Raw genomic sequence first — 57,252 nt, 5'->3', positions numbered from 1 at the left:
CTCAGCACCGAGAAGGCGGCCGCCGAGGACGCCAAGCGCGCGGCCGAGGTGGCCAACCGCGCGAAGACCCAGTTCTTCGCGGCGGCCAGCCACGACCTGCGGCAGCCCTTGCATGCGCTCGGGCTCTTCGCCGAGGCGCTGCGCCACCGCAGCCGCGACGAGGAGGTGATCCAGCTCGTCAACAGCATCAACAGCTCCGTCGACGCCCTGGAGGGACTGTTCAGCGAGCTGCTGGACATCACGAAGATCGACACCGGCGGGGTCGAGGTCAAGCCGCAGCACTTCAGCATGCGTGAGCTTTTCACCCGGCTGCGCCTGCACTTCGAGCCGGTGGCCTTCGAGAAGGGCCTGGAGCTCAAGTTCCGCGGTGAGCAGCACTTCGCGTATGCCGATCCGGTGCTGGTGGACCGCATCCTGCGCAATCTCGTCTCCAACGCCATCCGCTACACCGAAGACGGCGGTGTGCTCGTGACGTGCCGCGTGCGCGGCGACGACCTGCTGGTGCAGGTGTGGGACTCCGGCGTCGGGATCCGTGAGCCCGAGCAGGCCCGGGTGTTCGAGGAGTTCTACCAGGTGCACACGGACCGCCCCGTGCCGGCCGAGCAGCGCAAGGGCCTCGGGTTGGGATTGGCCATCGCCAAACGGCTCGCGCAGCTGATGGACGCGCCGCTGACCCTGCGCTCGCGCTACGGTCATGGCACGGTGTTCTCCCTCAGGCTGCCGATGGGCCGCGCGCTGCGCGCGCCGGAGGCCCCGCCCTCCCGCCCGGCGCTCGGGCTCGCGCTCGACCGGCAGCTCATCGTCGTCGTCGAGGATGACTCGGCGGTGCGGGACGGGTTGGAGGTGCTGCTCAAGAGCTGGGGCGCGACGGTCGCCGCCTTCGACAGCGTGCCTGCGGCGGCCGCGTGGGCGACGCAGGCCGCGGCCCAGGGGCAGCGGCCCGACCTGGCCATCATCGACTACCGCATCGATCACCAGAGCAATGGCATCGACGCGCTGCTGGCGTTGAGAGAGCGCTTCGGCCCCGAACTGCCCGCCATCCTCGTGACGGGCAGCACGACCTCGGCGCTCGATGCGGAGGCGACGCGCCACGGCTTCCATCTGCTGATCAAGCCGGTGGTGCCCAACAAGCTGCGCGCGATGATCGCCTTCAAGCTGGGCCTGCGGGCACGCTGAGCCGAGGCCCGCGACCCGCGACCCGCGACCCGAGGCCCGAGGCCCGAGGCCCGACCCTAGGCCGGCCGCACCCCCCGGGGGGCGGCGGCCTGAAGGTTCAGATTTCCAGGTTGTCGATCAGCCGCGTGGTGCCCAGCCGGGCGGCGGCCAGCACGACCAGCGGCTCGCCTGCCTGCAACTCCTCGGGCGCCGGCGGCTGGAGGTCGGTGCGTCGGCGCACTGCGACGTAGTCCGGAGCCCATCCGCGCCGGCGCAGCTCGTCTACCGCCTCCTGCTCGACGGCCGCCACGTCGGTGCGTTTCTCGACCCGCAAGGCCAGCTCGACCTGCCTCAGCGCCATCGAGAGGCGCACCGCCTCGGCACGTTCGGCCGGGCTCAGGTATCCGTTGCGCGAAGACAGCGCCAGGCCGTCGTCGGCCCGCGCCGTCTCGCCGGCGACGATCTCGATGGGCAGCGCGAGCTGCCGGACCATGCGGCGCACCACCATCAGTTGCTGGTAGTCCTTCTTGCCGAAGACGGCCACGCGCGGCTGCACGCAGTTGAACAGCTTGAGCACGACCGTGCACACGCCGGTGAAGAAGCCGGGGCGGAAGTGTCCTTCCAGGATGCCGGCCAGCTCCTCGGGGGGATGGACCTTGTACACCTGCGGCTCGGGGTAGAGCTCTTCCTCGCTCGGCGCGAAGACGACGTTGCATCCGACGCTGCGCAGGAGATCGCAGTCCCGCTCCAGCGTGCGGGGGTAGCGGTCGAAATCCTCGTGCGGCGCGAACTGCAACCGGTTCACGAAGATGCTCGCCACCACGGGGCCGCCGTGCTCCTTGGCGAGTTTCACGAGCGACAGGTGCCCCTCGTGCAGGTTGCCCATCGTCGGCACGAAGGCGGTGCGGGTCGAGCCGGCGAGCGCCTGACGCAGTTCGGCGATGGTGTGGACGATGCGCATGGGGAGTTGCTCAGTAGCCGTGGAGTTGGGGGTCCGGGAAGCGCCCGTTCTTGACATCTTGCACGTAGGTGCGGATCGCCTCGTCGATGCTGCCGGCCCCTTGCATGAAGTTGCGGACGAAGCGCGGCAGCTTGCCGCGCGTGAGGCCGAGCATGTCTTGCAGCACCAGCACCTGCCCCGCGCACTCGGGCCCGGCGCCGATGCCGATGGTCATCAGTTGCGGCAGCGCGCGCGTCACCTCGGAGGCCAGGGTGGAGGGGATGAGCTCGAGCACCAGCATCGCCGCGCCCGCGTCGGCCAGTTCGGCGGCGTGGCGGCGCAGCGTCGCGGCGCCGTCCTCGTCGCGCCCTTGGATGCGGTAGCCGCCCAGCGCATGCACGCTTTGCGGCGTGAGGCCGAGGTGGGCGCACACCGGCACGCCGCGATCGACGAGGAAGCGCACGGTCTCGGGCGTCCAGCCGCCGCCCTCGATCTTGACCATCTGCGCACCGGCCCGCATCAGCCTCACCGCACTGCGCAGGGCCTGCTCCTTGGATTCCTGGTAGCAGCCGAAGGGCATGTCGGCGATCAGCCAGGCGCTGCGGTTGCCCCGCGCCACGCACTCGGTGTGGTAGGCCACCTCGTCCAGCGAGACGGGCAGGGTGCTCGGGCGACCCTGCAGCACCATGCCGAGCGAGTCGCCCACCAGCAGGCATTCCACGCCGGCCTCGTCCAGCACGCGGGCGAAGGTCGCGTCGTAGCAGGTGAGCATCGTGATCCTCTCGCCGGCGGCGTGCATCTCGCGCAGGCGGTGCAGCGTGATCGGTTTGCGGCCGCTGGCGCTCGGCTCGGGAGTGGCGTGGCTGCTCATGGTGGAAAAGGGTGGGGAAGTCGGCGGATTCTAGCCACGCGGCGTGCCCGGCGCTGCAGTGCACAAGAAGACGCCGGCGCCGTGGGGGCGTCATGTCTTTGCCCCCGGGGCTTGCGCCCCACCCCCCGGGGGGGTGTCGGCCCGGCTCCGGGCGGCCGAGCGCCGGGCCGTATGTCTGTGCCCCCGGGGCTTGCGCCCCACCCCCCGAGGGGGTGTCGGCCCGGCTCCGGGCGGCCGAGCGCCGGGCCGTATGTCTGTGCCCCCGGGGCTTGCGCCCCACCCCCCGGGGGGGTGTCGGCCCGGCTCCGGGCGGCCGAGCGCCGGGCCGTATGTCTGTGCCCCCGGGGCTTGCGCCCCACCCCCCGGGGGGGGTGTCGGCCCGGCTCCGGGCGGCCGAGCGCCGGGCCTCAGGCCGGCTGGTACGACAGGCGCACGTAGATGGGCGCGTAGGCTTCGGCCTGGGTGACCTCGATGAGCCGCTCGCGCGCCAGCTCCAGCATGGCAATGAAGGTGACCACCAGCACCTGCGGACCTCGGCGCGGGTCGAACAGGTCGTGGAATTCCACGAAGCGACGGCCCTGCAGCGTGCGCAACACGAGGCTCATGTGCTCGCGCACCGAGAGTTCCTCGCGGGTGATCTTGTGGTGCTGAGTCAGCTTGGCGCGCTTGAGGATCTCGAGCCAGGCCTCGCGCAGCTCGTCCAGGCTCACGTCCGGAAAGCGGGGCTTGAGGGCCTGCTCGATGTAGACCTGCGCGCGCAGGAAGTCGCGGCCGAGGAGCGGCAGCTGGTCGAGCTTGGCCGCGGCCAGCTTCATCTGCTCGTACTCCAGCAGGCGGCGCACCAGCTCGGCGCGGGGATCCTCGGGCTCCTGGCCTTCCTCCGTCTTCTTGGGTGGCAGGAGCATCCGGGACTTGATCTCGATGAGCATCGCCGCCATGAGCAGGTACTCGGCAGCGAGTTCGAGGTTGCGGCTGCGGATCTGCTCGACGTAGCTCAGGTACTGCCGCGTCACGTCGGCCAGCGGGATGTCGAGGATGTTGAAGTTCTGCTTGCGGATGAGGTAGAGCAGCAGATCCAGCGGACCTTCGAAGGCTTCGAGAAAGACCTCGAGCGCATCGGGCGGGATGTACAGATCCTGGGGCAGCTCGAACAGCGGCGAGCCGTAGAGCTTGGCCACCGCGACGGTGTCCACCACCTCCGGCAGACCGTCGGCGGCCGGCGCAGCGGGCTCGGCGAGCGCGTCGGCGCTGGGCGAGAGGGAGTCGGCGCTCACGGGAGCAGGCGCGGCAACGGGAACGTGGGCCCGGGCGGGGTCAGCGCTGCGAGGGCTTGGTCTGGTACACGTAGGGCGGTTGGGGCACCTGCGCGGCCTGGAACTCGCGCAGCGCCTCCCGGTCGAGGTCGCGGTCCCACAGCAGCGAGCGGCCTTTGCGCTGTGCTTCCTCGAGCTTCGGGTTCTGCGCCTTCAGTTCCTCGAGGAACTGGGTCACGTCGGATTTGTACGGTTTCCAGAAGAGCGGCATGATCGTCTGCGGCTTGTCGGCCGCTGCAGGAAAGCTCGCATTTTACGGGTGGCGAGCGTCTCGGCTGCCCGGTCGAGGTCGACCTGCTAGGCTTGCGCCATCGCCTTCGACTTCGAGCTTGCGACGATGTCCGGTCTGCCCCTGCCCCCCCGCGAGCTGCTCAGGCGCCTGTTCCAGACGGCGGTCGAGCGGGCGTCGCCCGCCCATTGCGTCGCACCGCACCTGCCGGCGCCGCCTCGCGGGCGCACGCTGGTGCTGGGGGCGGGCAAGGCGGCCGCGAGCATGGCGGCCGCCGTCGAGGCGGCGTGGCCGGCGCAGGCTCCGCTGTCCGGGCTCGTCGTCACCCGGTATGGTCACGTGCCGCCGCGCCAGGAGCACGGCGAGGGCCCGGGCGCGGGGTCGAGGTCGCGCATCGAGGTGATGGAGGCGGCCCACCCGGTGCCCGATGCGGCCGCCGAACGGGCCGCTCGGCGGATGTTGGAACTCACCCGGGGCCTGGGGCCGGACGACCTCGTGCTGTGCCTGATCTCGGGCGGGGGCTCGGCCTTGCTGAGCTTGCCGGCCGAGGGCCTGGCGGCGGCGGACAAGCAGCGCATCCACCGCGAGCTGCTGTTGAGCGGGGCCAGCATCGACGAGATGAACTGCGTGCGCAAGCATCTCTCGGCGGTCAAGGGCGGCCGGCTCGCCCAGCGATGCGCGCCTGCGCGGGTGGTCACGCTGCTCATCTCGGACGTGCCGGGCGACGACCCGAGCGTGATCGCCAGCGGCCCGACGGTGCCGGACCCGACCACCTGCGCCGACGCGCTGGACATCCTGCGCCGGTACGGCATTGCGCTGCCCCCGGCCGCCGAGCGGGCGCTGCGTGAGGGCCGATGGGAGACGCCCAAGCCGGGCGACCCGCTGTTCACCGGCCACGAGGTGAAGCTGGTGGCCACGCCGCAGCAGTCCCTGGAAGCCGCGGCCGCCGAAGCGAGGCGGCTCGGCCTGAAGGCGCACATCCTCAGCGATCGGATCGAGGGCGAGTCGCGCGTCGTGGGGCAGGTGCATGCGGCGCTCGCCTTGCAGGTGGCGCGCCACAACGAGCCGTTCCGGCGGCCGTGCGTGCTGCTGTCCGGCGGCGAGACGACCGTCACGGTGAACGGCCCGGCCGGGCGAGGCGGGCGCGCGACCGAGTTCCTGCTCGGTGCGGCCGTCGCTCTGCAAGGCGAGCCGGGCGTGTGGGTGCTCGCGGCCGATACCGACGGGATCGACGGCGTGGAGGACAACGCCGGTGCCCTCGTCGCGCCCGACTCGCTGGCACGCGCTCGGGCCGCCGGTGTGTCGGCCCGACAGTGCCTGGACCGTCATGATGCCTACGCCTTCTTCGAGGCGCTCGGTGACCTCGTGATCACAGGGCCGACCTTCACGAACGTGAACGATTTCCGGGTTGTGCTGATCGCGTGACGGGCCATTGACACCTGTTTACGCTTGAGGGCCGCGACCCCCGAGGGCCGCGGGGAGGTGCACGGCACAATGCGCCGTGCTGAAGTCCATGCACGCCGCTCACTCGTCCTCGCTGCCATGAACCGGAGACCGTCATTGCTGCGGCCGCTCCCGGGTGGCACTGGCCCGGGCAATGTGCCCGAGTGGGAGCGCCAATGGGAGGCCCTCCTGCGGGACTTGCCGGCCGAGGGGCTCCAGTTGCTGCGACAGTGGGTGGAGGCCGCCGAGATCGAGCACCGCCGGCTGCAGGCCGAGAACGCCTCGCTCCAGGCGGCCTTGCAGTCCGAGCGCGCGCAGCGCGAGCGTCTCGAACTCGCGCTCGACAGCGTGCAGGAGGCGGTGTGGGAGTGGCACATCGGCACCGACGAGGCGCAATTCAGCCCCCGGCTGCTGCAGATCCTCGGCTATGCGCCCGGGGAGCTGCGCATGACGCTGTCCACCTGGCGCGAGCTGATGCACCCGGAGGATCGTGCCGAGGCACGCGAGCGGCTGGCCGCCCATCTCAAGAGCAATTCGAGCCACTACGAGTCCGAGTTCCGGGTGCGGCACCGTAACGGCGAATGGCGCTGGATCCTCTCGCGCGGACGTGTCGTGGAGCGGGATGCAGCCGGGCGCGCGCAGCGGATGATCGGCACGCACACCGACGTCACCGACAGACGGCGGGCCGAGGAGGAGGTGCTGCATCAGCTGCGCTTCATCGAGGAGCTGATCGAGATCATCCCGAGCCCGGTCTACTTCAAGGACCGGCTTGGCCGCTATGTCGGCTGCAATCGTGCATGCGAGGTGTTGTTCGGCCTGCGCCGGGAGGACTGGCTGGGCCGCACCGCCGCGGAACTGCGCGGCAGCGCCGACGCGCTCGAGGAGGAACGCCACGACGAGCTCCTCTATGCCCAAGGCGGCGTGCAGACCTACGAGGCGCGCATGCAGTTGCCCGGCGGCGAGGTGCGCGACGTCGTTTTCAGCAAGACGGTCTTCTCCGGCCTGAGGGGCGGCGTAGGAGGCATCCTGGGCGTCGTCACCGACATCACCGAGCACAGGCGTGTCGAGCAGGAGTTGCGCGAGGCGAAGGTGGCCGCCGAGGCGGCGAGCCGGGCCAAGACGGAATTCCTGGCGAACATGAGCCACGAGATCCGCACGCCGATGAACGGCATCATCGGCTTGGTGGACCTCACGCTCGAGACGTCGCTCACCGACGCGCAGCGGCGCTACCTCACGCTGGTGAAGTCCTCCTCGTCGACGCTGCTCAACATCATCAACGACATCCTCGACCTCTCGCGTATCGAAGCGGGGCGTCTGGCGATCGAGCGCCTCGCCTTCGACGTGCGCTCGTTGGTCCAGGACGCCGTGGCCCCGCTGGAGCCCCGCGCGGTGGAGAAGGGCCTGGTGCTGCACACCCTGGTCGCGCCCGACGTGCCTGCGCGGCTCGTGGCCGATCCGCTGCGGCTGCGCCAGATCCTCGTCAACCTGGTGGGCAACGCGATCAAGTTCACGCGCCAGGGGCGCGTCGATGTGTCGGTCTGGTCGGAAGGCGAGGGCGGTGGCGCCCGGCTGCACCTGTGCGTGACCGACACCGGCATCGGCATCGCCGAGGACAAGCTGGAGCGCATCTTCGAGTCGTTCACCCAGGCCGACAACTCCACCACGCGCGAGTTCGGGGGGACGGGCCTGGGCCTGACCATCTCGCGCCGTCTGGCCGAGGCGATGGGCGGGCAGCTCTGGGCGGAAAGCGAGCTCGGCAAAGGCAGCCGCTTCCACCTGACGCTGCCCCTGCTGGTGCCCAACGATACCCAGGCGGACGAGGACAGCGACTGGTCACGCGCGGCGGCGCACAGCCTCAACCTGTCGCGCGACAAGGCGCGCAGCCGCTTCGAGCACACCGCCTACCGCGGCATCGAGGGCCTGGAAGCCGACGCGCCGGCCGAGCAGGAGCAGGGCGCGGCCTCGCTGCACGTGCTGCTGGTGGACGACCACGCGGTCAATCGTTTCGTCGCGATGACGCAGATCCGCAAGCAGGGTCATCGCGTCAGTTGCGCCGTCAGTGCCGCAGAGGCGATCGAGCTGTGCGACCGCGAGCGCTTCGACCTCATCGTGCTCGACCTCGACATCCCGGGCATGAGCGGTGTCGAGTTGACGCACCGCCTGCGATCGCTGCAGGCGTTGCGGGGGTGGACGTGCCCGATCGTCGCGATCTCGGCACGCGCGATGCCGCTGGACCGGTTGCGCTGCCTGGAGGCCGGCATAGACGACTACCTCACCAAGCCGCTCGAGCCGGAACGCTTGCGCGGCGTGCTGCAACTGGTGAGCCGGGCGCGGCGGTAGCCGGGCATGGGCGCCTGCCGGCCGCGCTCAATCGGCCCGTGACGGCGCCGGGGGCGCGGCCCCGCGCCGCGCGGCCATGTCGCCCGACATCGCAGCCAGCGAGTCCGCATCGATCGCGGCCCGCGCCGCGGGAAAGACCTGGCCTTCCTCCAGCGCGATGTGCTGCTCGTACAACGCCAGGAAGGCCTCCACTTCCGAGCGCCCCGCGGCGGGGACGCCAGCCCCGGTGTCGTCGTCCGCTCGGTCTGCGTCGGGCCAGCGCTGGCACCGGCCCTCGGCGACGTCCTGCAACACCCCCCTCAGTCGGGCCCACAGGGCCTCCATCGCGTGATGGTCCGCCTGCAGGCGCTGCACCGCGGCTCGCAGGGAAGGGTCGCCCGAACGCAGCACCGCGGGAAACACGTGGCGCTCTTCGTCGGCGTGGTGGTGGGGCGCGGCCTGGTCGAAGTAGCGCAGGACATCGCGCGCCGCCGAGCGGGCGGCGGCGTCGGCGCCGTGCTCGTCGAGGTGGCGCACGAGCTTGTCGAGCAGGCGCAGCGTGCGCTCGACGCGGTCGTGACAGGCCTCGAGCATCTCGAACGGTTGATCGAAGCTCGCCGCGGGTGAGTGGAAGCCAGGCAGCATTGGAAATCCTCGGTACCGAGGGCCACGATTCTCCTCGCCGGCCCCCCGGAAGGGGCTTGACCGCCGTCAAGCCCCGTCGGTTCAAATGCTTACGCGGCTTGGGGGTTTTCCCAGGGGAGGGGCGCGTGTTTCTTGAGCCACCGCAATGCCGCCCGGGCAGGGGCGGGCCACAGTTGCGCCATGCGAGGAGTGATCCTGTGAACATGGCCGCCGCTGAAATCGTCTTGCGCCACCGCGCCCCCGGCCCCCTGACCGAAGTGGGGCCCAGTACGTCCATTCCCCTCGATGCCCGTGCCGCGCTGTTGCAAGCCGCGTTGCAGCCGGCCCGTGTCCCCCGCGACGCGGCTCACACCCTGGCCCGCCTGGCTGTGGAGCATGTGCTGCCCCCGGGCTGCCCGGTGTTCTCGCGCCAGGAAACGGCCCACAGCCTCTGGCTGGTGGCCTCCGGGCAGGTGGCCCTCGGCACGGCCGAGCAAGGCCGCCTCGCTCAGCAGACCCGTCGGGTCGAGCCGGGGCAGTGGCTCGACGTGGCGAGCGCGTGGTTGCAAGGGCCTTACCTGGAGGACGCCTGGACGCAAAGCGAGACCTTGTTGTGGTCGTTTCCGCTGGAGGGGGTGAAAGCCTGCTGCCGGGAGCACCCGAGCCTCGCCGAAGGAATGATGGGCGTGCTGTCGTCGCGCGTGCGGGAGCTGACCGAGGGGACGCTGGGGCTCATGCTCAAGGACGCCGAGTCCCGCTGCGCGACGTGGCTGCTGCATCACGCGGAGTTGCGGCCGGGCCGCGAGGGCCCGGGCGCCATCGTCACGCTGCGCGAGCGCAAGCGCGCGATCGCCTCCCAACTCGCGGTGACGCCCGAGACGTTCTCGCGCGTGCTGCGGCAGTTGCGTGACAAGCGGGTCATCGAGGTGGCGGGCTACACCGTGATGATCCTGGACTTGCCGGCCTTGCGCCGTATCGCGGGCGAGCAGGAGCGCCCCTCGATGGCCTGATGGCGCGACACCTTGGCGCGCCTCAGCGCCCGGCTGCCGCCAAGCCTGTGTCGGCCGGCTCGCGTGAGAGCGTGCCGGCGCGCTGCACCATCTGCGCGACGACGGCCACCGCGATGATCTCCGGGGCCTTGCCTTCGATGCCGGGGATCCCGATGGGGCAGGTCATGCGGGCGAGCGTCTGCGACGAGATGCCGCGTCTCAGTAATTGATGCTCGAAGCGCGAGCGCTTGGTCTTCGATCCGATCAGGCCCAGGTAGGCGAAGTCGCCCCGCCGCAGGATGGCCTCGCAGATGCGCAGGTCGAGGTCGTGCCGGTGGGTCAGCACGAGGAAGAACGCGCCGGGCGGGGCCTCGGCCACCTCGGCTTCGACCGCGTCGACGCACACGGCTTCGATGTGCGAGGGCCGGACGAATGCCGCCGCACCCTGCACGCCGACGCGGCGCCCGGGGCCGGACGGCGAGACCCATCCCTCGGGGAACTCCTGCGCGCGCTCGTCGATCCACTGCACCCGGCACGGCAGGGTTTCCAGCAGCCGCACGATCGCTCTGCCGACATGCCCCGCGCCGTACAACTGCAATGTGAAGAGGGCGGGCTCCGGGGGCCAGGCCGCGAGAGCCGCCGCATCGAGCCGCGAGTAGCCGAGGGTCACGACGCCCCCGCAGCACTGCCCGAGGGCGGGGCCCAGGGCATAGCGTTTCGTCACCGGGCCGCACTCGCCGTTCGCCAGCATCGAGCGGGCGAGCTCGATGGCCTGCAGTTCCAGGTGACCGCCGCCGATGGTGCCGGCCACGGCGTCATGCGCGACCACCATGCGTGCGCCGGCCTCGCGAGGCGCCGAGCCCTGTGTCTCGACGACCTCCACCACGACGGCCGGGCGGCCGGCCGACAGCCAAAGACGGGCGGCGTCGGGCAGGCGCACGGCCTCACCCCCGGCGGGCTTGAACCGCCCGCAGCACCGACTCGGGCGTGGCCGGCGCGTGGAGCACGACCGGCCGGCGATCCTCGGGGGCGACGGCCGCCACCGCATCGCGCAGGGCCTCGTAGACCGAGATCGCCAGCATGAAGGGCGGCTCGCCCACCGCCTTGGAGCCGAACACGTTGTCCTCGCGGTTGGCCTCGGGCCACAGGCTCACGCGCCAGTGCGCCGGCAGGTCGCCCGTGGCCGGGATCTTGTAGGTGCTGGGGGCGTGCGTGAGCAGCTTGCCCTGGCGATCCCAGACCAGCTCCTCGGTGGTGAGCCAGCCCATGCCCTGGACGAAGCCGCCTTCGATCTGACCGATGTCGAGGGCCGGATTGATGCTGCGGCCCACGTCGTGCAGGATGTCCACGGCCACCACGCGGTTCTCGCCGGTGAGGGTGTCGATCACCACTTCGGTCACCGCCGCCCCGTAGGCGAAGTAGTAGAACGGCCGCCCGCTCAGCGTGTGCTTGTCGTAGTGGATCTTGGGGGTGGCGTAGAACCCGTCGGACCACAGCTGTACCCGGGCGAGGTAGGCGCGGTGCACCACCTGCGCGAAGTCGAGCGTTTGCGTCGGCGTGATGACCTTGCCGCCGGCGAAGACGACGCTGGCGGCGTCCACTTGCTGCTCGCGTGCGACGAACTCCGCCAGACGCTGGCGAATCTGCCGCGCGGCGAACTGCGCGGCACGGCCGTTGAGGTCGGTGCCGCTGGAGGCCGCGGTGGCCGAAGCGTTGGGCACCTTGCTGGTGTCGCTGGCCGTCACGCGCACGCGCTCGAAGGGCACGCCCAGCTCGTCGGCGACGATCTGGCACACCTTGGTGTGCAGCCCCTGGCCCATCTCGGTGCCGCCGTGGTTGACCTGCACGGTGCCGTCGCCATAGACGTTGACGAGTGCGCCCGCCTGGTTGAAGAAGGTGGCGGTGAACGAGATGCCGAACTTCACCGGCGTGAGGGCCAGGCCCCGTTTGAGCACCGGGTGCCGCGCGTTCCACTGGGCGATGCTCTGGCGGCGCGCCTCGTAGCGCGCGTCGGCGGCCAGCCGGGCCACCAGTTCGGGCGCGATGTTGTCCTCCACGGTCATGCCGTAGTGCGTCTGGTGACGCGGGGCGGGGCCGTAGAAGTTGCGCTGACGCACCACGAGCGGGTCCAGGCCCAGGTGCCGTGCGATGTCGCCGAGGATGGCCTCGGTGACGATCATGCCCTGCGGGCCGCCGAAGCCACGGAAGGCCGTGTTGCTTTGCGTATGCGTCTTGCAGCGGTACGAGGTGATCTCGACGTGCTCCAGGAAGTAGGCGTTGTCCACATGGAACACCGCACGGTCGTTGACCGGCCCGGAGAGGTCGGCCGAGAAGCCGCACTGCGACGCGAGCATCACCTTGAGGGCCCGGATGCGCCCATCCCGCCCGAAGCCCACCTCGTAGCGGTACAGGAAGTTGTGGCGCTTGCCGGTCACCAGCATGTCGTCCAGCCGTTCCAGGCGCAGCTTGACGGGCCGGCCCACCTTGCGTGCGGCCAGCGCCGCCCACACCGCCATGTGGCCGGCCTGCGTTTCCTTGCCGCCGAAGCCGCCGCCCATGCGCCGGCATTCCACGCGCACCTGGTGGTCGTCGAGGCCCAGGGCGCGAGCGATCCAGTGCTGCACCTCGCCGGGGTGCTGGGTGGAGCTGTAGACATGCCAGCCGTCCTGCTCCTCGGGGATCGCATAGGCGATCTGGCCTTCCAGATAGAAGTGCTCCTGGCCTCCGACGGTGAATTCGCCCGAGAGCCGCTCGGGCGCGGCGGCCAGCGCCGCGTCGGGGTCGCCGCGGCGCACCACGACGGGCGGCAGCACGTGGCTGCCTGCTTGCAGCGCCTCCTCGATGGTGAGGATCGCGGGCAGCGGCTCGATGCGGCAACGCACGGCCTGGGCCGCGGCGCGGGCGCGCTGGGGCGTGTCCGCCACCACCAGGGCCACCACCTGACCCAGGTATTCCACTTCGCCGTCCGGCAAGATGGGCTCGTCGTGCGCAGCCACCGCGAAACGGCGCTCGCCGGGGATGTCGGCCGCGCTGACGAGGCCGACCACGCCGGGCATCGCGAGCGCTTCGTCGGCCTCCAGCCCCAGCAGCCGCCCGTGGGCCACCGGGCTCTTGACGGGCGCCGCGTGCAACGTGCCTTGCAGTTCGGGCAGGTCGTCCACGTAGGCGGCACGTCCGCACACCTGCGCGCGCGCGCTCTCGTGGGGATGCGAGCGGCCGCAGACCGTCGCGGGAATCAGGGTCTCGGGTGCGTTCATCGACGTCCTCCTCGGGGCTTCAGGCGTCGAGCGCCTCGGGCGCGAGGCTGTCCAGGCGCAGGTGCTGCCAGCCCTGCGTCTCGAGCCAGTACCGCCACAGCAGGTTGCCCGCGGCCTCGCGACGGTAGGCCGCGCTGGCGCGCAGGTCGTCGATCGGCGAGAACTCCTGCCGCAGCACGTCGATCGCGTGTCGCACGCTGGCCTCGGTCCACGGCGCGCCGCGCAGCGCCTCCTCGGTGCGCTGCGCGCGGCGGGGCGTGGGGGCCATGCCACCCACACCGATGCCCACGTGGTGGACCGTGCCGTCCCGCACCTCCACGTCGATGGCAAGGCACACGGCCGAGATGTCGTCGTCGAAGCGTTTCGAGAGCTTGTAGGCGGCCACGCGCGAGGCGGGGCGGGGCAGCGGCACGCGGACCTCGGTGAGCACCTCGTCGGGGGCCAGCACGCTGCGCCGGTATCCGGTGTAGAGCGCTTCCAGCGCCAGCTCGCGCCGGCCGCGCACGCTGGCCAGCTCGACGCGCGCGCCCAGCGCGATCAGCAAGGGCATGGAGTCGCCGATCGGCGAGCCGTTGACGATGTTGCCGCCCAGCGTGCCGGACTCTCTCACCGGCACGCCGGCAAAGCGGGCCGCGAAGGTGTGCAGCTGGGGCCAGTGCGCCTCCAATGCGGCGAACGCATCGCTCAGCCGCACGGCGGCGCCCACGCGCAACGTCCCGCCCTCGACCTGCACCTGCTGCAGCTCGCGCACGCCGGTGACATCCAACGTCCGCTCGAACTCGCGGTGCTGCTTGGTCACCCACAGGCCCACGTCCGTGCACCCGGCGATCACCTGAGCCTCGGGGTGGCGGGCTCGCCATTGCAGCAACTCGTCGAGCGTGCGAGGCCGCAGCGCGCGCCCGGCCTGCAGCCCGCGCTCGCGCCGGATCGAGCGCAGGGTCTCGACGACCGGCGCCTCGTCCAGCACGCGGCGGGGGTACTCGGGCAGCTTCTGCGCCGCCTCCAGGATCGGACGGTAGCCGGTGCAGCGGCACAGGTTGCCCGAGAGGGCCTCCTGCGCTTCCTGGCGCTCGATGCGGCAGGGTCCGGAGCAGGGCGCCACCCGCTGCTGATAGAGCGCGAACATCGACATCACGAAGCCGGGGGTGCAGAACCCGCACTGCGACCCGTGATGCTCGACCAGCGCCTGCTGCACCGGATGCAGCCCGCCTTGCGCATCCTGCAGGTCCTCCACCGTCCACACGGCGCAGCCGTCCAGCGACGACAGCAGGCGGATGCAGCTGTTGATCGCGCGAAAGCGCAGCCGCTCGTGCCCGGGCTCGCCCTCGAGCTCGCCGAGCACCACGGTACACGCCCCGCAGTCGCCCTCGCCGCAGCCCTCCTTGGTGCCGGTCAGGCGCTGGTCCTCGCGCAGCCAGTCGAGGACGGTGCGGGTGGGGGAGACGTCGCGCAGCCGCACCACGCGGCCGCGGTGGAGAAATCGGATGGAGGTGTCGTCGTTCATGGCCATGCGCCGTTGCACCGGCTTGGGACATTCCCGAACGGTACACCCCTCGCGCCCCCTTGCTATACGAGAATCCATATGGATGATATAAGGAACGTCGTATGGCGCGCGGGCCCGATTTCGACAACATTGAACTGCACCTGATCCGGGTGCTCCACACGCTGCTCACCGAGCGCAGCGTCTCGAAAGCCGCGATGAAGCTCCAACTGTCACAGCCGGCCGTCAGTGCGCACCTGCGCCGCCTGCGCGAGGCGACGGGCGACGCCCTCCTGGTACGTGCGGGCAACGGCATGGTGCCCACTCCGGTGGCGCTGGAGCTTCTGGAGCCCGCCACGCGCTTGCTGAGCGAGGCGCAGCGGCTGTTCGGGGTGCGCGAGCGCGTGCGCTCGTTCGAGCCGGCGACGACCGAAGCGACCTTCCGTATCGGGGCGAGCGATTACCTCGATCCGTACTTCCTGCCCCGCCTGGTCACCGAGATCAAGCGGGTCGCTCCCCGGGCGAGCGTCGAGCTGCTGCCGCTGTCGGCCGAGTTCGACATCCAGCGTCGGCTCGCCTGCGGCGACGTCGACCTGGTCATCGGCAACTGGCTGGAGCCGCCCGAAGACCTGCACCTGGGCCGCCTGCTGACCGACGAGGTCGTCTGCCTCGTGGCCAAGGACCATCCGGCCGTGCGCTCGCCGCGCACCTGGTCGGTGGAGAAGTACCTCGAGTGCGAGCATGTGGCGCCGGCTCCGCTGCACACCGGCCGGGAGTCGCTCGGGGTGATCGACGCCTTCCTCGATGCCCACGGCTTGCACCGCCGCGTCACGGTGCGCAGCGCGCACTTCGGTCAGATCCCGCTGATGGTCGCGGGCAGTTGGCTGGTGCTCACCACGGGGCGGCTGTTCTGTCAGCGGTATGTCGATCTGCTGCCGGTGCGCATCGTGCGCTGCCCGGTGGGTTTTCCGCCGATGAACTACTACCAGCTCTGGCACGACCGGACGCATCCGTCCGCGGCGCACCGGTGGTTTCGAGAACGGGTGCGCGACGTGGCCCGCGGCCTGGCCGGAGCGGCGTGGGGCGCGCCGCTGCAGCTGCCCGACGTGACCGTCGCGCCCGACGCCCGCAGAGCCGCGCGGGGCGACGGCTCGCGCACCGACCGCAGGGGGGTGGCATGAACGGCACCGAGCCCGTGCAGAGCGCGGCGCGCCTTGCGCTTCGGGCCGACCTGCTCGACTTCCGCGGCGATCCCGGCTGGTCGCCCGAGCCGGGGACGGCCGTGCGCTTTCGCCCCGATCATTGGCTGCTCGTCGAGCAGGGGCGCATCGTCGGCACACTGCCGGGCGAGGAGCCTCCGGGCGACGACTGGCTGCGGCTGGACCGGCGCGGGCGGCTGCTGATGCCCGGGTTCATCGACACGCACGTGCATGCGCCGCAGCTCGACGTGATCGCCAGCTTCGGCACCCAACTGCTGGAGTGGCTCGAGACCTACACCTTCCCGGCCGAGCAGCGGTATGCCGATCCGGGGGTGGCGGCCGAGGGGGCGGCCCGGTTCTGCGACGCGCTCGTCGCGCACGGGACGACGAGTGCCGTCGTCTTCCCCACGGTGCATCGCGCGAGCGCCGAGGCGCTGCTGGCCGCGGCGCACGAGCGCGGCATGCGGCTGATCGCGGGCAAGGTGCTGATGGACCGCCACGCCCCGCCCGCGCTGACCGACACGGTGGACTCGGCCGAGCGGGACAGCCGGGAGCTGATCGCCCGCTGGCACGGCGCCGGCCGGCTGGCCTACGCGATGACGGTGCGCTTCGCGCCCACCAGCACGCCGGCCCAGATGGCGATGGCGGGCCGGCTGATGCGCGAGGTGCCGGACTTGTACATGCAGACGCACGTGGCCGAGAACCGCGCCGAGGTCGCCTGGGTCGCCGAGCTCTTTCCGCAGGCGCGCAGCTACCTGGACGTGTACCACGGCTTCGGTCTGCTCACGCCGCGTGCCGTGCTGGCGCACGGCATCTGGCTGGACGACGCCGACCGCGCCCTGCTGGCCCACACCGGCGCGCACATCGCGCACTGCCCGACGTCGAACCTGTTCCTCGGCAGCGGGCTGCTGGACTGGCGGCGCCTGGAGGCGCAAGGCGCAAGCGTGAGCATGGCCACCGATGTGGGCGGCGGCACCAGCCTGTCGATGCAACGCACGCTGGCCGAGGCCTACAAGGTGCAGGCCCTGCAAGGAGTGCGGTTGCCGGCATGGAAGGCGCTCTACACCGCCACGCTGGGCGCGGCGCGCTGCCTGCATCTGGACGGCGAGATCGGAAGCCTCGAGCCGGGACGCGTGGCCGACGTATGCGTATGGGACTGGGCCTCGGGCCCGGTGGACAGCCACCGGCTGTCGCTGGGCCGCCAGCTGCACGAGAAGGTCTTTGCCTGGATGACGTTGAGCGACGAGCGGCATCTGGTGGAGGCCTACGTGGCCGGCCACCGGCGCTGCGCCCGGCCGCAGCCACCCCAGCCGACGGGCTGAACCCCCAAGGGAGGCGGCCCGGCGCCTCGGCCGACGAGGACGGAGCCGCCCCCCGGGGATGTGGCGACAAGACGAAGAGAGGAGACACACATGCCACGGGACACCTTCCTCCCTCCTGGACGCCACGGCGCCGGCTCGGCGCGGGCGGGCCGGCCCGTGCCTGCCGTTGAGTGACAATCGCGGGCGCGATTTTCGACCCCCGGGGCGCGGCCGGCCGCCGGTGCCCCGGGGCTGGCCAGCGCGGGGCGGCCCGGGCTGGCGCGCAGGACCAGCCGTCCAGGAGAACGACATGCCGCTGCGTCTGGAACTCCAGGGCATCAGCAAGCAGTACCCCGCCGTCAAGGCGAACGACCGGGTGCACCTGAAGGTGGCACCCGGCGAGATCCACGCCGTGCTCGGGGAGAACGGCGCGGGCAAGTCCACGCTGATGAAGATCATCTATGGGGCGGTGCGGCCCGACGAAGGCGAGATCCGCTGGAACGGCGAGCCGGTGGTCATCCGCAACCCGCACGAGGCGCGCGAGCTGGGCATCAGCATGGTGTTCCAGCACTTCTCGCTGTTCGACACGCTCACCGCGGCCGAGAACGTCTGGCTGGGGCTCGACCGCCGCCTCTCGCTCGCTCAGGTGAGCGAGCGCATCCGCGAGGTGTCGGGGCAGTACGGACTGGACGTCGATCCCGCGCGGCCGGTGCACACGCTGAGCGTGGGTGAGCGCCAGCGCGTGGAGATCGTGCGCGCGCTGCTGACCGACCCGCAGCTGCTCATCCTGGACGAACCGACCTCGGTGCTGACGCCGCAGGCGGTCGAAAAGCTCTTCGTCACGCTGCGCCAGCTGGCGGCCACCGGCTGCTCCATCCTCTACATCAGCCACAAGCTCGACGAGATCCGCGCGTTGTGCCATCACTGCACGGTGCTGCGCGGCGGGCGCGTCACCGGCGAGGTCGACCCCACGAAGGAAACCAACGCCAGCCTGTCGCGCCTGATGATCGGCGCCGAGCCGCCCCAGCTCGTCCACCGGCGTGTGGAGGCCGGCGAGGTGGCGCTGGCCGTGGACGGGCTGACGCTGCCGCGCTCGCACCCCTTCGGCACCACGCTGTCCGACGTGCGGCTCGAGGTGCGGCGCGGCGAGATCCTCGGCGTGGCGGGCGTCTCGGGCAACGGGCAGCAGGAGCTCCTGGCGGCCCTGTCGGGCGAGGACCTGCGCCCGGCGGCCGGGTCGATTCGCCTGTTCGGGCAGGACATCGCCCGGCACTCGCCGCGCAAGCGGCGCCGCGAGGGGCTGCATTTCGTCCCGGAGGAGCGCCTCGGGCGCGGCGCGGTGCCGACCATGTCGCTGGCCGAGAACACGCTGCTCACGCGCACGGAATCGGTGAGCCGGCGCACCGGCTGGGTGGATGTGCACGCCTTGCGCGCGCAGGCGCAGCACCTCATCACCCGCTTCAAGGTCAAGGCCGGCGGCCCGGATGCGGCGGCCAAGTCGCTGTCGGGCGGCAACCTGCAGAAGTTCATCGTCGGCCGCGAAATCGAGGCGCAGCCGAAGGTGCTCATCGTGGCCCAGCCCACATGGGGGGTGGACGTGGGCGCGGCGGCGCAGATCCGCAGCGAGCTGCTGGCGCTGCGCGACGCGGGCTGCGCGGTGCTGGTCGTCAGCGAGGAGTTGGAGGAGCTGTTCGAGATCAGCGACCGGCTGGTCGTGATCGCCCAGGGCCGCGTCTCGCCGGCCGTGCCGACCGGCCAGGCCACCGTCGAGCAGATCGGCGAATGGATGAGCGGCTTGTGGCCCGGCGCCGTGCCACCCGGCGAGGCCCGCACGCAGGAGGCAGCCCATGCTTAAGCTCGAAGCCCGTCCGCAGCCCTCGCGGGTGATGTCGTATGCCTCGCCGCTCCTGGCGCTGGCCATCACCGTCGTGATCGGCGTGTTGCTGTTCGTGGCCCTGGGCAAGGACCCGGTGCGCGGCCTGCAGGTCTTTTTCTATGAGCCGATCAAGAACGGCTATGCGCTCAGCGAGCTGGCCGTCAAGGCCACGCCGCTCGTGCTCATCGCGCTGGGGCTGGCGCTGTGCTTCCGCTCGAACGTCTGGAACATCGGCGCGGAGGGACAGTTCATCCTCGGGGCCGTGTTCGCAGGCGGGGTCGCCATGCAAGCGGGGCCCGATACCGGCCGCGGCATCGTCGTCGCGATCTTGCTGGCCGGCGTGCTGGGCGGCATGTTGTGGGCGGCCATCGTCGCGTTGCTGCGCGACCGCTTCAACGCCAACGAGATCCTCGTGAGCCTCATGCTGGTCTACGTGGCCGACATGGTGCTGAGCTACCTGGTGTATGGCCCCTGGAAGGACCCGCAGGGCTACAACTTCCCGCAGACCATCACCTTCGCCGAAGTCACCAAGATCCCGCGCCTGGTGAGCGGCTACCGCGTGCACATCGGGCTGGTCATCGCCCTGGCGATGGTGGTGGTGTTCTGGGCCTTCCTGTTCCGCACCTACGCGGGCTTCCAGCTCCAGGTGGGAGGGCTCGCGCCCGCGGCCGCGCGCTATGCCGGCTTCTCGTCGCGCCGGTCGCTGTGGACGGCGCTGCTCGCCTCGGGCGGCATGGCGGGGCTGGCCGGCGGGCTGGAGGCGGCGGGGCCGCTGGGCCAGCTGACGCCCTATGTGCCGGTGGGCTACGGTTTCGCCGCCATCATCGTCGCCTTCGTCGGGCGCCTCCATCCGGTGGGCATCGTGTTCTCGGCGGTGCTGATGAGCATGTTCTACATCGGCGGCGAGCTCGCCCAGTCGCGCCTGGGCCTGCCCAAGTCGCTCACCGGCGTGTTCCAGGGGCTGCTGCTCTTCACGCTGCTGGCCTGCGACACCCTCATCCACTACCGAGTGCGCTGGCAGCGGCGGCTTGCGCCGGCCGCGGCCCTCACGTCGAAGAAGGCCTGATCCCATGGACGCCATCGCTTTGCTCATCGCCGCGACCATGAATGCCGGCACGGTGCTCGCCATCGCGGCGCTGGGCCTGCTCATCAACGAGCGTGCGGGTGTGGTCAACCTCGGCGCCGAAGGCATGATGCTGGTGGCGGCCATCGCCGGCTTCGCCACCGCGGTGCATACCGGCAGCGACACACTGGCCTTCGCCGCCGGCGCCGGGGCGGGTGCCGTGCTGGCGCTCGCCTTCGGCGTGCTCGTCATCTGGCTCAACACCAACCAGTACGCCACGGGCCTGGCGCTGAGCCTCTTCGGTGCGGGCTTTTCGGCCTTCGTCGGCATCGGGTACACGCAGGAGAAGCTCTCCGAGCGTCCGCGCTTCGAGATCCCGGGGTTGGCGGACATTCCGTTCGTCGGCCCGGCGCTCTTCAAGCATCACCCGATGGTGTACCTGGCGATCTTGCTCGCCGGGGGCCTGGCCTGGTTCCTGTACCGCTCGCGCGCCGGGCTGGTGTTGCGCGCCGTGGGCGAGTCGCCCGAGTCGGCCCATGCGCTCGGCTACCCGGTGCGGCGCATCCGGCTGCTCGCCGTCACCGTGGGCGGCGCGCTGTGCGGCGTGGCCGGGGCCTACATCTCGGTGGTCTACACGCCGCTGTGGGTCGAGGGGATGATCGCCGGCAAGGGCTGGATCGCGCTGGCGCTCACCACCTTCGCCACCTGGCGTCCCGCCCGTGTGCTGCTCGGCGCCTACCTGTTCGGCGGCGTGACCATGCTGCAGTTCCACCTGCAGGGGCAGGGCGTGCAGATCGCCAGCCAGTTCCTCACGATGCTGCCCTACCTGGCCACCATCGTGGTGCTGGTGCTCATCTCCCGCAACCCGACGTGGATCCGCGTGAACATGCCGGCCTCGCTGGGCAAGCCGTTCTATCCGGGCTCGTGAGTGCCGCCGCGATGGCTGTCCAGAGATGCCTGACGAGATAATCGACCTTCCTTGCGTCCCTTTCGGAGAGACCTCATGACCGATCAGACCAAACGTTCCCTGCTGAAGCTGGCGAGCCTGGGCTCGCTCGCGGCCGCTGCCGTACTGGCCGGCTGCGGCAAGAAGGAAGCCGAAGCACCGGCACAGGCCCCCGCGCCCGTGACCGAGGCCTCCGCACCGGCGCCCAAGTCCGAGCCGCTGAAGATCGCCTTCGCCTACGTGGGCCCGGTGGGGGACGCCGGCTGGACCTATGCGCACGATCGCGGCCGCAAAGAGGTCGAGGCCGAGTTCGGCAACAAGGTGGTCACCAGCTACGTCGAGAACGTGCCCGAGGCGGCGGACGCCGAGCGTGTGATCCGCGACATGGTGGGCCAAGGCAACAAGCTCATCTTCGGCACCACCTTCGGCTACATGGAGCCGATGCTCAAGGTCGCCGCCGATCACAAGGACGTGAAGTTCGAGCATGCCACCGGCTACAAGACGGCCGAGAACATGCGCATCTACGACTCGCGCACCTACGAGGGCGCCTACATGGCGGGGGTCATCGCCGGCAAGATGACCAAGACCCACACGCTGGGCGTGGTGGCCTCGATCCCGATCCCCGAGGTGATCCGCAACATCAACTCGTTCACGCTGGGCGCGCAGTCGGTCAATCCCAAGATCAAGACCAAGGTCGTGTGGGTCAACAAGTGGTTCGACCCGCCCAAGGAAGGCGAGGCCGCGCAGTCGCTCATCAACCAGGGGGCCGACGTGCTGATGCAGAACACCGACTCGTCGGCCGTGCTGCAGACGGCCGAGAAGGCCGGCAAGTTCGGCTTCGGCTGGGACTCCGACATGAGCGCCTTCGGCCCCAACGCCCACCTCGCGTCGGCCGTCATCAACTGGGGCCCCTACTACAAGAAGGCCGTCAAGGAAGTGCTCGAAGGCACCTGGAAGACCGAGCAGAACTGGTGGGGCGTCAAGGAAGGCGCGATCGACCTCGTCTCCGTCTCCGACAAGGTGCCTGCCGACGTCAAGGAGCAGGTCGAGAAGATCAAGGCCGGCCTGAAGGACGGCAGCTTCGTGATCTGGAAGGGCCCGATCGTCGACCAGAACGGCAAGGAAGTGCTCGCCAAGGACCAGGTCGCCGACGACAAGTTCCTGCACAGCATCAACTGGTACGTCAAGGGCGTCGAAGGCAAGGTGCCGACGGGCAAGTGACGATGCGAGCGCCCCGGCGAGAGGACACTCGATCGACGGGGCGGTGCGCCTGCAGGACGGCCGCCGGGGTCATGGGCTCCGGCGGCCGTCGTGCTTCCCGGGGCCCGCCGAGCGATGATGGGCGCGCGCCGTGGGCCCCGGGAGTCCGGGGCGAGGGCCGACCGACGCTGCCTGCACGACCATCGCATCGGCCCCCCTGTGTGTCGAGACGAGCACACCGCGAAAGGACAGGACCATGACGACCCTCCCGCGTATCGATCGCGACCGCTTGCCGGCCTTGCTCGAGGCCATGCCCAAGGCCGAGCTGCACATCCACATCGAGGGTTCGCTCGAGCCGGAGCTGATGTTCCGCCTGGCCGAGCGCAACGGCGTGGCGTTGCCCTACCCGAGCGTGGAGGCGCTGCGGGCGGCCTACGCCTTCAAGGACTTGCAGAGCTTTCTGGACATCTATTACGCCGGCGCCAGCGTGCTGCGCACCGAGCAGGACTTCCACGACATGGCGTGGGCCTACCTCGTGAAGGCGGCGCAGGAGCACGTGGTGCGTGCCGAGATCTTCTTCGACCCGCAGACGCACACCGCACGCGGTGTCGAGATGGGCACCGTGGTCGCCGGGCTGTCGGGGGCGCTGGAGCGCGCGCGCCGCGAGCTGGGTGTGAGCTGCGATCTCATCCTGTGCTTCCTGCGCCACCTGAGCGAGGAGGACGCCTTCCAGACGCTGGAGCAGGCCCTGCCTTATCGCGACCGTTTCATCGGCGTGGGCCTGGACTCGAGCGAACGCGGCCACCCGCCGGAGAAGTTCGCGCGCGTGTTCGCCCGCTGCCGCGAGCTGGGCCTGCACCTCGTCGCCCACGCAGGCGAGGAGGGGCCGCCCGAGTACATCCGCAGCGCATTGGACGTGCTCCACGTCGAGCGCATCGACCACGGCGTGCGCTGCGTGGAGGATCCCGCCCTGGTGCGGCGGCTGGCCGAGCAGCGGGTGCCGCTGACGGTCTGCCCGCTGTCCAACGTCAAGCTGTGCGTGTTCTCGCGGATGGAAGACCACAATCTGGGACAATTGCTGGCTCGCGGCCTGGTCGCCACGGTCAATTCCGACGATCCGGCCTACTTCGGGGGCTACCTCAACCAGAACTTCCAGGCCTGCTTCGAGGCGCTGCCGCTCGATGCCACGCATGCGTGGCAGCTGGCGAGCCACAGCTTCGAGGCGAGCTTCGCCGACGCCGCGGACAAGCGGCGCTGGCACGAGCGTCTGGCCGAGACCTTCGAGCAGTTCGCCTAGCCGTCCTCCGCGCCCCAGGAGGCACGGCCGTCCTTCCTGGGGCCATGTAGAGGACAACCATGTTCAAAAACCTCATGGGCCGCGCCGCGCGTGGGCGGCGGGCCGCCACCGTCACCCTCGGCCTGTGTGCCTGCCTCTCCCTCTTGCCCGTGAGCCCCGCCGCGGCGCAGCCGCAAGGCGCGGTGCGCGGCGAGTTGAAGGTGGGCTTCGTGTTCGTGAGCCCCGTCGGCGAGGCGGGCTGGACCTACCAGCACAACCAGGGCCGCCTGGAACTCGAGAAGAACCTCGCGGGCAAGGTGCGCACCAGCCATGTCGAGAACGTGGCCGAAGGCGCGGAGTCCGAGCGCGTGATCCGCGACCTGGCGCGCGAGGGGCACCAGCTCATCTTCACCACGAGCTTCGGCTACATGGACCCGACGCTGCGGGTGGCCAAGGAGTTCCCGAACGTCGCGTTCGAGCACATGGGCGGCTACAAGTCGGCGCCGAACATGGCCACCTACAACGCGCGCTTCTACGAGGGCCGCTACCTGGCCGGCCTGGTCGCGGGCAAGATGAGCAAGACGGGCGTCGTGGGCTACGTCGCGGGCTTTCCGCTGCCGGAGGTGGTGCAGGGCATCAACGCCTTCGCCATCGGTGTGCGCGAGGTCAACCCCAAGGCGCAGGTGAAGGTCGTCTGGCTCAACGCCTGGTTCGATCCGTCGCGCGAGCGCGATGCGGCGCTCACGCTGATCCACCAGGGTGCGGACGTCATCACCCACCACAGCGCGTCCTCCGCCGCGGTGCAGGCGGCCGAGGAGCGCGGGGCGATGAGCATCCCTTACCACAGCGACATGCGGCGCTTCGCACCGAAGGGGCAGCTGACCGCGGTGACGCACCACTGGGGCCAGTTCTACACGAGCGTCGCGCAGGCGGTGCTGGAGGGGCGCTGGCGCGCCCAGCCCTCGTGGGGCGGCGTGGCCGACGGCACGGTGCGGCTCGCGGCGTTGCACGAGTCGGTGCCCAAGGAGACGGTCGAGGTGGTGCGTCAGCGTCAGCAGGCGATCGCGGCCGGCCGGTTCCATCCGTTCTCGGGCCGCATCGTGGACAACGAGGGGCGCGTGCGGCTGGCGCAGGGCACGCTCGGCGAGAAGGAGATCGCCGAGATGAACTACCTGGTCGAGGGCGTGGTCGGGCAGGTGCGGTAGCCCGGCGAGGGCCGTCCGCGCCGGGCGGGGGTGGCCGCGTGCCCGCCTGCTCCCGCGGCGCCGCTCAACCTCGCTGCCCCGCGGCCTCCACCCGCAGGATGCGTCCGTCCTCGCTGTCGGTGAGCAGGTAGAGCCAGCCGTCCGGCCCCTGCCGCACGTCGCGCAGGCGCTCGTTCAGCGTGGGCAGCAGGCGCTCCTCGCGCACCACGCGGCGGCCGTCCAGTTCCAGGCGCACCAGCACCTGCGCCCGCAGCGCGCCGACGAAGAGGCTGCCCTTCCAGCCGGGGTAGCGGTCGCTCGTGAGGAAGGCCATGCCGCTCGGCGCGATCGAGGGCACCCAGTGGGTGAGCGGCGGCTCCATCCCGGGCTTGTCGGTGCCTTCGCCGATCTTGAGGCCGGTGCCGTACTCCCGCCCGTGGGTGACGACCGGCCAGCCGTAGTTGCGGCCGGGTAGCACCACATTGACCTCGTCGCCGCCCTGCGGTCCATGCTCGTGCGTCCACAGCTCGCCCGTCTGCGGGTGCAGCGCCGCGCCTTGCACGTTGCGGTGCCCGTAGCTCCAGATCTCCGGACGTGCGCCCGCGCGGCCGACGAAGGGGTTGTCCGCCGGCACGCGCCCGTCGGGCTCGATGCGCACGATCTTGCCCAGATGCACGCCCAGATCCTGCGCCTGATCGCGGTAGCGGAAGCGGTCGCCCAGCGTGACGAAGAGCTTGCCCTGGCGGTCGAACACCAGCCGCGAGCCGAAGTGGGCCGAACCGCCCACCTTGGGTTGCTGGCGGAAGATGACCGCCACCTCGCCGAGGCGCTGTCCTTGCAAGCGACCTCGCGCGACGGCCGTGCCGGCACCGCCGTCGCCAGCCTCGGCATAGCTCCAGTAGACGAGGCCGTTGTCGGCAAAGCGCGGGTCGAGGGCGACGTCCAAGAGGCCTCCCTGGCCTTCGGCCACGACCTTGGGCAGGCCTTCGACGGGCGGGCCGAGGCGGCCGTCCGGGCCGACGAGGCGCAGCCGCCCGGGGCGCTCGGTCACCCACATGCGCCCATCGGGCAGGAAGGCCAGGCCCCACGGGTGTTGCAGCCCCTTGGCAACCGTCACGACGCGCAGGGCAGGGCTCTGTGCCGCAGCCGGTCGCCCGGGGACCAGGCCCGCCACGACCGCGGCAGCGGCACCGGCTCCTGCCGCCCCCAGCAGACGGCGGCGTTGGAGGGACGCGGCGTGCGGCGAGCGGGGCGGCATGCGAAGCAAAGGGGGCATGGGCAAACTCCTGGGCTGATCGGCGTCGAACGCGAGGCCTGACGGGCGCTTCATGCTGCCCCAAGGCGCCCACGCACGCCAGGGCAGGGGGCTTTGTCGTCGCGCACTGCCCGGCCGGGGTGCGGCCGGGGTGCGGGCGGGGACGTGCGGGCGGCGGGCTCAGGCCTCCAGGCGCACCAACGCGCCGTTGGCGCCGTCGGTCAACAGGTACAGCCATCCGTCCGGCCCCTGCCGCACATCCCGGATGCGCTGCCCCCATTCGCGCAGCAAGGCCTCCCGGAAGACCACCTGTTCCCCCTCCAGCCCCAACCGCCACAAGCCCCGGCCGGCGAGCGCGCCGGTGAACAGATGCCCCTGCCAGGCCGGGATGCGGCTGGACGTGCACAACGCCAGCCCGCTGGGCGCGATCGAGGTCGGCACCCAGGTGGTGGCCGGCTCGACGAAGGCCGGGGCGTGCGTGCCGCCCCCGATGGCGCAGGCGCTGCCGACCGGCTCCCCATAGGCGCAGCCGTAGCTGCGCAGCGGCCACCCGTGGTTTCCGCCCGCGCGGGTCAGGTTCAACTCGTCGCCGCCTTGCGGGCCGTGCTCGCAGGTCCACAGCACGCCCCTTTCGGCGTCCCAGGCGGCGCCCTGCACGTTGCGGTGGCCCAGGCTCCAGATCTCGGGGCGGGCCGCAGGTTGGCCGACGAAGGGGTTGTCGGCCGGGATGCGGCCGTCCGTGCCGACCCGCACCACCTTGCCCAGATGGGTGTCCAGGCGCTGCGGGCCATCGCCGGCCTGCATGCGGTCGCCGAGGGTGAGAAAGATCGTGCCGTCGCCGGGCAGCGCGAGACGGCCGCCGAAGTGCGCGCTGCCCGCCACCTTCGGGCTCATGCGGAAGATCACCTCCATGTTGACGAGGCGGGCACGGGCGAGATCGAGTTCCGCGCGCGCCAGGGCCGTGCCGCTCAGCGACGGGTCGGCGGAGTCGGGCTCCGCATAGCTCAGGTAGACGAGGCGATTGGTGGCGAAGGCCGGGTCGAGCGCGACGTCGAGCAAGCCGCCTTGCCCCTCGAAGCGCACGGCCGGCACGCCGTCGAGAGGAGCCGAGACCTGGCCCTGGGGAGTGACCGTGCGCAGGCGGCCCGGCTTCTCGGTGACGAGCATTCGCCCGTCGGGCAGGAAGGCCAGGCTCCAGGCGGCGGCCCATCCATCCGCCACCAGGACCCGCCGCAGCGCCGGCGAGGACGCGGGCGCCGGTGCCGCCGGTGCGGGGGGCGCGGCGGGGCGGTTCGAGCCGCCGCCTCCGCAGCCCGCCAGCGCGGCCCAGGCCGACCACGCGCCCAAACGCAGCAGGCAGGCGCGCCGTTCAGCGTCACAGGCGGGTGCCGAGCGCGGCGAAGCCGCCCCGGCGAGTGGCGCAGGCGAGGAAGGCCGGTCGCGTGTGGCCATGGTGGCTCCCTTCTTCGGCGCGGGAAGGCCCGGCCGTCCTGCGAGTGTCCAGCAACCGGTCTGCCTGCGCCAGAACGGCCAGGCCGTGGGGCGGCCTTCGGCCGCGTCGCGCCATCGTCACCACTGGGGCGATGGGTGCAGGACGTGGCGGCGCCGCTCGGGGCGGCCGGACGCCGCGCCTCAGGCCACCGCTTCCACCACCATCTGCACGCGCGCCTGGCCGTTGTACTCGTCCAGCGCGAGTCGGAAGGCGATGTGCGCCCGCTCGGGCAGGGGCTCCTGGCGGCCGAAACAGATCGCGTCGCGCACCTGGCCGTGGTGGCGCAGCGTGAGCTTGAGGTGTTTGTCGCCGACGATGCGCTGCGCGAGCACCTCGACGTCGTCGTTGAAGATCGGCGCCTCGAAGGCCTGGCCCCAGACCTCGCGCTCGAGTGCCTGCACGACCTGCGGGTCGAACCACTGCGGCTCGAGCGGGCCGTCGGTGGCCACCACGCGGTGCAGCAGCGGTGCGTCCAGCCACTGCGACGCCACCTGCTGGAAAGCGTGCTCGAACAGGTCGAAGTCCTCTTCGGCGATCGTGCAGCCCGCGGCCATCGCGTGCCCGCCGAACTTCTTGAGCACCCCGGGATGGCGCTTGCTCACCAGGTCGAGCGCATCGCGCAGGTGAAAGCCCGGGATGGAGCGGCCCGAGCCTTTGAGCAGCCCGTCCTGGCCGAGCGCGAAGACGAAGGTGGGCCGGTGCAGCTTGTCCTTCAGGCGCGAAGCGACGATGCCGACCACCCCTTCGTGGAACTCCGGGTCGAAGATGGCGACGGCCGGGGGCGGTTCGTCCTCGGGCATCAGCGACTCCAGCAGCAGCTCGGCCTGCTCGCGCATGCCGGCCTCCACGTCGCGACGCTCGCGGTTCATCGCATCGAGCTGCTGCGCCAGTTCCATCGCGCGGGCCGCATCGTCGGTGAGCAGGCATTCGATGCCCAGCGTCATGTCCGCCAGGCGCCCGGCCGCGTTGAGCCGGGGCCCGAGCGCGAAGCCGAAGTCGAAGCAGCAGGCCCGGGCCGGGTCGCGGCGCGCCACCTGGAACAGCGCGGCCACGCCGGGCTGCATGCGGCCCGAGCGGATGCGCTTGAGCCCTTGCGCGACGAGGCGCCGGTTGTTGGCGTCGAGCCGCACCACGTCGGCCACCGTGCCGAGCGCGACCAGGTCGAGCAGCGCATCGAGCCGCGGCTGCTCGGCCGGCGAGAAGGCGCCGCGCCGGCGCAGCTCGGCCCGCACCGCGAGCAGCACGTAGAACATCACGCCGACGCCGGCGATGCTCTTGCTCTTGAAGCCGCAGGCCGGCTGGTTGGGGTTGACGATCACGGTGGCCGGCGGCAGGAGCACCTCGTCGCCCTGACGGGCGGGCAGGTGGTGGTCGGTCACCACCACGTCCACGCCGCACGCGCGGGCGTGGCGCACCCCCTCGAAGCTGGCGATGCCGTTGTCGACCGTGACGATCACGTCGGGGCGGGTGCGCAGGGCCAGGTCGACCACCGCCGGCGAGAGGCCGTAGCCGTGCACCGCGCGGTCGGGCACCACGTAGCCCAACGTGTCGGGGGCCGCGCCCAGCAGGCGCAGGCCGCGCAGCGCCACGGCGCACGCGGTGGCGCCGTCGCAGTCGTAGTCGGCCACCACGCACAGGCGCTTGCCTTGCTGGATCGCGTCGGCGAGGAAGGCGCCGGCCTCGGCGCAGCCGTGCAGCGTGTCGGGCGCGAGCAGGCGGGCGAGGGAGTCGTCCAGCTGCGCGGCGTCCGAGATGCCGCGGGCCGCGTACAGCCGGGCGAGCAGCGGGTGGATGCCGGCTTGTTCCAGGGCCCAGGCGGCGCGCGGGGGGACGTCTCGGGGAACGATCTTCATGGGCACGGTCAGAGGGTGAGGAGCACGTCGGTGGCTGGCGCGGGGCGAGCGAAGCGCTGCACCAGGCGCGTCGTCCACGATCGCGCGCGGGGCTCGTAGCGCGCGGCATGACGCTCGCCGCACAAGACGAGCGCCACCGGCTCGGCCCGATCGAGCGCGGCGGCCAGCGGGGCCAGCACCTCGTGGTCCAGCCGCTGCCAGGTCTCGCGCCAGGCGAGCCAGTCTTCGTTCAGGCTGGCCTCGCGCAGATCCCACACGACGCGCCAGCCCTCCAGCGGGCGCTCGGGCTGGCGGGGGCCGCAGCCGCTCAGCCAGAAGGAGTTCACCGGCAAGGCGCCGCGCGCCAGGCGTGCCTCGGTGAGCGGGTGCGTGTAGAGCAGCATCTGCACTTCGTTTTGCAGCCGGCGCAGCAGCCGCGCTTGCGGGTGGTCGGGCATCCACAGGTCCACGTTGCGGCCGATGACGCGGTCGGGCGAGGCGGTGGGCAGGTCGGTGAGGCTTTCGTGCGCTGCATACCAGCGCGTGGGTGCGCCCCACACCAGCGCCCAGCCTTCGGACTCGAACAAGTGGCGCACCGCCTCGAGCAACGCGCGCGATTCGGCCTCGTCGAGCGCGAGGCGTCCGGGGTCGAGCATCGTGACGTGGTCCGTGCCGACGTGCCAGTGCGCCGGGGTCAGCAAGCCCCAGCTCAGATCCCCGGTCTCGATGCCGTCGCGAGCGGCCCAATGGGCGGCCCAGGGCAGCGCCCCGTCCGCACCGGCCAGGCCGAGCAGTTCGGCGAGCACGCGCTCGTGGGGGGGGGAGAGTGAATACTCGTGGGACTCGTTGCGCGAGACCGGGGTCATCCGCTCGAGCAGCCTCGAGAGCACCGGCAGCTCCATGTCCTTGAGCACTTCATGGCAGCCGTCGGACATGGCCGAGGCAAAAGGGATCAGCAGATGCATGGACCTCGATTATCGCGGCGCGCGCTCCTGGCGCCCCCCCGCCTCGTGACACGCCTGTGCACGACGTCGCGGTCCCCCGCCTGCTAGCATCGGCGGCTGTTTGCCGCGGCGGCGACGCGCGGCGCTCGTACTTTCGATTCATGAACTGGCCTTACGAACTGCAGATCGGCTGGCGCTACACGCGCGCGGGCCGTGCCACCCGCCGCAACGGCTTCATCTCCTTCATCTCGGGCGTGTCGATGCTCGGCATCGCGCTGGGGGTGGCGGCGCTCATCATCGTGCTGTCGGTGATGAACGGCTTCCAGAAGGAGGTGCGTGACCGCATGCTGTCGGTGATCTCGCACGTGGAGGTCTATGCGGCCGACGGGCAGGCGCTGCCCGACTGGCGGGCGGTGGCCGAGCAGGCCGCGCGTCATCCGCAGGTGCGCGGCGCGGCGCCCTATGTCTCGGCCCAGGCCTTGATCGCCCACGGCGAGCTGATGCGCGGCGCCTTGGTGCGGGGGATCTCGCCCGCAGAAGAGCCGCAGGTCACGCCGCTGGCCCAGCAGCTCGAGGACACCGTGCTGCCGCGCCTGGTGGCCGGGGAGTGGGGCATCGTGCTCGGTGGCGAGCTGGCCCGGGCGCTCGGCGTGCGCGAGGGCGACAAGATCACGGTGGTCGCCCCCAGCGGCCAGGTGACGCCTGCCGGCGTGGTGCCGCGGCTCAAGCAGATGACCGTCGTCGGCACCTTCGAGGCCGGCCACTACGAGTACGACAGCGCGCTGGCCTTGATGCACCTGGACGACGCCGCCAAGCTCTTCAGGGTGGAGGGCCCGACGGGCGTGCAGTTGCGCCTGGCCGACGTGCACCGCGCGCGCGAGGTGGCGGGCGAGCTGGCGCAGATGCTGACCGGCAGCCTGCTCATCAGCGACTGGACGCGGCAGAACCGCAACTGGTTTGCCGCGGTGCAGCTCGAAAAGCGGATGATGTTCATCATCCTGACGCTGATCGTCGCGGTGGCGGCCTTCAATCTTGTCTCGACGCTGGTCATGACGGTGACGGACAAGCGCGCCGACATCGCCATCCTGCGCACGCTGGGCGCGAGCCCCGCCTCGATCATGGGTATCTTCATGGTGCAGGGCGCCACCTCCGGTGTGATCGGCACCGCCAGCGGACTGCTGCTCGGGCTGGCGGTGGCCTTCAACATCGACGTCATCGTGCCGGCCATCGAGCGGGCCTTCAACGCCAGCTTCCTGCCCAGCAGCATCTATCTCATCAGCCGCATGCCCAGCGACCCGCAGGCCTCCGACATCGTGCCCATCGTCGCGATCTCGCTCGTGCTGGCGTTCGTGGCGACGCTGTATCCGAGCTGGCGGGCCAGCCGCGTGCAACCAGCGGAGGCGCTCCGGTATGAGTGATTGGGTCATGCAAAGCCCCCAGGCCGCCGCGCCGGGCCGCCCCAAGCAAGGCCTGGCCCCTCTCGGAGGGGTGACCGCCGCAGGCGGGCGGGGTGCCGTCATTGCGCAACCGGCGGAGGCACTCCGGTATGAGTGATTGGGTCATGCAAAGCCCCCAGGCCGCCGCGCCGGTGCTGCGGGCCTCGGGTCTGCAGAAGCGGTTCCACGAAGGGCCGCTGGACGTGCATGTGCTCCAGGGGGTCGATCTCGAAGTGCGCCCCGGGGAGGCGGTGGCCATCGTCGGCGCTTCGGGCTCCGGCAAGAGCACGCTGCTGCATCTGCTCGGTGGCCTGGACGCGCCCACCGAGGGGCGTGTCGAGCTGCGCGGGCGCGATTTCTCCGGCATGAGTGCGCGCGAGCAGGGGCTGTGGCGCAACCAGCACCTCGGGTTCGTCTATCAGTTCCATCACCTGCTGCCCGAGTTCACGGCGCTCGACAACGTGGCGATGCCCTTGCGCATCCGTCGCGTGCCGCTCGCCGAGGCCCGGCAACAGGCCCAGGCGATGCTGGAGCAGGTGGGGCTGGGCGCGCGGGCGCTGCACCGGCCCTCGGAGCTGTCCGGCGGCGAGCGCCAGCGCGTGGCGATCGCCCGCGCGCTCGCAGCGGGGCCCGCCTGCGTGCTCGCCGACGAACCGACGGGCAACCTCGACCGCGGCACGGCGGACGCGGTCTTCCAGCTGATGCTGGGGCTCGCACACCAGCGCGGCACGGCGTTCGTCGTCGTCACCCACGACGAATCCCTCGCCGCCCGTTGCGACCGCGTGCTGCACCTCGTGGGCGGGCGTCTGGCCTGATCCCCGCGGCGGCGAGGGCGGGCCTTCAACCGGGTATCGTTGCTGCATGTGGATCGACACCCACTGCCACTTGGACGCGCCGGAGTTCGCCTTCGAGGTGGGCGAGGTGGTGGCGCGTGCGAAAGGGGCCGGCGTGCATCGCCTCGTCCTCCCCGCCGTCGGCGAGGAGGACTGGGACGCGGTGCGCGAGCTGGCGCATGCCCACGACGCGGTCTACGCATTGGGGGTGCACCCCCTGTACGCCTCGCGGCAGTCGCCGGACGTCATCGACCGCCTCGCCGAAGCCCTGGAGCGCCACCGGGCCGATCCGCGTCTCGTGGCGGTCGGCGAGATCGGACTGGACCACTTCGTCCCGGACCTCGACCATGACCTGCAGGAGCGGCTGTACCTGGAGCAGTTGCGGCTCGCCCGCCGTTTCGAGTTGCCCGTGCTGCTGCATGTGCGCCGCGCGGTGGACGCCGTCCTGAAAGGTTTGCGACGGCTCGAGGTGCCCGGCGGCATCGCCCATGCCTACAACGGCAGCGAGCAGCAGGCCGCGGCCTTCGGCTCGCTCGGAGTGGCGCTGGGGTTCGGCGGGGCCATGACGTTCGACCGCGCGTTGCAGCTGCGACGGCTCGCCGCCTCGCTGCCGTTGGAGGCCCTGGTGCTGGAGACGGACGCGCCGGACATCCCGCCGCAATGGTTGTACAAGTCCGCCGCGCAGCGCGCGCTCGGCGACACGCACCGCAACGAGCCGGCCGAGTTGCCGCGCATCGCGGCGACCTTGGCGGGGCTGCGCGGCATGGCCGTCGAGGAGTTGGCCGCGGCGACGACCGCCAACGCACACCGCGTGCTGCCCCGCCTCGCGGCCTTGGAAGCAGCCGCGCGATGAGCACGCGACGCTCCGACACGCCACTGCGCTGCGGCAGGGCCGGGCAGGAGGTGAGGGTGCCCGCGCGCGCGACAGGGGCGGTCGAGCGGCTGCGAGGCCTGCCCCCGGTGCTCGCTCCGCACACGCGGCTGGTGGTGCTCGGCAGCTTCCCCAGCGTGGCGTCGCTCGGCGCACGGCAGTACTACGCGCATCCTCGCAATCACTTCTGGCCCATCCTCTGTGCGCTGTGGGGCGTGGACCTGCGCGCGATGCCTTACGAGGCCCGCCTGGAGGTGGTGCGCTCGCGCGGCCTGGGCATCTGGGACGTGTACGCGCAATGCCGGCGCGAGGGCAGCCTGGACAGCGCGATCGAGGATGCGCAGTTCAACGACTTCGATCGCCTGCTGCGCGAGGCCCCCGCCCTGGAGGCGCTCGCGCACAACGGGGGCGAGTCGGCCCGGGCGATGCGGCACACGCGCACGCTCGGCGTCGCGGTGTATCGGCTGCCGTCCACCAGCCCAGCGAACGCCTCCTGGAGCTTCGAGCGCAAGCTCGAAGCCTGGCGAGAGGTGTTCACGGCCCACGGTCTCGCATGAAGGACACGATGACCGCCTCGACCCGCAGCCGCAGCCGGCGCCTGCCGCCCGTCACCGTCTCCGAGAGCGACGGCGTGCGCTACCTGCACCTCGGCACGCCTTGGGTGCAAGGCGCCATGCGCGTCAAGAAGCCCTTGCACCTGGAGCTCGAGTACGTCCAGCGGATGATGGCCTGGATGCTGCTGCGCGAGCCCCAGGCGCTGACCGAGGGCCATGCGGTGCAACTCGGGCTGGGCGCGGCGGCGATCACCAAGTTCTGCCACCGCAAGCTGCGCATGTACACCACCGCGGTGGAGCTGAACCCGCAGGTCATCGAGGTGTGCCGCCAATGGTTCCGCCTGCCGCTGGACGACGAGCGGCTCACCGTGATCGAAGGCGACGCGGGCCTGTACGTGCGGCAGCCCGAGCTGGAGGCCAGTGCCGACGTGCTGTGCGTCGATCTCTACGACCACGAGGCGGCCAGCCCCGTGCTCGACGACGAGAGTTTCTACCGCGGCTGCCACCGGCTGCTGGCGCCGGGCGGGGTGATGAGCGTCAATTTGTTCGGGCGCGACGCGAGCTTCGAGCGCTCGGTCCAGCGCATCGCGGCCGCCTTCGGCGAGGAGGCGATCTGGGTCTTGCGGCCCACGAAAGAGGGCAATACCGTGGTGTTGGCCACGAAGGAGCTGGCGGTGCCCCCGCGCGCCGAGCTTGCCGCCCGCGCCGAAAACATCGAAACTCGATTCGCTTTGCCGGCCGGCAAGTGGTTGCGGATGATGAAACGCTGGCATCCGTGAGCGCCGGCGGCGCGTCCTGCCTTGCCGCAGGTCGTCGCGTCGTGATCGGAGGGTAGTGAACTTGACCGCTGGCACTGTGGTTTCTTCCTCGTCTTCTTCCGCGAAAGCTGCCCGCTCCCGATTCAAGGGCCGGCTCGACTGGCGCGTGCTCGTCGCGTGGCTGCGCGAGGACGGAGCGCTCACGCCCGAGGAGGCTCAGCGCATCTCGCAACGCCTGGCCGCGGGCGACAGCGCGCAGCATCCGCTGGTGCGGCTGGCCAACGTCGGCATCACCGACGCGCGCAGCGGCACGGCGCTCGATGTCGAGGGCCTGACGCAGTGGCTGGCCGCGCGCGCCGGCAAGGAGTACCTGCGGATCGACCCGCTCAAGGTCAACGTGGGGCGCATCGCCGACGTGATGTCGATCACCTATGCCGAGCGGCACCGCGCGCTGCCGGTGGACGTGGGCGCGCGCGAGATCACCATCGCCACCTGCGAGCCCTTCGACACCGACTGGCTGCCCGAGATCGAGGCCCACACCCGCAAGCCGATCAAGCTCGTGGTTGCCAGCCCGAGCGAGGTGCAGCGCTACACCACCGAGTTCTACACGCTCGCCAAGTCGGTGCGCGCGGCGCAGAAGACGGGCGAGGTGGCCGGCCCCGCCAACTTCGAGCAACTGGTCGAACTGGGCAAGGCCAAGCAGCTGGACGCGAACGATGCGGGCGTCGTGCAGGTGGTCGATTGGCTGTGGCAGTACGCCTTCGACCAGCGCGCCTCGGACATCCACCTCGAACCTCGCCGCGAGATGGGGGCGATCCGCTTCCGCATCGACGGGGTGATGCACACCGTCTACCAGCTGCCCTTGTCGGTGATGGCCGCGATGACCAGCCGCATCAAGCTGCTGGGCCGCATGGACGTGGTCGAAAAGCGCCGGCCGCTGGACGGACGCATCAAGACGCGCAACCCCAAGGGCGAAGAAGTGGAAATGCGCCTGTCCACCTTGCCGACCGCCTTCGGCGAGAAGCTGGTGATGCGCATCTTCGACCCGGAATCCACCGTCAAGTCGCTGGACGCACTGGGGTTCGGCGCTCACGACGCGCAGCGTTGGGAGCATCTCGTCTCCCAGCCGCACGGGGTGATCCTGGTCACCGGCCCGACGGGCTCGGGCAAGACGACGACGCTGTATTCCACGCTCAAGCGCCTCGCGACCGACGAAGTCAACGTCTGCACGATCGAAGACCCGATCGAGATGATCGAGCCGGCCTTCAACCAGACGCAGGTGCAGCCGCAGCTCGATCTGAACTTCGCCAACGGACTGCGGGCGCTGATGCGCCAGGACCCAGACATCATCATGGTCGGCGAGGTGCGCGACCTGGAGACGGCCGAGATGGCCATCCAGGCGGCCCTGACCGGTCACCTGGTGTTCACCACCTTGCACACCAACGACGCGCCCTCGGCCATCACCCGGCTGCTCGACCTGGGCGTGCCGCCGTACCTCATCAACGCGACGGTGCTCGGTGTGCTGGCGCAACGCCTGGTGCGCACGCTGTGCCCGCATTGCAAGCGCCCGGACGAGCAGTTCTCGAAGGACACGCTCGACCAGGCCATCCAACCGTGGCGCATGAACGGACAGTTCAGGCCCTACAAGCCGGTGGGCTGCATCGAGTGCCGCATGACCGGCTTTCGCGGCCGTGCGGGGCTGTACGAGCTGCTGACGGTGACCGAGCCCTTCAAGGCGCTCGTCAACGCCACCCCGGACTTGTCCCGAATGCGACAACAGGCCGCGCAAGACGGTATGCGACCGCTGCGGCTGGCGGGCGCAATGAAGGTGGCCGAGGGGCTGACCACGCTCGACGAGGTGCTGCGGGCCACGCCCACGTGGGAGGCGTGAGCGGCGCAGCCCCCGGGGCCTCCAAGGCCGGGACCCAAGTCGATCGGGGGTGGGCTGCGCTACGTGTAATCCACAGCGCCTGCCGCAAGAGGTGGTTCCTAGAATCCCGCCAGCCGTCCTTCGGCTTGCAAACTCGGCCCCTGAAGGCCCCTGGTGCGGGCCGTGCTGCCTCGTGGCCGAAGGTGCCGGAACCGGCCCCAGGGCAGCGGGGCGGCTCGACGGTTCAAGGAATGCGCCCCCGGATCGGGCGGCACCGAGCCCTGCCCTTCATGGCAGGCAGACTCGGGGCAGCCGGCGATTCGTCGGGAGGGGGAGGCGTGAGGCGGCCTGGCGTTACTTGAGAGGAGTCAAACATGAAGATTAAGAGCCAGAAGGATTTCGTTTCCGGGCTCATGTTCATCGTGGTCGGTGCCGCGTTCGCGTGGGGCGCCACCGAGTACACCTTCGGCACATCGGCCCGTCCCGGACCGGGGTACTTCCCGTTCGGTCTGGGCGTCCTGCTGGCGATCCTCGGTGCGATCGTGACGTTCAAGTCGCTCACGATCGAGAGCGAGAACGGCGACCCCATCGGCTCGATCGCCTGGCGGCCGCTGATCCTGATCCTCGGTTCCGTGGCCGTGTTCGGCTTCGCGTTGCCCCGGCTGGGCCTGGTCCTCACGATCCCGCTGCTGATCCTTATCTCGACGCTGGCCGGTGACGAGTTCAAGTGGCGCGACGTCATCCTGCTCACCATCGTCTTGACGGTGCTGTCGTACGTCGTGTTCGTCTGGGGCCTTTCGCTCGTGATCCCCATGTGGCCGAGCTTCGCCGCCTGAGCGCCCGTCCATCCCGAGGTTCGTATGGAACTGATCAACAATCTGCTGCTGGGCTTTCAGACCACGCTCACCCTCACCAATCTTGCATACGCGTTCTTCGGATGCGTGCTGGGCACACTGATCGGCGTGCTGCCCGGCCTCGGCCCGGTGGCCACGATCGCGATGCTGCTGCCCTCGGTGTACGCGCTCGATGCCACGCCGGCGCTCATCATGCTGGCCGGCATCTATTACGGCTCGCAGTACGGCGGCTCGACCACGGCCATCCTCATCAACGTGCCCGGCGAGTCCGCCTCGGTAGTCACCGCGATCGACGGCTACCAGATGGCGCGCCAGGGCCGCGCGGGCGCCGCGCTGGCGGCGGCCGGGCTGGGCTCGTTCTTCGCGGGCTCCGTCGCCACGCTGGTGCTGGCCGCCTTCGCGCCGCCGCTCACCGAGATGGCGTTCAAGTTCGGCCCGGCCGAGTATTTCTCGCTCATGGTGCTGGGCCTCATCGGTGCGGTGGTGCTGGCCTCCGGCTCGCTGATCAAGGCGGTGGCGATGATCGTCCTCGGCCTGCTCATCGGCCAGATCAACACGGACGTGATCTCCGGCGTGCCCCGGTTCTCGTTCGACATCCCGGAGCTGTCCGACGGCATCAACTTCGTCGTCATCGCGATGGGTGTGTTCGGCTTCGGCGAGATCATCGCCAACCTGGGGCAGCCCCCCGAGCATCGCGAGGTCTTCACGAAGGACGTGAAAGGCCTGTGGCCGACCAAACAGGACTTCAAGGAGGCGGCCCCCGCCGTGCTGCGCGGCACAGCGCTCGGATCGCTGCTCGGCGTGTTGCCTGGCGGTGGGGCGCTGCTGTCGTCGTTCGCCGCCTACACGCTGGAGAAGAAGCTCTCGAAGACGCCGGAGAAGTTCGGCAAGGGCGCCATCCAGGGGGTGGCCGGTCCCGAGTCGGCCAACAATGCCGGCGCGCAGACCTCCTTCATCCCGATGCTGACGCTCGGCATCCCGCCCAATGCCGTGATGGCACTGATGGTGGGTGCGATGACGATCAAGGGCATCCAGCCCGGCCCGCAGGTGATGACCAGCAACCCCGACCTCTTCTGGGGGCTCATCACCTCGATGTGGATCGGCAACCTGATGCTCGTGATCCTCAACCTGCCGCTCATCGGCATCTGGATCAAGCTGCTGACCCTGCCGTACCGGTTCCTGTTCCCGGCGATCCTGCTGTTCTGCTGCATCGGCCTGTACACGCTGAACAACAACAACTTCGACGTGTACCTGGCCGTGCTGTTCGGGGTCATCGGCTATGTCTTCTACAAGCTCGGATGCGAGCCGGCGCCGCTGCTGCTGGGGTTCATCCTCGGGCCGATGATGGAAGAGAACCTGCGCCGCGCCTTGCTGTTGTCGCGCGGCGACTGGAGCACCTTCATGACGAGGCCCCTGTCCGCGGGCCTGCTGCTCGCCGCGCTCGCCCTGGTGGTGATCGTGATGCTGCCGGGCATCAGCCGCAAGCGCCAGGAAGCGTTCCAGGACGCGGACTGACCTTCCGGCGTCTCGGGTGTCTGGCAAGGGCCGCGATGTGCGGCCCTTTTTCATGATGCGAAGCGGGCCCGGCAGCCTGCCCGGCGCGTGCGGTGGCGCTGCGCGCAAAGCGCGTGAGCGACAAGCACTTAGAGCGGGGCGGGCGTCGGGATAATCCGCGCCAGGAGGAGAGACTGCCGATGCTGACACCGCATCCCTGGAGAGAGACGCTGCACAACGAAGTGCACGCCCGGCCGTACGAGCGGCTGCAGGCGCCGCTGGCTCTGACGCACCTGGCGCTGTTGACCCCGCCCGGCGACCCGGCCAGCCGCGAGCACCTGCATCGCCTGCTGCGCGCGCGGCACTTGCCGCTGCCCGCCGCGGAGGCCAGCCACCTGAGCATCGACCTCGGGGGCGTGCGGCTGCGCTGGGAGCAGCACACCGAGTTCCAGAGCTACACGTTCTGGCGCCACCTCCCGGACAACCCCACGAGCTTCGATCCCACCGCGGTGTCGGCCGTCCCGCAGGACTGGTTGCGCGCGGTGCCGGGCGAGTGGCTGGTCGGCATGCATGTGGTCGTCACCTCGTCGCGCGACGACAGCGCCGACCCCCTCGTGCGCGGTTGTCTGGACGAGGACACGCTGGTCGGCTCCACCGTGATGGATGGGCAGGCGGAGGTCTACACCGACTTCCGGCTCCATGGCGACGGGTTCGCCCGTGTCGTGGTCGTGGCCGCGCACATGCATCCGCGTCGCCTGGGGCGCGCGGTACAGCGGCTGCTGGAGATCGAGACCTACCGGATGATGGCGCTGCTCGGGCTGCCAGCCGCGCGCCAGGTGGGCGCGACGCTGGCCGATGCGGAGCGTGACCTGGCGCAGATCGCGGCCGAGATCCGCAGCGCCGAGCGCGACCGCGAGCCCGAACTGCTGCGCCAGCTCACCCAGCTGGCGGGCCGGGTGGAGAGCCTGTATGCCAGCACCCACGCGCGCTTTTCGGCGAGCGCGGCGTACTTCGAGCTGGTGCAACGCCGCATCGAGGAGCTCAACGAGCACCGTCTGGCCGGATTGCAGACGATCAGCGAGTTCATGGACCGGCGCCTCGGCCCCGCGATGCAGACCTGCGCCTGGGCTGCGCGGCGGCAGCAGCAGCTGTCGGAACGCATCTCGCGCACGAGCAATTTGCTGCGCACCCGCGTCGAGATCGAGCAGCAGCAGAGCAGCCAGGCACTGCTCGACGCCATGAACCGCCGCCAGAAGGTGCAGTTGCGCCTGCAAAGTGCGGTCGAGGGCTTGTCGGTGGCCGCGATCACCTACTACGGGGCCGGCCTGGTCGGCTACTTGGCCAAGGGGGCCAAGGAGGCGCACCTGCTGCCGCTCGCTCCCGAGATGCTCGTGGCCGCCTCGATTCCGCTCATTGCCGGGGCCGTGTGGCTGGGTCTGCGACGCCTGCACGAAATGGCTCTGCGGGCCGCCTGAGGTCGGCGCCCGCCGCCCGGAGCGGGCCGATCCCTCTGGGGGAGCGGGCGCAGCCCCGGGGCCCAGAGACGAGGCCCCGGGCGCTCACATACAGCGAGCTGAACGCCTGCAGCGGCTCGGCGCGCGGACGATAATCGTCGGATCCTTTCTCTCGGCGTGAGACGATGAGCGATCCGTTCCGCTACGAGTATCCGTATCCCACGCCGCGGCTGCCGGTCTTCGGCCGCAATCTCGTCGCCACCTCCCACCCCGCGGCCGCGCTGGCCGGCCTGCGCATGCTGCTCAAGGGCGGCAATGCGGTCGACGCGGCCATTGCCGCGGCGGCGGCGATGACGATCTACGAGCCGGTCAGCAACGGGCTGGGCAGCGACGCCTTCTGCATCCTGTGGGACGGCCAGCAACTGCACGGGCTCAACGCCTCCGGGCCTGCGCCGGCGGGATGGACGCCCGGGTACTTCCGCCGCAAGTACGGCGACGACGTGCGCACACCGCCCAAGCGCGGCGTGGACAGCGTCAGCGTGCCCGGCGCGGTGGCGGGCTGGGTCGCACTGAGCGAGCGCTTCGGCCGCCTGCCGTTCGCCGACCTGATGGAGCCGGCGATCGAGGCGGCTGAGTGCGGCTATGCCGTGCCCACGGTCGTCGGGCAGAAGTGGGCCGCGGCGGTGGCCGAGTTGAACTCGTTGCCGGGCTTCGCCGAGGCCTTTCTGCCCAGTGGGCGGGCCCCCGCCGTCGGCGAGCTCTGGCGCTTTCCGGCGGCGGCGCGCACCCTGCGGCTCATCGCCGAGACACGCGGCGAGGCCTACTACCGCGGCGAGATCGCCGCCGCGATCGCGGCCCACGTGCGGGCGCACGGCGGGGTGCTCGGCGAAGCCGACCTCGCCGGGTTCCGGCCCGAGTGGGTGACACCGATCGCCAAGCGCTACCGCGACTACACGCTGCACGAGATCCCGCCGAACGGACAGGGCATTGCCGCGCTGATGGCGCTGGGCATCCTGTCGCAGTTCGACCTCGCCTCGATGGACGTGGACGGCGTCGATGCGCAGCACCTGCAGATCGAGGCGATGAAGCTCGCCTTCGCCGACGTGTACCGCTACGTCAGCGAGCCGGCGAGCATGACCTGTAGCGCCGGCGACCTGCTCGACGACGGCTACCTGCGCGAGCGTGCGCGCCTGATCGACCTGAAGCGTGCGCAGGACTTCCGGGCCGGCAATCCGGTCAAGGGCGGCACGATCTACCTCACCGCGGCCGACGAGCGCGGCATGATGGTGAGCTTCATCCAGAGCAACTACATGGGCTTCGGCTCCGGTGTCGTGGTGCCGGGCTACGGAGTATCGCTGCACAACCGGGGCCACGCGTTCTCGCTGGACGACGCGAGCCCCAACGTGGTGGCGCCCGGCAAGCGGCCGTTCCACACCATCATTCCGGGGTTCCTCACGAAGGACGGGCAGCCGGTGATGAGCTTCGGCGTGATGGGGGCGAACATGCAGCCCCAGGGCCATGTGCAAACGCTCGTGCGCATGATCGACCATGCGCAGAACCCGCAGGCCGCCTGCGATGCGCCGCGCTGGCGGTTCAACCAGGGCCTGTCGCTGAACGTCGAGTCGACGATGGCGCCCGGGCTGGTCGAGGCGCTGGCCGCGCGCGGCCACCGCCTCGAAGTCATCCAGGACTCGTACCAGGACTTCGGCGCCGGCCAGTTCATCTGGCGCCTGGGAGACCCGGCGCGCGAGGGCTATGTCGCGGCCAGCGACCCGCGGCGCGACGGGCAGGCGGTCGGCTGGTGAGCTCGGCCGCGGTCAGGCCCGCCGCTCCCCTGGCGGGCGGGCTCATGCTCGCACTGCTGGGCAGCATCGCCTTCTCGGGCAAGGCCATCATCGTCAAGCTGGCCTACCGGCACGGGGTGGACGCGGTCACGCTCATCATGTACCGCATGCTGTTCGCGCTGCCGCTGTTCGCGCTGATCGCCTGGTGGGCCGGGCGGGGCAAGCCTGCGCTGGCGCGGCGCGACTGGCTCGGCATCCTCGGGCTGGGCGCGAGCGGGTACTACCTGGCGAGCTTCCTCGACTTCATGGGGCTGCAGTACATCACTGCGAGTCTCGAGCGCCTGATCCTGTACCTCAACCCGACGCTGGTGCTGGCGCTCAGCGTGTGGCTGTTCGGCAAGCGCGTCACGTGGCGGCAGCTGGTGGCGATCGCCGTGAGCTACAGCGGCGTGCTGCTCGTCTTCGGCCACGAGGTCAACTTCGAGGGGGCCAACGTGCTGCTCGGCTCGGCGCTCGTGTTCGCGAGCGCGGTGTCGTACGCGATCTACCTCGTCTACAGCGGCGAGATGGTGCAGCGACTGGGTGCCTTGCGGCTGGTGGGCTGGGCCAGCCTCGTGGCCTGCGTGCTGTGCATCGCGCAGTTCGTGGTGCTGCGCCCGTGGTCGGCCGCCCTGGTGGCGCCCGAGGTGATCTGGCTGTCGGTGCTCAACGCCACGCTGTGCACCGTGGCGCCGGTGCTGATGGTGATGATGGCCATCGAGCGGGTTGGCGCCACGGTCACGGCCCAGACGGGGATGGTGGGGCCGCTGTCCACGCTGATGATGGGCGTCCTGATCCTCGACGAGCCGTTCACGGGATGGATCGCGGCGGGAACGGCGCTGGTGCTGGTGGGCATCTGGATGCTCGCCCGATGGAAGGATTGAACACGACAAGGAGCAAACGATGGACCTGGGACTGCAAGGCAAGTGGGCGCTGGTGTGCGCGGCAAGCAAGGGGCTGGGCAAGGGCTGCGCCCGTGCCCTGGTGGCCGAGGGCGCGAACGTGGTGATCACCGCCCGTGGCGCCGACGCGTTGGAAGCCGCCGCCGCCGAGCTGCGTGCGATGGGGCGCGGCGAGGTTCGTGCCGTGGCGGGCGACATCACCACGCCCGAGGGCCGCGCCGCGGCACTCGCCGCCTGCCCGCAGGTGGACATCCTCGTCAACAACGCCGGCGGCCCGCCCCCGGGGGACTTCCGCAAGTGGACGCGCGAGGACTGGATTCAGGCCCTGGACGCCAACATGCTCACCCCGATCGAGCTCATCAAGGCCACGGTCGACGGCATGATCGCGCGGCGTTTCGGGCGCATCGTCAACATCACCTCCAGCGCCGTGAAGGCGCCCATCGACGTGCTCGGCTTGTCCAACGGAGCACGCAGCGGCCTCACCGGCTTCGTCGCGGGCCTGGCCCGCAAGACGGTGGCCCATAACGTGACGATCAACAACCTCCTGCCCGGCGCCTTCGACACCGACCGTCTGCGCAAGACGATCGAGGCGTCGGCCCAAGCGCAGGGCAAGGACTACGCGAGCGCCGAGGAGGCGCGCCGCAAGGCGATCCCCGCCGGCCGGTTCGGCACGCCCGACGAGTTCGGGGCCGCGTGCGCGTTCCTGTGCAGCGCGCAGGCGGGCTACATCACCGGCCAGAACTTCCTGATCGACGGGGGCGCGTACCCGGGCACGTTCTGAGCGCGCCCGGGGCGCCGCGCCCCGGGGCCTCCTACCGGCGCGAGGACACCACGATGCCGAGCACGATGAGCGCGAAGGCCGCGCCGTGGAACCAGCTCGGCGGCTCCCCGAGGAGGGCGGCCGACATCACCGCCGCGAAGACTGGGGTGAGGTTGCCGAAGAACGCGGCGATCGCCGGGCCGACCGCCGCCACGCCGATGCCCCAGCAGCGGTAGGCGATCAGCGACGGGCCGATCGCGATGTAGGCGAGCGCCGCAGCCACCGCAGGCGACCACTGCACCCGTTGGTCGGTGAACGTGAGCTCCAGCCCCGTGGCCGCACCCGACCAGGCCACGCCGAACACGATCTGCGCGAGCAGGAACTCCGACCAGTGCCATTCCTGCGCCGAGCGGTCGCTGGGCCGCGCGAGCATCCAGCTGTACACCGACCACAGGATCACGGCGAGCAGCATGTAGAGATCGCCCGGCACGAGGCGCACCTGCAAGAGCGTGTGCCAGCTCCCGCGCGAGATCACCAACAGCACGCCGAGCAGGGAGAGCAAGGCGCCCGCCAGCTGGGCGGCGCCCGCCTTCTCGCCGTAGCGCAGCCGCCCGACGACCAACATCCACACCGGCATGCTGGCGGCGATCAAGGTGACGTTGATCGGCGTGGACGTCTGCAGCGCGAGGTACTGCAGCGAGTTGTAGCTGAGAAAACCGAAGAGCCCGAGCCCCGCGAAGCGGCGCACGCGCGGCCACAACGGGCTCGTGCTTCGCAGGATGCGCCAGCCGAGCGGCAGCAGCAGCAAGGCGGCCAGCAGCCAGCGCAGGAAGTTGAGCGTGACGGGGGGCACGCTGCCCACCATCAGCCTGCCGACGATCGCGTTGCCGGCCCACAGGAGCGGCGGCAGGGTCAACCAGACGATGGTGCGGGAGGCGATCGGGGTCATGCGGACTTCAGCGGTCCGCCATGTTAGCGCCGCAGCGCCAGCACTGCTCGAAGGGGCCCTCGATGCGCTCGCCGCATCGCGGGCAGATCCAGACGACATGTCGGGGCCGGCGCAGCAGATCGAGCAACCGTTGCGCCTCGTCGAGGCGCTCGTCGTCCTCGATCCACACTTCTGGCAGCGCCTGATCCGGCGGGATCTCGCCCGCGATGCTGCTCGCATAGGCGCGCTGCACGCTGGCCGCGATGCCGGCCTGCACGAGCCAGTCGCACCACAGCGTGGCGAGCGCGAGGTTGGGCGCCTGGATCAGTCGCTGCATGGCGACGATGGTACCGGTGTCCTGCGCCGAGCAGCGCGCAGCAGCGGCCGAGGCCGGCGGCTCAGGTCGAGGGCGCGGCGGCTTCGCGCGGCACCGCCGCGCGGTAGGCGTGCCACGAGGCGTGCCCGAGCACCGGCCCGACCACCAGCAAGCCCAGAAACCACGGCAGCAACGCCAGCACGACGAGCACGGTGATGCAGGCGCCCCACCACAACATCACCGCGGGCTGGCCCAGCACGAGGCGCAGGCTCGTGAGGCCGGCCGTGATGGCGTCGACCTGCCGGTCGAGGATCATCGGCAGCGAGACGACGCTCACCGCATAGATGAGGCCCGCGAACACACCGCCCACGGCCACGTAGGCCACGATGAACGGGAGGTTGTCGAACGCGAGCAACTGCGCGAGCGAGCCCCGGAAGTCCGGCATCCCATCGAAGCTGACGGCGAACACCACGAGCGAGGCCCGGCCCCACAGCATCTCGAGGATGAGCAACACCCCACCGAAGATCGCCATCGCGCCGAGGCTCTGCTGCCAGACGAACAGCGAGTCGCCGAGGTCGGGCTCCCGGCCTTCCTCGAGGCGACGGCTGGCCTCGTAAAGCCCCAGGCACAGGAACGGCCCCATCAGCAGGAAGCCCGCGCTCAAGGCGAGCGTCCACGCGGGAGCGTGGCGGAACACGGCGAGCAGCGCCCATCCCATCGCTGCGAAGCAGCCGCCGTAGAAGAGCCCGAGGCCGGGGCAGCGCAGGAAGTCGCGCCAGCCGGCCGCGAGCCAGCGCAACGGGTCCGACACCCTGAGCCGCGCCAGCGGGATGTCGAGGGCGCTGCGCCGGGCAGAAGGCGTGTCGCCGTCGCGTGGCGACGACGGTGCTTCGTTGCAAGGGCCCGTGCTGGCAGGGGGCGCGTCGGGCGCGGCGGGGAGGGTGTCCATACTGCCGTTGTACCGAGGTCGGCGGGCCCGCCCAACCGGGACTCTCCCCAGTTTCGTCTTATCGTGCGTCAAGGCCCTCGCGCTCGGGGCCGGCATCGCCGGTCTCGCGGCCGCGCGCCTTCTGCACGCCGCCGTCATTCGTCGTATCTTCGCCTCTCGCAGAGCAGCGCGGGAACGGCCTCGACGAACACCCGGTCCTGCCGCGCGTGACCCAGGCGGGCACCCGCCCGCCGCCATCGAATCCACAACGGAGCAGTTTCATGCCTTTGGCCATCCAGATCCAGCAGTTCGGCGGTCCAGAAGTCCTGCAATGCGTGGAGGTCGCCGTCGGCGCCCCAGGCCCCGGGGAGGTCCGCATCCGCCACCACGCTTGCGGCGTCAACTTCATCGACATCTACCAGCGCATCGGGTTGTACGCCAACCCGCTGCCGATGGTCCTCGGGATGGAAGGCGCCGGCGTGGTCGAGGCGGTGGGCGAGGGCGTCGCGCACCTGCGCGTCGGCGACCGCGTCGCCTACGCCAGCCAGCCGCCGGGCGCCTATGCCGAAGTGCGTGTCATGCCCGCCAAGTGCGTGGTGCGCCTGCCGCAGAGCATTTCCTTCGAGCAGGGCGCGGCGATGATGCTCAAGGGCCTGACCGTGCAGTACCTGCTGCGCAAGACCCAGCCCCAGGGCGGGTTGCAGCCCGGTGACTTCGTGCTCTTCCATGCCGCGGCGGGTGGGGTCGGCCTGATCGCATGCCAGTGGGCGAAGGCGATGGGGCTGCAACTGATCGGCACCGCGGGCTCCGACGAGAAGTGCGAGCTGGCCCGCCAGCACGGCGCGGCGCACGTCATCAACTACCGCCGCGAGAACTTCGTCGAACGCGTCAAGGAGATCACGGGTGGGCGCGGCGTGAAGGTGGTCTACGACTCGGTGGGCAAGGACACCTGGGACGGGTCGCTCGACAGCCTGCAGCCCTTCGGCCTCATGGTGAGCTTCGGCAACGCGTCGGGGCCGGTACCGCCCTTCAGCGTCAGCACGTTGGCAGCCAAAGGCTCGCTGTACGTGACCCGGCCGACGATCTTCACGCACATCGCGACGCGCGAAGCCACCCAGGCGATGGCCGACGACCTCTTCTCGATGGTGACGAGCGGCCAGGTCCGCATCCCCGTCGGCCATCGCTACCCGCTGCGCGATGCCGCGCAAGCCCACCGCGACCTGGAAAGCCGCGCCACCACCGGCTGCAGCGTTCTGCTGCCGTGAGGTGAGCGCGGGCGCCGGCGCTGCCGGGGCGCATCAGGGCTGGCGCAATCGAAGCGCGTCCGCGAGCGCTTCGGCCAGTGCCTGGAGCCCGACCGGCTTGGCGAGGTACCCGTCCATACCGGCCGCCAGGCAACGGGCCCGGTCATCCTGCATGGCATGGGCGGTCATCGCGATGATCGGCAGCCGGGGCGCGCCCGGCGTGGCGGCTTCGTGCCGGCGGATCGCCTCGGTCGCCTCCAGCCCTCCCATCACGGGCATCTGCACGTCCATCAGGACGACATCCAGGCCGCCGGCGGCCACACGCTCCAGCGCCTCCTGACCGTTGCTCACGACGATGCATTCCGCCCCCAGCGCCTCGACCATGGCGACGGTCAGCATCTGGTTCAGCGGGTTGTCCTCGGCCAGCAGGACGCGCTTGCCGCGCAGTTGCGGCCAGGCCTGCGGGCCGGTGGGCGCGGCGGCCGACGGCGACGCCGCCGTGGGCCCCGCTTCGCACGGCAGCGTGCATCGGAAGGTGCTGCCGTAGCCGGGCGCGCTCTCGACCTCGATCCGCCCGCCCATCAGTTCCACCAACCGGCCCACGATCGCCAACCCCAGGCCCGAGCCGGTCGGCCGGCGCCCGGCGGCGCCCGCCGGCAGCGGCCCGGCAAAAGGTTCGAAGATCGCCTGGCATTCCTCGCTCGTCATGCCGGCCCCCGTGTCGGCGACCGTCACGACGAGCGCCGGGGGGGAGGCGCCCCGTGGCGCGCGCGAGCCGGGCGCCGCGTCCCACTGGGCGGTGATGCGCACTTCGCCGACGGCCGTCCGGGCCAGCGCGTGAGCGACCAGATTGGACAGCACACGCCGGATGCGCTGCGGGTCCCCGAGCAGGCGTGGGGGCAACCCCGAGGCCGCGTCCAGCACGAGCCGGACGCCCTTCTGCCGCGCCTGGGCGTGGAACGGCTGCAAGGCGTCGTCCAGCACCTCCTGAAGATCGAACTCCCGGCGCTCCGGCACGAGGCGGTGCGCTTCGATCTTCGCGTAGTCCAGGATGTCGTTGACGATGCACAGCAGCGCGCGGCCCGAGGCATGCACCAGTTCGACGAATTCGCGCTGGTTGGGCGACAGCGGCGTGTGCATCAGCAACTCGCTCATGCCGAGCACGCCGTTGAGTGGCGTGCGCAGCTCGTGGCTCATGTGGGCCAGGAAGCCGAACTTGCTCTGGCGGGCGGACTCCAGCGCCCGGTGGGACGCCTCCAGCCGCTCCTGCCAGGCCGAGACGTCGAAAGCGGCCCACAGCCGCGCCGGGGTGTCGCCCTGGGAGACGTCTCCGCAGTCGTGCAGCTGCCACCACCGGCCTTCGGGATCGCGCCAGCAGCCGGCGGGGCCGTGGTCTTCGGCGGGAACGCTCTGGGGGCCCTCGGACGGGCCCGAGGGGGCCGCCCCGGCACCCGGGCCGCCGATGCACGCCTGCTCGGGCAGTTCGCCCGCATTAGGCGCTTGCCACAGGCGCAGCGCGGCCCGATTCGCCCACACGCCCCGAGGCGGCACGCCGGCGGCCACCCACAAGGGCAGCGCCGCATCCTGCAGCGCCTGGAGGTCGGCGAGAAAGCAGGGGGCAACCATGCCGCATTCTCGGCGTGCGCGGGTGCCGTGGTCAATCGGCTGGGGCCGATGGCCTGGCGGGCCTGAGGGGCGCTCGAGCGGGTGCGCGACCGGCGCAGGCGGGCGGCGGGCTCGCTGCCGCCGCCCGCCTGCGACACGCACCGTTCAGCGGCCTCGTCGCACGCGCAGCAGCTCGTCGAGGATCAGCAGCGCGGCCCCGACGGTGATCGCGCTGTCGGCGATGTTGAAGGCCGGAAAGTGCCGGCCGCGCAGGTGGAAATCCAGGAAGTCCACCACGTAGCCATGCAAGGCGCGGTCGATCACGTTGCCCAGCGCCCCGCCCAGGATCAGCGCGAGCGCCCACGCGAAGAGCCGCTGCGAGCCGTGCCGCTTGAGCATGTAGATGATGAACACCGCCGCGGCGATGCCCAGCCCGATGAAGAACCAGCGCTGCCAGCCGCTCGCGCCGGCCAGGAACGAGAACGCCGCACCGGTGTTGTGCACCCGCACGATGTTGAAGAACGAGGTGACGTAGGTGCTCTGGCCGGGCTGGTAGTAGCCGAGGATCAGCGTCTTGGTGAACTGGTCCAGCAAGATCACCACGACGGCGATGCCCAGCCACGGCAGCAGCGAAGCACCGCCCGCGCCGCCGCCGGGCTTCTTCTTTGCCGCTGCCATCACGCCGCCTTGCGGTCTTCGCCGCTGCCGTACAGGTTGCTCACGCAGCGCCCGCAGATCGTGGGGTGCGCCGGGTCGCAGCCGACGTCCTCACGGTAATGCCAGCAGCGCTCGCACTTGGGGGCGGTCGCCGGGGTCACCTCGACCTGCAAGGCATCGCCCGCGCCGGCCACGGCCTCGGCCTTCGAGGTGATGAAGACGAACTTCAGATCCTCGCCCAGGCTTTGCAGCGCCGCAAGCAGCTCGGCCTCGCCGGCCGGCACGACGAGCCGCACCTCGGCTTGCAGGTTCGGCCCCACCTGGCCTTGCGCGCGCAGGGCCTCGATGTCCTTGTTCACCCGGTCACGCGCGGCGAGGATGCGAGCCCACTTGGGCAAGAGCGCATCGTCGGTCGCGCCGAAGTCCCAGTACGTCTCGGTGAAGATCGAAGGCGAGGCCCCCGGCGCGAAGACCTTCCACGCTTCCTCGGCGGTGAAGCTGAGGAACGGCGCCATCCAGCGCAGCATCGCGTGGGTGATCTGCCACAGGGCGGTCTGCGCCGAGCGGCGCGCCAGCGACTGGGGCGCGGTGGTGTAGAGCCGGTCCTTCAGCACGTCCAGGTAGAACGCGCCGAGGTCTTCCGAGCAATAGACCTGCAACTTCGCCACCACCGGGTGGAACTCGTAGCGCTCGTAGTGGGCGAGGATCTCGTCTTGCAGCTGCTTGGCACGCGCCAGCGCGTAGCGGTCGATCTCGAACAGCTCGGCGGCCGCGACCGCGTCCTTCTGCGGGTCGAAGTCGCTGGTGTTGGCCAGCAGGAAGCGCAGCGTGTTGCGGATGCGCCGATAGGCATCGACCACGCGCGCCAGGATCTTGTCGTCGATGCCGAGGTCACCGGAATAGTCGGTCGAAGCCACCCACAGGCGGATGATCTCGGCGCCCAGCTTGTCGCTCACCTCCTGAGGGGCGACGACGTTGCCGAGCGACTTGCTCATCTTGCGGCCCTGGCCGTCGACCGTGAAACCGTGCGTGAGCAGCCCCTTGTAGGGGGCGTCGTCGTACATCGCGCACGCGGTCAGCAGCGACGAGTGGAACCACCCGCGATGCTGGTCGTGGCCTTCGAGGTACAGGTCGGCCGGCCAGGTCGAGTCGGCCGCGTGGCTGCGCCTGAGCACGTGGAAGTGCGTCGTGCCCGAATCGAACCACACGTCCAGGATGTCGGTGCTCTTGACGTAGTGCTGCGCCTGGTCGCCCAGCCATTCCCGCGGATCGAGCTTCGCCCAGGCCTCCACGCCGCCTTGCTCGACGAGTTGCGCGGCGCGCTCCATCAGCTCCAGCGTGTCGGGGTGCAGCTCGCCGGTGGCCTTGTGCAAGAAGAAGGGCAGCGGCACGCCCCAGTTGCGCTGGCGCGAAATGCACCAGTCGGGACGGCCCGCGATCATGTCGCGCAGCCGGGCCTTGCCGTTTTCCGGATAGAAGCTCGTGCGCTCGATCGCCTCCAGCGCAAGCTGGCGCAGCGTCTTCTTCGCCTTGTCGACCGTGCACACGCCCTCGCCCTCGTCCATGCGCACGAACCACTGCGCGGCGGCGCGGTAGATCACCGGCGTCTTGTGGCGCCAGCAGTGCGGGTAGCTGTGCACCAGCGTGGAGCTGGCGAACAGCCGCCCGGCCTCGCGCAGGGCCTGGATGATCTGCTCGTTGGCCTTCCAGATGTGCTGCCCGCCGAACAGCGCCAGCGCCTCGGCGTACACGCCGTGGCCCTGCACGGGGTTGAGGATGTCCTCGTACTTGAGGCCGTGGGCGATGCAGGAGTTGAAGTCCTCCACGCCGTACGCGGGCGCGGAGTGGACGATACCCGTGCCGTCCTCGGCGGTCGCGTAGTCGGCGAGGTACACCGGCGAGAGCCGGTCATAGCCCGGGTGCACGTGCGCGAGCGGGTGCCTGAACGTCAGCCCTTCGAGCGCCTGGCCCCGCGTCGTCGCGACCACCCGGCCCGTCAGGCCATAGCGCTCCAGGCACTTTTCCACCAGCGCCTGGGCGAGCAGCAGCAGGCCGCGCTCGGTGTCCACCAGCGCGTACTCGAGCTCGGGGTTGAGGTTGAGCGCCTGGTTGGCGGGAATCGTCCAGGGCGTCGTGGTCCAGATCAGGACGTAGGCGTCCTTGTCCAGCTTCGACAGCCCGAAGGCCGCGGCCAGCCGGTCCGGCTCGGCGCACTGGAACGCCACGTCCACCGTGGGCGACTTCTTGTCGGCGTACTCGATTTCGAACTCGGCCAGCGACGAGCCGCAGTCGAAGCACCAGTACACGGGCTTCAAGCCGCGGTAGACGAAGCCGCGCTCCATGATGCGCTTGAGCGCCCGGATCTCGTCGGCTTCGTTGGCGAAGTCCATCGTGCGGTACGGATGGTTCCAGTCGCCCAGCACGCCCAGGCGTTTGAAGTCGGCCATCTGCTGGGCGATCTGCTCCGTGGCGTAGGCGCGGCTCTTGGCCTGCACCTCGTCGCGCGAGAGGCCCCGGCCGTGGGTCTTTTCGATCTGGTTCTCGATCGGCAGGCCGTGGCAGTCCCAGCCCGGCACGTAGATGGCGTCGTAACCCGCCAGTTGCCGGGCCTTGACGATCATGTCCTTGAGCACCTTGTTGACCGCGTGCCCGATGTGGATCTTGCCGTTGGCGTAGGGCGGGCCGTCGTGCAGCACGAACTTCGGGCGCCCGCAGCGCGCGTCGCGCAGCTTCTTGTAGATGCCTTGTTCGTCCCATTCCTTGACCCAACCCGGCTCGCGCTTGGGCAGGTCGCCGCGCATCGGGAAGGGGGTGTCCGGCAGGTTCAGCGTCGATCGGTAGTCTTTGGGCGAGTCGGCCATGGTCGGTGGGGCAAAGGTAGGCTCGCGTACAAGCGGGGCACCGTGCATGCGAGGCACGGGCGGCGACAGGCAGGTGTCGGGGCTGGGCACCCCCACAAGGTCAAATTCGGTCGCGCGTGGTCTGGCGACGCGTCTGCTGATGCAGGGAGGAGAAGTAATCGCGCGCCTGTTCGACGTCCTGACGGATCGCGTCCTTCAGGGCGTCGAGGCCGGCATAGCGGACCTCGTCGCGCAGTCTGTGCAGCAGTTCCACGCGCACGATTCTACCGTAGCCCCCCTCCGGCCCCAGGGATGCGGGCCAGTCCAGGCACAGCACTTCGAGCAGGATGCGCCCGGTGTCCTCCACCGTGGGGCGCACGCCGAGGCTGGCCACCCCGGGCAGGGGCTCGTCGACCAGGCCGTGCGTCTGCACGACGAAGATGCCGCTGGCCGCCGCGCGCCGATGCGGGAACTTGAGGTTCAGCGTGCGAAAGCCCAGCTCGCGCCCGAGCTTGCGGCCATGGATCACGTGCCCGCTGATGCTGTACGGCCGGCCGAGCAGACGCGCGGCGTGCGCCATGTCGCCCGCGGCCAGCGCCTCGCGCACGGCGGAACTGGACACGCGCGTGCCGTGCACCTCGTAACTCATCATGCGTGCGACGTCGAAGCCCAGTCGGCTCCCGGCGGCATCCAGCATGGCGTAGTCGCCGGCCCGCCGGGCGCCGAAGCGGAAGTCATCGCCGACCAGCACGTACCGCGCACCCAGGCCGCGCACGATCACGTCCTCGATGAACGATTGCGCAGACAGGCTCGACAGCCGTTCGTCGAAGGGCAGCACCACCACCTGATCCACGCCGACGCGCTCGAGTTCGGTGAGCTTGTCGCGCAGCGTCGCGATGCGCGCCGGCGCCAGATCCGGCTTGCCCGCCTTCATCGCGAAAAAGTCGCGCGGGTGCGGTTCGAAGGTCAGCACGCAGGTCGGCAGTCCACGATGCTGAGCCTCGTTGTGCAGCAGGGCCAGCATGGCCTGGTGGCCGCGGTGCACTCCGTCGAAGTTGCCGATGGTGAGTGCACAGGCCGGGGCCAGGGCGGCATGGTGAAAGCCACGAAAGACGCGCATGGCGGCGATTATCGGAGGATGTCGCGAGGCCCGGCGCCCGGCTGCCCGCAGCCGGGCCGAGAACTGCCCTCCAGGGTGGGCGTCAGCCCGGGGGCCACGATACAAGGCCCGTCGAGCCAGCGCCATTGCCCCGGCGCCAGGTCGTCGGGCAGCGCGAGTCCGCCGAAGCGGCTGCGATGCAAGGCCTCCACGTGGTTGCCGACGGCCGCGACCATGCGCCGGACCTGGTGGTACTTGCCTTGCGTCAGAGTGAGCCGCAGCCCGCGCTCGCCGGTGCGCTCGCAGGCCGCCGCACGCACGGGCTGGGGGTCGTCGCGCAGCACGACGCCCTCCAGGAGCGCGCGCACCTGATCGTCCGTCACCGGGCGGGCCGTGCGCACCTCGTAGACCTTGGGCACGTGATGCTTGGGCGAGGTGAGCTTGTGCAGCAGCGCCCCGTCGTCGGTGAGCAGCAGCAGGCCCGTCGTGTCCTGGTCCAGTCGCCCGATCGGCTGCACGCCGCGGCGGCGCAGCGCCGCGGGCAAGAGCGTCAAGACGCTGGGCCACGCCGAGGGCTTGCGCGAGCACTCGTAGCCGAGGGGCTTGTGCAACACGATGAGGGCGCGCTCGTGGTAGGGCCAGAGGGTGCCTTGCACTTCGAAGCACAGCCCCGCGGGATCGACCTCCCGATCCGGGTCGTCGCACACCTGGCCACCCAGCCGCACCTCGCCCGCGAGGATCAGTGCCTCGCACTCGCGGCGCGTGCCGAATCCTTGGGAAAACAACACCTGGGCCAGTCGCATGACAAAAAGGGGGGCGAAAACGAAGCAGCCGCCCGGGAAGAGCCGCGGGCGGCTGCGGGCGCGGCGGCAGTCTACCGCGCGTTGGGTGGCGATGCTCAGGCGAAGACGCCGGCCGTGTCCTGCATGAGGGCCGAGACTTCTCCCAGGTGATGCAGCGTGTCGCCGAAGGACAGCTCCAGGCAGGTCAGGCGCTTGAAGTAGTGCGAGCCGACGTATTCGTCGGTCATGCCGATCCCGCCGTGCAACTGCACCGACTGCTGGCCCACGAAGCGCATCGACTGCCCGAGCTGCACCTTCGCCTGCGAGATCGCCCGGCGGCGCTGCGAGGGCTCCTCGCCCAGCTTCAGCGTCGCGTAATAGCTCATCGAACGGGCGAGTTCGAGCTGCATCTTCATGTCGGCCACCCGGTGGCGCAGCGCCTGGAAGGTGCCGATGGGCACGCCGAACTGCTTGCGGGTGTTGAGGTAGTCCACGGTGAGCGCGAAGAGCTTGTCCATCGTGCCCATCGCCTCGGCGCACAGGGCCGCGATGGCGACGTCCGCGGCCCATTCGAGCGCGTCCAGCCCCCCTTCGGGCCCCACCAGCAGCGTCGCCGGGGCGTCCTGGAACTGCACTTCAGCGCCGCGCCCACCGTCTTGCAACGGGTAGCCGCGGGTGCTGACGCCGGTGGCGCGGCGCTCCACCAGGAACAGGGCGATGCCCTCCGGCGCATCCACGGCGCCCGCGACGCGCGCCGGCACGATGTAAGCGTCGGCCACGTCGCCGACGGGCACCACGCTCTTGGCACCGTGCACCGTCCAGCCGCCCCCTTGCGAGCGCGCGCTCGTGCCGACATGCCGAAGCACGTAGCGCGCCTCGCGCTCCTGGTGGGCCAGCACCACGAGCGCCTCGCCGCCGGCGATGCGCGGCAGCCACTGCGACTGCACCTGCGCCGGCGCGTGGTGCCGCAGCACACCCGCCGCGACCAGCGCGACCGCGGCGTAGGGCTCCAGCACGATGCCGCGGCCCAACTCCTCCATCACCACCATCGCCTCGACGGGCCCGAAGCCCATGCCGCCGTGCTCTTCCGGCACGGCCAGGCCCGTGAGTCCCAGCTCTGCCATCTCGCCCCAGGTGTCCCGGGAGTAGCCGCCCGCCTTGACGATGCCGCGCCGGCGCTCGAAGTCATAGGCCTTGTCCACCCACTTGCGCACCGCGTCGCGCAGCTGTTCCTGTTCGTCGGTGAAGTCGAAGTCCATCTCACACCCCCAGGGTCATCTGAGCGACGATGTTGCGTTGCACCTCGTTGCTGCCGCCGTAAATCGTCGTCTTGCGCATGTTGAAGTAGGTCGAGGCCAGCGGCGCGCAGTGCATCGCACCGACGTAGTCGCCCTGCCAGCCGGCTTCCATCGCCTCGAAGATGAAGGGCAGCGAGTAGGGGCCTGCGGCCAACATCATCAGCTCCGTGTAGCGCTGCTGGATCTCCGAGCCGCGGATCTTGAGCAGTGCGGCCACGTCCAGCGCCTTCTTGCCGCCGCGCTCGGCCGACAGCACGCGCAGCACCATCATCTCCAGCGCGACGATGTCCACTTCCAGCTGCGCGATCTGGTCGCGGAAACGCGGGTCTTCGATCAGCGGCCGGCCCCCCGAATGCTCGGCGCGGGCGATGCGCTTGAGCCGTTCCAGCTCGCGCTTGGCGCGGTTGACGTCGGCGATGTTGGTACGCTCGTGGGCGAGCAGGTACTTGGCGTAGGTCCAGCCCTTGTTCTCCTCGCCGACCAGGTTCTCCACCGGCACCTCGACGTTGTCGAAGAACACCTCGTTGACCTCGTGCTCGCCGTCGAGCGTGATGATCGGCCGCACCGTGATGCCAGGCGACTTCATGTCGATCAGCAGGAAGGAAATGCCCGTCTGCGGCTTGCCCTCGGTGGAGGTGCGCACCAGGCAGAAGATCCAGTCGGCGTACTGGCCGAGCGTGGTCCAGGTCTTCTGGCCGTTGACGATGTACTTGTCGCCGCGCCGCTCGGCGCGCGTCTTGAGCGAGGCCAGATCCGAGCCGGAACCCGGCTCGGAGTAGCCCTGGCACCACCACACGTCGCCGCTCATGATGCCGGGCAGGAAGCGCTTGTGCTGCTCGGGCGAGCCGAAGGCCATGATGACGGGCGCGACCATCACGGGCCCGAAGGGCACGATGCGCGGGGCGCCGGCGAGCGCGCATTCCTCCTCGAACAGGTGCCGCTGCACGGCGTTCCACCCCGGGCCGCCGAATTCCTTGGGCCAGGCGTAGCCGTGCCAGCCCTTCTTGCCCAGGATGCGCGCCCAGCGCTGCATGTCGTCCTTGGTGAGCCGCAGGGCGTTGTGCACCTTGTGGCTGATGTCCTGGGGCAGGTTCTCGCGCACCCAGGCCCGCACTTCTTCCCGGAACGCCTGTTCTTCCGGCGTGAAACTCAGATCCATCGATCGTCTCCTCGAAGACGAGCCGGCCGGCCGCCGGCTTTGCGCCTCAACGAGGCCAGTTTACGCACGCCCGTTCGGGCGCGGGTGTCTCTGGGGTGACAAGAAGGGTCTTGGCATGCTGCACAGCAAGACGGCATTCCGGCATCCGGGCCGTCGGCGGCCTCAATACCGGCGCTCGAGGGTGAGTTGGTCGTTCTCGCGCTTCATCTGGAAGCGGGAGAGGAAGCTGTTGCCCAGCAGCACGTAGGGCATCTCCCGGGCCGCGACGACACCCTGGACGTTGCGCACCTCGACATCGCCGATGCGCACCGAGTCGAGCGTCACCGCGTAAGCCGGGATCGTCCCGTTGGCGGTATGCAGGTTGATGCGCTGGCCCTGCTGGTACCGCAGGCCGATGCGCTCGGCATCCCCCGTGGTCATCGACACTGCGGTGGCGCCGGTGTCCACCATGAAGTGCACCGCGCGCCCGTTGATCTGGCCCGGGGTCGTGAAGTGCCCGCCCGATCCGGCCGTCAGCACGATGCGCCGCCCCCCCTCGGCGCCGCCCCCCGCATCGCCCAGGCTCACGGGCGAGGCGCCGAGCGCCAGCGTTTGGCGCC

Annotated in this window: 48 protein-coding genes (2 of these 48 only partly in view); 25 read left to right on the top strand and 23 right to left on the bottom strand. The window is 70.6% G+C overall.

What is annotated here, in order from left to right; all coding sequences use genetic code 11:
• Positions 1-1,176, top strand: partial view of an ATP-binding protein gene (locus OMP39_RS11210; protein WP_264891809.1) — the 3' portion only. Its footprint begins 651 nt before the window's first position; the window shows 1,176 of its 1,827 coding nt (coding positions 652-1,827); the start codon falls outside the window, past its left edge; it ends in the stop codon at positions 1,174-1,176.
• A gap of 97 nt (positions 1,177-1,273) precedes the next feature.
• On the opposite strand, the gene panC is transcribed toward OMP39_RS11210, so the two are convergent.
• From panC to OMP39_RS11190, 4 genes are all read right to left on the bottom strand, one after another.
• Positions 1,274-2,116, bottom strand: coding sequence for a pantoate--beta-alanine ligase (gene panC / locus OMP39_RS11205; protein ID WP_264891808.1), 843 nt, complete (start codon positions 2,114-2,116; stop codon positions 1,274-1,276).
• Between the two features lie 10 nt (positions 2,117-2,126).
• Entirely contained in the window at positions 2,127-2,966 is an 840-nt protein-coding gene (gene panB / locus OMP39_RS11200) for a 3-methyl-2-oxobutanoate hydroxymethyltransferase (protein ID WP_264891807.1), read from the bottom strand.
• Between the two features lie 407 nt (positions 2,967-3,373).
• Positions 3,374-4,240 (bottom strand): segregation and condensation protein A, encoded by an 867-nt coding sequence (locus OMP39_RS11195; RefSeq protein WP_264891806.1) that lies wholly within the window; start codon positions 4,238-4,240, stop codon positions 3,374-3,376.
• A gap of 40 nt (positions 4,241-4,280) precedes the next feature.
• Complete coding sequence (locus OMP39_RS11190) at positions 4,281-4,490, bottom strand: DUF3460 family protein (protein WP_264891805.1); 210 nt, start codon at positions 4,488-4,490, stop codon at positions 4,281-4,283.
• Between the two features lie 126 nt (positions 4,491-4,616).
• Here OMP39_RS11190 and OMP39_RS11185 point away from each other — a divergent pair, with 126 nt between their 5' ends.
• The gene (locus OMP39_RS11185; RefSeq protein WP_264891804.1) at positions 4,617-5,933 is read left to right on the top strand and encodes a glycerate kinase type-2 family protein; all 1,317 of its coding nucleotides are present in this window, start codon (positions 4,617-4,619) and stop codon (positions 5,931-5,933) included.
• 135 nt (positions 5,934-6,068) lie between these two features.
• Positions 6,069-8,291, top strand: a complete 2,223-nt coding sequence (locus OMP39_RS11180) for an ATP-binding protein (protein WP_264891803.1) — start codon at positions 6,069-6,071, stop codon at positions 8,289-8,291.
• Positions 8,292-8,318: 27 nt separating this feature from the next.
• Here OMP39_RS11180 and OMP39_RS11175 read toward each other — a convergent pair whose 3' ends face one another.
• Entirely contained in the window at positions 8,319-8,915 is a 597-nt protein-coding gene (locus OMP39_RS11175; protein WP_264891802.1) for a hemerythrin domain-containing protein, read from the bottom strand.
• A gap of 203 nt (positions 8,916-9,118) precedes the next feature.
• Here OMP39_RS11175 and OMP39_RS11170 point away from each other — a divergent pair, with 203 nt between their 5' ends.
• Positions 9,119-9,904, top strand: a complete 786-nt coding sequence (locus tag OMP39_RS11170) for a Crp/Fnr family transcriptional regulator (RefSeq protein WP_264891801.1) — start codon at positions 9,119-9,121, stop codon at positions 9,902-9,904.
• A gap of 22 nt (positions 9,905-9,926) precedes the next feature.
• Here the strand turns inward: OMP39_RS11170 and xdhC are convergent, their stop codons facing one another.
• The 3 genes from xdhC to xdhA are packed head-to-tail and all read right to left on the bottom strand — an operon-like array spanning position 9,927 to position 14,644.
• A complete protein-coding gene (xdhC, locus tag OMP39_RS11165; RefSeq protein ID WP_264891800.1) occupies positions 9,927-10,823 on the bottom strand; it encodes a xanthine dehydrogenase accessory protein XdhC in 897 nt (298 codons plus the stop codon).
• A gap of 4 nt (positions 10,824-10,827) precedes the next feature.
• Positions 10,828-13,140: a xanthine dehydrogenase molybdopterin binding subunit gene (xdhB, locus tag OMP39_RS11160; RefSeq protein ID WP_264891799.1), complete on the bottom strand. Its 2,313-nt coding sequence runs from the start codon at positions 13,138-13,140 to the stop codon at positions 10,828-10,830.
• 19 nt (positions 13,141-13,159) lie between these two features.
• A complete protein-coding gene (gene xdhA, locus OMP39_RS11155; RefSeq protein ID WP_264891798.1) occupies positions 13,160-14,644 on the bottom strand; it encodes a xanthine dehydrogenase small subunit in 1,485 nt (494 codons plus the stop codon).
• 101 nt (positions 14,645-14,745) lie between these two features.
• On the opposite strand from xdhA, the gene OMP39_RS11150 reads away from it, so the two are divergent.
• The 8 genes from OMP39_RS11150 (at position 14,746) to OMP39_RS11115 (ending at position 24,686) form a co-directional block, all read left to right on the top strand.
• The gene (locus tag OMP39_RS11150; RefSeq protein ID WP_264891797.1) at positions 14,746-15,801 is read left to right on the top strand and encodes a LysR family transcriptional regulator; all 1,056 of its coding nucleotides are present in this window, start codon (positions 14,746-14,748) and stop codon (positions 15,799-15,801) included.
• The gene (gene guaD, locus OMP39_RS11145; protein ID WP_264891796.1) at positions 15,798-17,141 is read left to right on the top strand and encodes a guanine deaminase; all 1,344 of its coding nucleotides are present in this window, start codon (positions 15,798-15,800) and stop codon (positions 17,139-17,141) included. Before OMP39_RS11150 ends, guaD begins: the two co-directional genes overlap by 4 nt.
• A gap of 289 nt (positions 17,142-17,430) precedes the next feature.
• The gene (locus OMP39_RS11140; RefSeq protein ID WP_264891795.1) at positions 17,431-18,975 is read left to right on the top strand and encodes an ABC transporter ATP-binding protein; all 1,545 of its coding nucleotides are present in this window, start codon (positions 17,431-17,433) and stop codon (positions 18,973-18,975) included.
• Positions 18,968-20,062, top strand: coding sequence for an ABC transporter permease (locus tag OMP39_RS11135; protein WP_264891794.1), 1,095 nt, complete (start codon positions 18,968-18,970; stop codon positions 20,060-20,062). The genes OMP39_RS11140 and OMP39_RS11135 overlap by 8 nt, the downstream gene beginning before the upstream one ends.
• Before the next feature lie 4 nt (positions 20,063-20,066).
• On the top strand, positions 20,067-20,987 hold the full coding sequence (locus OMP39_RS11130; RefSeq protein ID WP_264891793.1) for an ABC transporter permease: 921 nt from the start codon (positions 20,067-20,069) through the stop codon (positions 20,985-20,987).
• 75 nt (positions 20,988-21,062) lie between these two features.
• Positions 21,063-22,226, top strand: a complete 1,164-nt coding sequence (locus OMP39_RS11125) for a BMP family ABC transporter substrate-binding protein (RefSeq protein ID WP_264891792.1) — start codon at positions 21,063-21,065, stop codon at positions 22,224-22,226.
• Between the two features lie 235 nt (positions 22,227-22,461).
• Positions 22,462-23,502, top strand: a complete 1,041-nt coding sequence (locus tag OMP39_RS11120) for an adenosine deaminase (protein WP_264891791.1) — start codon at positions 22,462-22,464, stop codon at positions 23,500-23,502.
• A gap of 59 nt (positions 23,503-23,561) precedes the next feature.
• Positions 23,562-24,686, top strand: a complete 1,125-nt coding sequence (locus OMP39_RS11115; protein WP_264891790.1) for a BMP family ABC transporter substrate-binding protein — start codon at positions 23,562-23,564, stop codon at positions 24,684-24,686.
• 64 nt (positions 24,687-24,750) lie between these two features.
• Here the strand turns inward: OMP39_RS11115 and OMP39_RS11110 are convergent, their stop codons facing one another.
• The 4 genes from OMP39_RS11110 to OMP39_RS11095 all read right to left on the bottom strand — a co-directional run bounded on the left by OMP39_RS11110 (position 24,751) and on the right by OMP39_RS11095 (position 30,209).
• On the bottom strand, positions 24,751-25,923 hold the full coding sequence (locus OMP39_RS11110; protein WP_425340676.1) for a PQQ-dependent sugar dehydrogenase: 1,173 nt from the start codon (positions 25,921-25,923) through the stop codon (positions 24,751-24,753).
• Positions 25,924-26,100: 177 nt separating this feature from the next.
• On the bottom strand, positions 26,101-27,372 hold the full coding sequence (locus OMP39_RS11105) for a PQQ-dependent sugar dehydrogenase (RefSeq protein WP_264891788.1): 1,272 nt from the start codon (positions 27,370-27,372) through the stop codon (positions 26,101-26,103).
• Positions 27,373-27,552: 180 nt separating this feature from the next.
• Complete coding sequence (gene recJ, locus OMP39_RS11100; protein WP_264891787.1) at positions 27,553-29,265, bottom strand: single-stranded-DNA-specific exonuclease RecJ; 1,713 nt, start codon at positions 29,263-29,265, stop codon at positions 27,553-27,555.
• Between the two features lie 8 nt (positions 29,266-29,273).
• A complete protein-coding gene (locus OMP39_RS11095; protein WP_264891786.1) occupies positions 29,274-30,209 on the bottom strand; it encodes a hypothetical protein in 936 nt (311 codons plus the stop codon).
• Positions 30,210-30,349: 140 nt separating this feature from the next.
• Between OMP39_RS11095 and OMP39_RS11090 the strand changes: the two genes are divergently transcribed.
• From OMP39_RS11090 to OMP39_RS11035, 12 genes are all read left to right on the top strand, one after another.
• The gene (locus OMP39_RS11090) at positions 30,350-31,606 is read left to right on the top strand and encodes a lipoprotein-releasing ABC transporter permease subunit (RefSeq protein ID WP_264891785.1); all 1,257 of its coding nucleotides are present in this window, start codon (positions 30,350-30,352) and stop codon (positions 31,604-31,606) included.
• Between the two features lie 128 nt (positions 31,607-31,734).
• The gene (gene lolD / locus OMP39_RS11085; RefSeq protein ID WP_264891784.1) at positions 31,735-32,439 is read left to right on the top strand and encodes a lipoprotein-releasing ABC transporter ATP-binding protein LolD; all 705 of its coding nucleotides are present in this window, start codon (positions 31,735-31,737) and stop codon (positions 32,437-32,439) included.
• Positions 32,440-32,485: 46 nt separating this feature from the next.
• The gene (locus OMP39_RS11080) at positions 32,486-33,310 is read left to right on the top strand and encodes a TatD family hydrolase (protein ID WP_264891783.1); all 825 of its coding nucleotides are present in this window, start codon (positions 32,486-32,488) and stop codon (positions 33,308-33,310) included.
• Positions 33,307-33,885 carry a DNA-deoxyinosine glycosylase gene (locus tag OMP39_RS11075; protein ID WP_264891782.1) on the top strand — a complete coding sequence of 193 codons (579 nt, stop codon included), beginning with the start codon at positions 33,307-33,309 and terminating at the stop codon, positions 33,883-33,885. Before OMP39_RS11080 ends, OMP39_RS11075 begins: the two co-directional genes overlap by 4 nt.
• Positions 33,886-33,893: 8 nt before the next feature.
• The gene (locus OMP39_RS11070; protein ID WP_264891781.1) at positions 33,894-34,661 is read left to right on the top strand and encodes a spermine/spermidine synthase domain-containing protein; all 768 of its coding nucleotides are present in this window, start codon (positions 33,894-33,896) and stop codon (positions 34,659-34,661) included.
• A 76-nt stretch (positions 34,662-34,737) separates the two neighbouring features.
• Positions 34,738-36,531, top strand: coding sequence for a type IV pilus assembly ATPase TfpB (gene tfpB, locus OMP39_RS11065; RefSeq protein WP_264894541.1), 1,794 nt, complete (start codon positions 34,738-34,740; stop codon positions 36,529-36,531).
• A gap of 353 nt (positions 36,532-36,884) precedes the next feature.
• Positions 36,885-37,346: a tripartite tricarboxylate transporter TctB family protein gene (locus OMP39_RS11060; protein WP_264891780.1), complete on the top strand. Its 462-nt coding sequence runs from the start codon at positions 36,885-36,887 to the stop codon at positions 37,344-37,346.
• A gap of 24 nt (positions 37,347-37,370) precedes the next feature.
• Positions 37,371-38,879, top strand: a complete 1,509-nt coding sequence (locus OMP39_RS11055) for a tripartite tricarboxylate transporter permease (RefSeq protein WP_264891779.1) — start codon at positions 37,371-37,373, stop codon at positions 38,877-38,879.
• Positions 38,880-39,058: 179 nt separating this feature from the next.
• Complete coding sequence (locus OMP39_RS11050) at positions 39,059-40,333, top strand: DUF3422 family protein (RefSeq protein ID WP_264891778.1); 1,275 nt, start codon at positions 39,059-39,061, stop codon at positions 40,331-40,333.
• Positions 40,334-40,497: 164 nt separating this feature from the next.
• Positions 40,498-42,117: a gamma-glutamyltransferase family protein gene (locus OMP39_RS11045; RefSeq protein WP_264891777.1), complete on the top strand. Its 1,620-nt coding sequence runs from the start codon at positions 40,498-40,500 to the stop codon at positions 42,115-42,117.
• Positions 42,118-42,161: 44 nt separating this feature from the next.
• The gene (locus tag OMP39_RS11040; protein WP_264891776.1) at positions 42,162-43,019 is read left to right on the top strand and encodes a DMT family transporter; all 858 of its coding nucleotides are present in this window, start codon (positions 42,162-42,164) and stop codon (positions 43,017-43,019) included.
• A gap of 19 nt (positions 43,020-43,038) precedes the next feature.
• A complete protein-coding gene (locus OMP39_RS11035; RefSeq protein ID WP_264891775.1) occupies positions 43,039-43,818 on the top strand; it encodes an SDR family oxidoreductase in 780 nt (259 codons plus the stop codon).
• Between the two features lie 31 nt (positions 43,819-43,849).
• Here the strand turns inward: OMP39_RS11035 and OMP39_RS11030 are convergent, their stop codons facing one another.
• The 3 genes from OMP39_RS11030 to OMP39_RS11020 form a co-directional block, all read right to left on the bottom strand.
• Positions 43,850-44,746: a DMT family transporter gene (locus OMP39_RS11030; protein WP_264891774.1), complete on the bottom strand. Its 897-nt coding sequence runs from the start codon at positions 44,744-44,746 to the stop codon at positions 43,850-43,852.
• 7 nt (positions 44,747-44,753) lie between these two features.
• Positions 44,754-45,062: a putative signal transducing protein gene (locus tag OMP39_RS11025; protein WP_264891773.1), complete on the bottom strand. Its 309-nt coding sequence runs from the start codon at positions 45,060-45,062 to the stop codon at positions 44,754-44,756.
• Positions 45,063-45,123: 61 nt separating this feature from the next.
• The gene (locus OMP39_RS11020; protein ID WP_264891772.1) at positions 45,124-45,990 is read right to left on the bottom strand and encodes a DUF2189 domain-containing protein; all 867 of its coding nucleotides are present in this window, start codon (positions 45,988-45,990) and stop codon (positions 45,124-45,126) included.
• Between the two features lie 260 nt (positions 45,991-46,250).
• Between OMP39_RS11020 and OMP39_RS11015 the strand changes: the two genes are divergently transcribed.
• Complete coding sequence (locus OMP39_RS11015; RefSeq protein WP_264891771.1) at positions 46,251-47,234, top strand: quinone oxidoreductase family protein; 984 nt, start codon at positions 46,251-46,253, stop codon at positions 47,232-47,234.
• Positions 47,235-47,267: 33 nt separating this feature from the next.
• Here the strand turns inward: OMP39_RS11015 and OMP39_RS11010 are convergent, their stop codons facing one another.
• The 8 genes from OMP39_RS11010 to OMP39_RS10975 all read right to left on the bottom strand — a co-directional run.
• Positions 47,268-48,839 carry a response regulator gene (locus OMP39_RS11010; RefSeq protein ID WP_264891770.1) on the bottom strand — a complete coding sequence of 524 codons (1,572 nt, stop codon included), beginning with the start codon at positions 48,837-48,839 and terminating at the stop codon, positions 47,268-47,270.
• Positions 48,840-48,983: 144 nt separating this feature from the next.
• Positions 48,984-49,496: a signal peptidase II gene (lspA, locus tag OMP39_RS11005; RefSeq protein ID WP_264891769.1), complete on the bottom strand. Its 513-nt coding sequence runs from the start codon at positions 49,494-49,496 to the stop codon at positions 48,984-48,986.
• Complete coding sequence (ileS, locus tag OMP39_RS11000) at positions 49,496-52,336, bottom strand: isoleucine--tRNA ligase (protein ID WP_264891768.1); 2,841 nt, start codon at positions 52,334-52,336, stop codon at positions 49,496-49,498. The genes lspA and ileS overlap by 1 nt, the downstream gene beginning before the upstream one ends.
• Before the next feature lie 100 nt (positions 52,337-52,436).
• Positions 52,437-53,435, bottom strand: a complete 999-nt coding sequence (locus OMP39_RS10995) for a bifunctional riboflavin kinase/FAD synthetase (RefSeq protein ID WP_264891767.1) — start codon at positions 53,433-53,435, stop codon at positions 52,437-52,439.
• Positions 53,436-53,443: 8 nt separating this feature from the next.
• Positions 53,444-54,217: a pseudouridine synthase gene (locus OMP39_RS10990; RefSeq protein ID WP_264891766.1), complete on the bottom strand. Its 774-nt coding sequence runs from the start codon at positions 54,215-54,217 to the stop codon at positions 53,444-53,446.
• Between the two features lie 95 nt (positions 54,218-54,312).
• Positions 54,313-55,455 carry an acyl-CoA dehydrogenase family protein gene (locus OMP39_RS10985; protein WP_264891765.1) on the bottom strand — a complete coding sequence of 381 codons (1,143 nt, stop codon included), beginning with the start codon at positions 55,453-55,455 and terminating at the stop codon, positions 54,313-54,315.
• Between the two features lies 1 nt (position 55,456).
• On the bottom strand, positions 55,457-56,653 hold the full coding sequence (locus OMP39_RS10980) for an acyl-CoA dehydrogenase family protein (RefSeq protein ID WP_264891764.1): 1,197 nt from the start codon (positions 56,651-56,653) through the stop codon (positions 55,457-55,459).
• 162 nt (positions 56,654-56,815) lie between these two features.
• Positions 56,816-57,252, bottom strand: the 3' portion of a protein-coding gene (locus tag OMP39_RS10975) for a retropepsin-like aspartic protease family protein (RefSeq protein WP_264891763.1). It continues 214 nt past the right edge of the window; 437 of the gene's 651 nt are visible here — the last part of the coding sequence; its start codon lies beyond the right edge, outside the window; it ends in the stop codon at positions 56,816-56,818.

Source organism: Schlegelella aquatica (genome assembly GCF_026013905.1).
Lineage (GTDB): Bacteria > Pseudomonadota > Gammaproteobacteria > Burkholderiales > Burkholderiaceae_C > Caldimonas > Caldimonas aquatica.
This window is presented reverse-complemented; position numbering and strand designations above follow the sequence as displayed.

Bases quoted from the DNA above. Each gene is read 5' to 3' on its own strand.
- xdhA (WP_264891798.1), bottom strand. From the start codon at position 14,644: ATGAACGACGACACCTCCATCCGATTTCTCCACCGCGGCCGCGTGGTG.
- OMP39_RS11010 (WP_264891770.1), bottom strand. From the start codon at position 48,839: ATGGTTGCCCCCTGCTTTCTCGCCGACCTCCAGGCGCTGCAGGATGCG.
- OMP39_RS11130 (WP_264891793.1), top strand. From the start codon at position 20,067: ATGGACGCCATCGCTTTGCTCATCGCCGCGACCATGAATGCCGGCACG.
- OMP39_RS11125 (WP_264891792.1), top strand. From the start codon at position 21,063: ATGACCGATCAGACCAAACGTTCCCTGCTGAAGCTGGCGAGCCTGGGC.
- OMP39_RS11055 (WP_264891779.1), top strand. From the start codon at position 37,371: ATGGAACTGATCAACAATCTGCTGCTGGGCTTTCAGACCACGCTCACC.
- guaD (WP_264891796.1), top strand. From the start codon at position 15,798: ATGAACGGCACCGAGCCCGTGCAGAGCGCGGCGCGCCTTGCGCTTCGG.
- OMP39_RS11140 (WP_264891795.1), top strand. From the start codon at position 17,431: ATGCCGCTGCGTCTGGAACTCCAGGGCATCAGCAAGCAGTACCCCGCC.
- recJ (WP_264891787.1), bottom strand. From the start codon at position 29,265: ATGAAGATCGTTCCCCGAGACGTCCCCCCGCGCGCCGCCTGGGCCCTG.
- OMP39_RS10995 (WP_264891767.1), bottom strand. From the start codon at position 53,435: ATGCGCGTCTTTCGTGGCTTTCACCATGCCGCCCTGGCCCCGGCCTGT.
- OMP39_RS11075 (WP_264891782.1), top strand. From the start codon at position 33,307: ATGAGCACGCGACGCTCCGACACGCCACTGCGCTGCGGCAGGGCCGGG.
- OMP39_RS11020 (WP_264891772.1), bottom strand. From the start codon at position 45,990: ATGGACACCCTCCCCGCCGCGCCCGACGCGCCCCCTGCCAGCACGGGC.
- OMP39_RS11035 (WP_264891775.1), top strand. From the start codon at position 43,039: ATGGACCTGGGACTGCAAGGCAAGTGGGCGCTGGTGTGCGCGGCAAGC.
- OMP39_RS10985 (WP_264891765.1), bottom strand. From the start codon at position 55,455: ATGGACTTCGACTTCACCGACGAACAGGAACAGCTGCGCGACGCGGTG.
- panC (WP_264891808.1), bottom strand. From the start codon at position 2,116: ATGCGCATCGTCCACACCATCGCCGAACTGCGTCAGGCGCTCGCCGGC.
- panB (WP_264891807.1), bottom strand. From the start codon at position 2,966: ATGAGCAGCCACGCCACTCCCGAGCCGAGCGCCAGCGGCCGCAAACCG.
- OMP39_RS11120 (WP_264891791.1), top strand. From the start codon at position 22,462: ATGACGACCCTCCCGCGTATCGATCGCGACCGCTTGCCGGCCTTGCTC.
- OMP39_RS11080 (WP_264891783.1), top strand. From the start codon at position 32,486: ATGTGGATCGACACCCACTGCCACTTGGACGCGCCGGAGTTCGCCTTC.
- OMP39_RS11025 (WP_264891773.1), bottom strand. From the start codon at position 45,062: ATGCAGCGACTGATCCAGGCGCCCAACCTCGCGCTCGCCACGCTGTGG.
- OMP39_RS11185 (WP_264891804.1), top strand. From the start codon at position 4,617: ATGTCCGGTCTGCCCCTGCCCCCCCGCGAGCTGCTCAGGCGCCTGTTC.
- OMP39_RS11040 (WP_264891776.1), top strand. From the start codon at position 42,162: ATGCTCGCACTGCTGGGCAGCATCGCCTTCTCGGGCAAGGCCATCATC.
- OMP39_RS10990 (WP_264891766.1), bottom strand. From the start codon at position 54,217: ATGCGACTGGCCCAGGTGTTGTTTTCCCAAGGATTCGGCACGCGCCGC.
- OMP39_RS10980 (WP_264891764.1), bottom strand. From the start codon at position 56,653: ATGGATCTGAGTTTCACGCCGGAAGAACAGGCGTTCCGGGAAGAAGTG.
- OMP39_RS11090 (WP_264891785.1), top strand. From the start codon at position 30,350: ATGAACTGGCCTTACGAACTGCAGATCGGCTGGCGCTACACGCGCGCG.
- OMP39_RS11115 (WP_264891790.1), top strand. From the start codon at position 23,562: ATGTTCAAAAACCTCATGGGCCGCGCCGCGCGTGGGCGGCGGGCCGCC.
- xdhB (WP_264891799.1), bottom strand. From the start codon at position 13,140: ATGAACGCACCCGAGACCCTGATTCCCGCGACGGTCTGCGGCCGCTCG.
- ileS (WP_264891768.1), bottom strand. From the start codon at position 52,336: ATGGCCGACTCGCCCAAAGACTACCGATCGACGCTGAACCTGCCGGAC.
- OMP39_RS11045 (WP_264891777.1), top strand. From the start codon at position 40,498: ATGAGCGATCCGTTCCGCTACGAGTATCCGTATCCCACGCCGCGGCTG.
- OMP39_RS11070 (WP_264891781.1), top strand. From the start codon at position 33,894: ATGACCGCCTCGACCCGCAGCCGCAGCCGGCGCCTGCCGCCCGTCACC.
- OMP39_RS11015 (WP_264891771.1), top strand. From the start codon at position 46,251: ATGCCTTTGGCCATCCAGATCCAGCAGTTCGGCGGTCCAGAAGTCCTG.
- OMP39_RS11190 (WP_264891805.1), bottom strand. From the start codon at position 4,490: ATGCCGCTCTTCTGGAAACCGTACAAATCCGACGTGACCCAGTTCCTC.
- OMP39_RS11030 (WP_264891774.1), bottom strand. From the start codon at position 44,746: ATGACCCCGATCGCCTCCCGCACCATCGTCTGGTTGACCCTGCCGCCG.
- lolD (WP_264891784.1), top strand. From the start codon at position 31,735: ATGAGTGATTGGGTCATGCAAAGCCCCCAGGCCGCCGCGCCGGTGCTG.
- OMP39_RS11105 (WP_264891788.1), bottom strand. From the start codon at position 27,372: ATGGCCACACGCGACCGGCCTTCCTCGCCTGCGCCACTCGCCGGGGCG.
- OMP39_RS11095 (WP_264891786.1), bottom strand. From the start codon at position 30,209: ATGCATCTGCTGATCCCTTTTGCCTCGGCCATGTCCGACGGCTGCCAT.
- lspA (WP_264891769.1), bottom strand. From the start codon at position 49,496: ATGGCAGCGGCAAAGAAGAAGCCCGGCGGCGGCGCGGGCGGTGCTTCG.
- OMP39_RS11175 (WP_264891802.1), bottom strand. From the start codon at position 8,915: ATGCTGCCTGGCTTCCACTCACCCGCGGCGAGCTTCGATCAACCGTTC.
- OMP39_RS11110 (WP_425340676.1), bottom strand. From the start codon at position 25,923: ATGCCGCCCCGCTCGCCGCACGCCGCGTCCCTCCAACGCCGCCGTCTG.
- OMP39_RS11150 (WP_264891797.1), top strand. From the start codon at position 14,746: ATGGCGCGCGGGCCCGATTTCGACAACATTGAACTGCACCTGATCCGG.
- OMP39_RS11135 (WP_264891794.1), top strand. From the start codon at position 18,968: ATGCTTAAGCTCGAAGCCCGTCCGCAGCCCTCGCGGGTGATGTCGTAT.
- OMP39_RS11050 (WP_264891778.1), top strand. From the start codon at position 39,059: ATGCTGACACCGCATCCCTGGAGAGAGACGCTGCACAACGAAGTGCAC.
- OMP39_RS11060 (WP_264891780.1), top strand. From the start codon at position 36,885: ATGAAGATTAAGAGCCAGAAGGATTTCGTTTCCGGGCTCATGTTCATC.
- OMP39_RS11170 (WP_264891801.1), top strand. From the start codon at position 9,119: ATGGCCGCCGCTGAAATCGTCTTGCGCCACCGCGCCCCCGGCCCCCTG.